Annotated in this window: 48 protein-coding genes (1 of these 48 running past the window's edge); 28 read left to right on the top strand and 20 right to left on the bottom strand. The window is 53.4% G+C overall.

Translation table 11 applies throughout. The features are described 5' to 3' along the window. From nifL to G462_RS21915, 8 genes are all read left to right on the top strand, one after another. On the top strand, nucleotides 1-1,255 hold the 3' portion of the coding sequence (gene nifL, locus G462_RS21925; protein ID WP_051326580.1) for a nitrogen fixation negative regulator NifL. It extends 296 nt beyond the left edge of the window; only the last 1,255 of its 1,551 coding nucleotides appear in the window; its start codon lies off the left edge, out of view; its stop codon occupies nucleotides 1,253-1,255. Further along, nucleotides 1,255-2,799 (top strand): nif-specific transcriptional activator NifA, encoded by a 1,545-nt coding sequence (nifA, locus tag G462_RS0106575; RefSeq protein ID WP_035476997.1) that lies wholly within the window; start codon nucleotides 1,255-1,257, stop codon nucleotides 2,797-2,799. The genes nifL and nifA overlap by 1 nt, the downstream gene beginning before the upstream one ends. A gap of 139 nt (nucleotides 2,800-2,938) precedes the next feature. Further along, nucleotides 2,939-4,261, top strand: coding sequence for a nitrogenase cofactor biosynthesis protein NifB (gene nifB, locus G462_RS0106570; RefSeq protein WP_084404961.1), 1,323 nt, complete (start codon nucleotides 2,939-2,941; stop codon nucleotides 4,259-4,261). Then, the gene (locus G462_RS0106565) at nucleotides 4,261-4,545 is read left to right on the top strand and encodes a 4Fe-4S binding protein (protein ID WP_026958291.1); all 285 of its coding nucleotides are present in this window, start codon (nucleotides 4,261-4,263) and stop codon (nucleotides 4,543-4,545) included. Before nifB ends, G462_RS0106565 begins: the two co-directional genes overlap by 1 nt. Beyond that, nucleotides 4,538-5,194, top strand: a complete 657-nt coding sequence (locus tag G462_RS21920; protein ID WP_051326578.1) for a nitrogen fixation protein NifQ — start codon at nucleotides 4,538-4,540, stop codon at nucleotides 5,192-5,194. The genes G462_RS0106565 and G462_RS21920 overlap by 8 nt, the downstream gene beginning before the upstream one ends. A 228-nt stretch (nucleotides 5,195-5,422) precedes the next feature. Next, nucleotides 5,423-7,495, top strand: coding sequence for a metallophosphoesterase family protein (locus G462_RS0106555; protein ID WP_026958290.1), 2,073 nt, complete (start codon nucleotides 5,423-5,425; stop codon nucleotides 7,493-7,495). 310 nt (nucleotides 7,496-7,805) lie between these two features. Further along, entirely contained in the window at nucleotides 7,806-8,738 is a 933-nt protein-coding gene (locus G462_RS0106550; protein WP_026958289.1) for a phosphate/phosphite/phosphonate ABC transporter substrate-binding protein, read from the top strand. Nucleotides 8,739-9,002: 264 nt separating this feature from the next. Then, nucleotides 9,003-10,931 (top strand): putative bifunctional diguanylate cyclase/phosphodiesterase, encoded by a 1,929-nt coding sequence (locus tag G462_RS21915; RefSeq protein ID WP_169720145.1) that lies wholly within the window; start codon nucleotides 9,003-9,005, stop codon nucleotides 10,929-10,931. A 3-nt stretch (nucleotides 10,932-10,934) separates the two neighbouring features. Here G462_RS21915 and G462_RS0106540 read toward each other — a convergent pair whose 3' ends face one another. The 6 genes from G462_RS0106540 to G462_RS0106505 form a co-directional block, all read right to left on the bottom strand. Next, nucleotides 10,935-11,843 carry an MBL fold metallo-hydrolase gene (locus tag G462_RS0106540; RefSeq protein ID WP_051326576.1) on the bottom strand — a complete coding sequence of 303 codons (909 nt, stop codon included), beginning with the start codon at nucleotides 11,841-11,843 and terminating at the stop codon, nucleotides 10,935-10,937. 295 nt (nucleotides 11,844-12,138) lie between these two features. Continuing rightward, the gene (locus G462_RS0106530) at nucleotides 12,139-15,591 is read right to left on the bottom strand and encodes a hypothetical protein (RefSeq protein WP_026958287.1); all 3,453 of its coding nucleotides are present in this window, start codon (nucleotides 15,589-15,591) and stop codon (nucleotides 12,139-12,141) included. A 380-nt stretch (nucleotides 15,592-15,971) separates the two neighbouring features. Further along, on the bottom strand, nucleotides 15,972-16,970 hold the full coding sequence (locus G462_RS0106520; RefSeq protein ID WP_026958286.1) for a LacI family DNA-binding transcriptional regulator: 999 nt from the start codon (nucleotides 16,968-16,970) through the stop codon (nucleotides 15,972-15,974). Between the two features lie 118 nt (nucleotides 16,971-17,088). After that, nucleotides 17,089-19,431 (bottom strand): helicase-related protein, encoded by a 2,343-nt coding sequence (locus tag G462_RS0106515; RefSeq protein ID WP_026958285.1) that lies wholly within the window; start codon nucleotides 19,429-19,431, stop codon nucleotides 17,089-17,091. 156 nt (nucleotides 19,432-19,587) lie between these two features. Then, the gene (locus tag G462_RS0106510) at nucleotides 19,588-19,968 is read right to left on the bottom strand and encodes a DUF4345 family protein (protein WP_026958284.1); all 381 of its coding nucleotides are present in this window, start codon (nucleotides 19,966-19,968) and stop codon (nucleotides 19,588-19,590) included. Nucleotides 19,969-19,983: 15 nt separating this feature from the next. Further along, nucleotides 19,984-20,919: an SDR family NAD(P)-dependent oxidoreductase gene (locus G462_RS0106505; protein ID WP_026958283.1), complete on the bottom strand. Its 936-nt coding sequence runs from the start codon at nucleotides 20,917-20,919 to the stop codon at nucleotides 19,984-19,986. Nucleotides 20,920-21,033: 114 nt separating this feature from the next. On the opposite strand from G462_RS0106505, the gene G462_RS0106500 reads away from it, so the two are divergent. From G462_RS0106500 to G462_RS21905, 8 genes are all read left to right on the top strand, one after another. Further along, a complete protein-coding gene (locus tag G462_RS0106500) occupies nucleotides 21,034-21,963 on the top strand; it encodes a LysR family transcriptional regulator (RefSeq protein WP_026958282.1) in 930 nt (309 codons plus the stop codon). A 90-nt stretch (nucleotides 21,964-22,053) separates the two neighbouring features. Continuing rightward, on the top strand, nucleotides 22,054-22,509 hold the full coding sequence (locus G462_RS0106495; RefSeq protein ID WP_035476993.1) for a GNAT family N-acetyltransferase: 456 nt from the start codon (nucleotides 22,054-22,056) through the stop codon (nucleotides 22,507-22,509). A 104-nt stretch (nucleotides 22,510-22,613) separates the two neighbouring features. Continuing rightward, nucleotides 22,614-24,092, top strand: a complete 1,479-nt coding sequence (locus G462_RS0106490; RefSeq protein ID WP_051326575.1) for an AGE family epimerase/isomerase — start codon at nucleotides 22,614-22,616, stop codon at nucleotides 24,090-24,092. A gap of 126 nt (nucleotides 24,093-24,218) precedes the next feature. Further along, nucleotides 24,219-25,235 (top strand): hypothetical protein, encoded by a 1,017-nt coding sequence (locus G462_RS0106485; RefSeq protein WP_026958279.1) that lies wholly within the window; start codon nucleotides 24,219-24,221, stop codon nucleotides 25,233-25,235. Between the two features lie 73 nt (nucleotides 25,236-25,308). Continuing rightward, nucleotides 25,309-25,845 carry a hypothetical protein gene (locus G462_RS0106480; RefSeq protein ID WP_026958278.1) on the top strand — a complete coding sequence of 179 codons (537 nt, stop codon included), beginning with the start codon at nucleotides 25,309-25,311 and terminating at the stop codon, nucleotides 25,843-25,845. A gap of 94 nt (nucleotides 25,846-25,939) precedes the next feature. Further along, on the top strand, nucleotides 25,940-26,671 hold the full coding sequence (locus G462_RS0106475; RefSeq protein WP_026958277.1) for a glucose 1-dehydrogenase: 732 nt from the start codon (nucleotides 25,940-25,942) through the stop codon (nucleotides 26,669-26,671). A gap of 119 nt (nucleotides 26,672-26,790) precedes the next feature. Then, nucleotides 26,791-27,771, top strand: coding sequence for a tRNA dihydrouridine(20/20a) synthase DusA (dusA, locus tag G462_RS21910; protein ID WP_026971462.1), 981 nt, complete (start codon nucleotides 26,791-26,793; stop codon nucleotides 27,769-27,771). Nucleotides 27,772-28,188: 417 nt separating this feature from the next. Further along, nucleotides 28,189-28,851: a super-infection exclusion protein B gene (locus tag G462_RS21905; RefSeq protein WP_051326574.1), complete on the top strand. Its 663-nt coding sequence runs from the start codon at nucleotides 28,189-28,191 to the stop codon at nucleotides 28,849-28,851. Nucleotides 28,852-28,869: 18 nt separating this feature from the next. Here G462_RS21905 and G462_RS0106460 read toward each other — a convergent pair whose 3' ends face one another. Further along, nucleotides 28,870-29,325 (bottom strand): methylglyoxal synthase, encoded by a 456-nt coding sequence (locus G462_RS0106460; RefSeq protein ID WP_026958276.1) that lies wholly within the window; start codon nucleotides 29,323-29,325, stop codon nucleotides 28,870-28,872. Nucleotides 29,326-29,527: 202 nt separating this feature from the next. Here G462_RS0106460 and G462_RS0106455 point away from each other — a divergent pair, with 202 nt between their 5' ends. After that, on the top strand, nucleotides 29,528-30,121 hold the full coding sequence (locus tag G462_RS0106455) for a gamma-glutamylcyclotransferase family protein (RefSeq protein ID WP_026958275.1): 594 nt from the start codon (nucleotides 29,528-29,530) through the stop codon (nucleotides 30,119-30,121). 82 nt (nucleotides 30,122-30,203) lie between these two features. Here the strand turns inward: G462_RS0106455 and pykF are convergent, their stop codons facing one another. Both pykF and arcA read right to left on the bottom strand, forming a co-directional pair. Continuing rightward, nucleotides 30,204-31,616, bottom strand: a complete 1,413-nt coding sequence (gene pykF / locus G462_RS0106450) for a pyruvate kinase PykF (RefSeq protein ID WP_026958274.1) — start codon at nucleotides 31,614-31,616, stop codon at nucleotides 30,204-30,206. 330 nt (nucleotides 31,617-31,946) lie between these two features. Further along, on the bottom strand, nucleotides 31,947-32,657 hold the full coding sequence (gene arcA, locus G462_RS0106445; RefSeq protein WP_026958273.1) for a two-component system response regulator ArcA: 711 nt from the start codon (nucleotides 32,655-32,657) through the stop codon (nucleotides 31,947-31,949). A 605-nt stretch (nucleotides 32,658-33,262) separates the two neighbouring features. Between arcA and G462_RS0106435 the strand changes: the two genes are divergently transcribed. Then, the gene (locus tag G462_RS0106435) at nucleotides 33,263-33,742 is read left to right on the top strand and encodes a putative 4-hydroxy-4-methyl-2-oxoglutarate aldolase (RefSeq protein ID WP_026958271.1); all 480 of its coding nucleotides are present in this window, start codon (nucleotides 33,263-33,265) and stop codon (nucleotides 33,740-33,742) included. Between the two features lie 7 nt (nucleotides 33,743-33,749). Here G462_RS0106435 and G462_RS0106430 read toward each other — a convergent pair whose 3' ends face one another. After that, a complete protein-coding gene (locus G462_RS0106430) occupies nucleotides 33,750-34,316 on the bottom strand; it encodes a DUF481 domain-containing protein (protein ID WP_026958270.1) in 567 nt (188 codons plus the stop codon). Between the two features lie 143 nt (nucleotides 34,317-34,459). Beyond that, the gene (aceK, locus tag G462_RS0106425; RefSeq protein ID WP_035476988.1) at nucleotides 34,460-36,166 is read right to left on the bottom strand and encodes a bifunctional isocitrate dehydrogenase kinase/phosphatase; all 1,707 of its coding nucleotides are present in this window, start codon (nucleotides 36,164-36,166) and stop codon (nucleotides 34,460-34,462) included. A gap of 395 nt (nucleotides 36,167-36,561) precedes the next feature. Between aceK and thrA the strand changes: the two genes are divergently transcribed. The 4 genes from thrA to tesB all read left to right on the top strand — a co-directional run bounded on the left by thrA (nucleotide 36,562) and on the right by tesB (nucleotide 42,323). After that, nucleotides 36,562-39,033: a bifunctional aspartate kinase/homoserine dehydrogenase I gene (gene thrA / locus G462_RS0106420; protein WP_026958268.1), complete on the top strand. Its 2,472-nt coding sequence runs from the start codon at nucleotides 36,562-36,564 to the stop codon at nucleotides 39,031-39,033. Next, nucleotides 39,034-39,996, top strand: a complete 963-nt coding sequence (gene thrB, locus G462_RS24650; protein WP_026958267.1) for a homoserine kinase — start codon at nucleotides 39,034-39,036, stop codon at nucleotides 39,994-39,996. Then, entirely contained in the window at nucleotides 39,993-41,270 is a 1,278-nt protein-coding gene (gene thrC, locus G462_RS0106410) for a threonine synthase (RefSeq protein ID WP_026958266.1), read from the top strand. Before thrB ends, thrC begins: the two co-directional genes overlap by 4 nt. Nucleotides 41,271-41,444: 174 nt before the next feature. Continuing rightward, nucleotides 41,445-42,323, top strand: a complete 879-nt coding sequence (tesB, locus tag G462_RS0106405) for an acyl-CoA thioesterase II (RefSeq protein ID WP_026958265.1) — start codon at nucleotides 41,445-41,447, stop codon at nucleotides 42,321-42,323. A 94-nt stretch (nucleotides 42,324-42,417) separates the two neighbouring features. Here the strand turns inward: tesB and grcA are convergent, their stop codons facing one another. Continuing rightward, the gene (gene grcA / locus G462_RS0106400; RefSeq protein WP_026958264.1) at nucleotides 42,418-42,798 is read right to left on the bottom strand and encodes an autonomous glycyl radical cofactor GrcA; all 381 of its coding nucleotides are present in this window, start codon (nucleotides 42,796-42,798) and stop codon (nucleotides 42,418-42,420) included. Between the two features lie 393 nt (nucleotides 42,799-43,191). Here grcA and G462_RS0106395 point away from each other — a divergent pair, with 393 nt between their 5' ends. Next, nucleotides 43,192-43,749, top strand: coding sequence for a hemerythrin domain-containing protein (locus tag G462_RS0106395; RefSeq protein WP_026958263.1), 558 nt, complete (start codon nucleotides 43,192-43,194; stop codon nucleotides 43,747-43,749). Between the two features lie 46 nt (nucleotides 43,750-43,795). On the opposite strand, the gene G462_RS24180 is transcribed toward G462_RS0106395, so the two are convergent. The 8 genes from G462_RS24180 to G462_RS0106355 all read right to left on the bottom strand — a co-directional run bounded on the left by G462_RS24180 (nucleotide 43,796) and on the right by G462_RS0106355 (nucleotide 50,374). Then, the gene (locus tag G462_RS24180) at nucleotides 43,796-43,963 is read right to left on the bottom strand and encodes a DUF3545 family protein (protein ID WP_084404959.1); all 168 of its coding nucleotides are present in this window, start codon (nucleotides 43,961-43,963) and stop codon (nucleotides 43,796-43,798) included. 339 nt (nucleotides 43,964-44,302) lie between these two features. Beyond that, on the bottom strand, nucleotides 44,303-44,734 hold the full coding sequence (ruvX, locus tag G462_RS0106385) for a Holliday junction resolvase RuvX (protein ID WP_026958262.1): 432 nt from the start codon (nucleotides 44,732-44,734) through the stop codon (nucleotides 44,303-44,305). Beyond that, entirely contained in the window at nucleotides 44,734-45,306 is a 573-nt protein-coding gene (locus G462_RS0106380; protein ID WP_026958261.1) for a YqgE/AlgH family protein, read from the bottom strand. The genes ruvX and G462_RS0106380 overlap by 1 nt, the downstream gene beginning before the upstream one ends. Before the next feature lie 26 nt (nucleotides 45,307-45,332). Next, on the bottom strand, nucleotides 45,333-46,289 hold the full coding sequence (gene gshB / locus G462_RS0106375) for a glutathione synthase (protein WP_026958260.1): 957 nt from the start codon (nucleotides 46,287-46,289) through the stop codon (nucleotides 45,333-45,335). Then, the gene (gene rsmE / locus G462_RS0106370; RefSeq protein WP_026958259.1) at nucleotides 46,289-47,020 is read right to left on the bottom strand and encodes a 16S rRNA (uracil(1498)-N(3))-methyltransferase; all 732 of its coding nucleotides are present in this window, start codon (nucleotides 47,018-47,020) and stop codon (nucleotides 46,289-46,291) included. The genes gshB and rsmE overlap by 1 nt, the downstream gene beginning before the upstream one ends. 91 nt (nucleotides 47,021-47,111) lie before the next feature. Next, nucleotides 47,112-47,618, bottom strand: a complete 507-nt coding sequence (locus tag G462_RS0106365; RefSeq protein ID WP_026958258.1) for a SprT family zinc-dependent metalloprotease — start codon at nucleotides 47,616-47,618, stop codon at nucleotides 47,112-47,114. Nucleotides 47,619-47,711: 93 nt separating this feature from the next. Next, nucleotides 47,712-48,863 (bottom strand): methionine adenosyltransferase, encoded by a 1,152-nt coding sequence (gene metK / locus G462_RS0106360; RefSeq protein WP_026958257.1) that lies wholly within the window; start codon nucleotides 48,861-48,863, stop codon nucleotides 47,712-47,714. A 215-nt stretch (nucleotides 48,864-49,078) separates the two neighbouring features. Next, nucleotides 49,079-50,374 (bottom strand): chloride channel protein, encoded by a 1,296-nt coding sequence (locus G462_RS0106355; protein WP_026958256.1) that lies wholly within the window; start codon nucleotides 50,372-50,374, stop codon nucleotides 49,079-49,081. Nucleotides 50,375-50,546: 172 nt separating this feature from the next. Between G462_RS0106355 and tkt the strand changes: the two genes are divergently transcribed. The 5 genes from tkt to G462_RS0106330 form a co-directional block, all read left to right on the top strand. Beyond that, nucleotides 50,547-52,541: a transketolase gene (gene tkt, locus G462_RS0106350; RefSeq protein ID WP_026958255.1), complete on the top strand. Its 1,995-nt coding sequence runs from the start codon at nucleotides 50,547-50,549 to the stop codon at nucleotides 52,539-52,541. A gap of 93 nt (nucleotides 52,542-52,634) precedes the next feature. After that, entirely contained in the window at nucleotides 52,635-53,648 is a 1,014-nt protein-coding gene (gene epd / locus G462_RS0106345; RefSeq protein ID WP_026958254.1) for an erythrose-4-phosphate dehydrogenase, read from the top strand. A 58-nt stretch (nucleotides 53,649-53,706) separates the two neighbouring features. Further along, the gene (locus G462_RS0106340; protein WP_026958253.1) at nucleotides 53,707-54,870 is read left to right on the top strand and encodes a phosphoglycerate kinase; all 1,164 of its coding nucleotides are present in this window, start codon (nucleotides 53,707-53,709) and stop codon (nucleotides 54,868-54,870) included. Nucleotides 54,871-54,999: 129 nt separating this feature from the next. Continuing rightward, on the top strand, nucleotides 55,000-56,076 hold the full coding sequence (gene fbaA, locus G462_RS0106335; RefSeq protein ID WP_026958252.1) for a class II fructose-bisphosphate aldolase: 1,077 nt from the start codon (nucleotides 55,000-55,002) through the stop codon (nucleotides 56,074-56,076). Nucleotides 56,077-56,547: 471 nt separating this feature from the next. Further along, a partial coding sequence (locus tag G462_RS0106330) for a retention module-containing protein (RefSeq protein WP_026958251.1) occupies nucleotides 56,548-57,671 on the top strand: 1,124 nt, incomplete at its 3' end.

Below are 57,671 nucleotides of genomic sequence, written 5' to 3'. Positions count from 1 at the left end.
CTGTTTGATCAACCGCCGTAAAAACGGTGAGCGCTATCTGGCGGATGTCACCATCGCGGGCCTGTTCGATGAGGGCGGCAAGCTTACCCACTATATGGGGATCCACCAGGACGTCACCGAAAGCCACGACCTGCAAACCCGCCTAAACAACCAAAAGAGCCTGCTGGAAGGGATCCTCAACGCTGCACCGGTGGCGGTGGCAATGCTCGATGAAGAAGGCCGGGTGGTGCTGGATAACCTTAGCTACAAAACCTTGGTGAGCGATTTTGAGCAAGAGCCCGCCGACCTAGTGCTGGAGCAATACAAGCAGCGGACTCAAGGCTGTTTTGCCTTGAGTAACTGCAATCAGGAAGGCTGGAGTCTGAGCGTTAAGACCCCAGCGATGGCGCGGGAACGCTGGTTTAGCTGCCAGGTATCGCGGCTACCGTTTCAGCGCTTCGATGTTGATAAGTTTTTCGCTAACACGCCATCGGATTACTACATCCTGACCATGACCGAAACCACCAAGGAGCAGCGGCGTCGCGAACATCAACGGATCCAAGAGTTGGCGCGAATGACTGCCGAGTCCGAGGCTCTGCACACCATGCAGGAGGCACTGCAGGCGGCGATTCATCAGATCCAAGGGCCGATCAACATGATTGATGCGGCGGTGAATTTCTTCTGTAGTAGTGGCCGCGCCTGTCCGCGGGTTGAGGCGATGAAGATCGGCGTTGAGGCGGGCAGCCAGGCCATCGAACAGTTGCAGCAGGCTCTGCCGGAGCGTCCGCAGGAAGCCCGTCAGCCGGTCAACCTCAATCAACTGGTACACGACGTCACCGCGATTAGTAATCAGCGACTGCTGCAAGGCTCGGTCAGCGTGCAGCTCAAGCTAACCGGGGTGCTACCGTCGGTGACCGGGCAGGCCAACCGCTTGCGGGTGGCACTCAAGCAACTGCTCGACAACGCCATTGAAGCGATTGAGTTCAACAAGTGCGCCCAGCGGGAGATCGTGATCAGCACCATGGAGCGCGATGGCGACCTGCAGTTTGTATTGGAAGATAGCGGGCCGGGCATCGATGAGAGCCTCAAGCTTAAGATCTTTCAGCCTTTTTATAGTACCAAGCCAATGACCAGTAGCGGCTGTCGCGGGGTGGGCCTGAGCATTGTGCAACAGGTGATCAGCGAGCATCGTGGCTTGGTGCAGTTTCATCGTTCCTCCTTGGGAGGAAGCAAGGTAGTGATCTCACTGCCATCGGATCGTCAGGGAGGTGAGTGATGGTAACCACAGCAAATGCCTGCCCCAAGTTGGCCCAGCGCCATTTGGCGGCGCTTTATGAAGTGTGTAGTGTGCTGACCAGCAGCCTGGACTACCAATTGAGTATCGCCAAGGTGTTGGAGGTGATGCACGACAAGGCGATGTTGCAGCATGCGATATTGGCGCTGGTGGACGAGCAGGGCAAGCTGCTGGAGGTGGAAAAGGTGCATGCACCGGGCCGCGAAGCGCAGTTTAAATCGACCCGCTACCGCAGCGAAGAAGGGATTATCGGTACCGTGTTCAGCCGCAAACAGCCGATCGTGTTAAGCCGAGTCGAGAATGATATGCGCTTTAGCGACAAGCTGGACCTTTACTCGCTGGACCTGCCGTTTATAGCGGTGCCGCTGAGTAAAGACCAGCAGGTGATCGGGGTACTGGCCGCCCAGCCAGAGGTGGCTGACCCAGAGCTACTGGCCAACTTCACCCAGTTTATGGATATGACCGCCAGCCTGGTAACCCGCAGCGTGCTGCTGGCCAAGGATGTGGCGGTGCAAACCGATAACCTGCAGCAGGAGCGAGACCGCCTGCGCCGTAAGGTGCGCAGCAACTATGGGCTGGACAGCATTGTTGGTCACAGCAAGGCGATGCGCCGGGTGTTTGAGCAGATCCGCTTGGTATCGAAATGGGACAGCACCGTGCTGGTACGTGGTGAGTCGGGGACCGGTAAAGAGCTGATCGCCAATGCCATCCATTACAACTCGCCGCGCGCCGCTGGGCCCTTTGTAAAGCTCAACTGTGCGGCGCTGCCAGATAACCTGCTTGAGTCGGAGCTGTTCGGCCACGAGAAGGGCGCCTTTACCGGCGCAGTGAAACAGCGCAAGGGCCGCTTTGAGCTGGCCGATGGCGGCACCCTGTTCCTCGATGAGATCGGCGAGATCTCGGCGGCCTTCCAGGCCAAGCTGTTGCGGGTGCTACAGGAAGGCGAGTTCGAACGGGTCGGCAGTGCGCAGACCCAAGTGGTGGACGTGCGCATCATCGCTGCGACCAACGTCAACCTGGAAGAGTCGGTGACCGAAGGTGATTTCCGCGAGGATCTCTACTATCGCTTAAACGTGATGCCGGTTTATCCGCCAGCATTGCGCGACCGCATCGAAGACCTACCCGAGCTGGCCCAGTTTCTGTTGGAGAAGATCGCCAAGCAGCAAAAGCGTGAGTTAACCCTAAGCGATAGCGCGCTGCGGCTGATGATGAGCTACCACTGGCCGGGCAACGTGCGCCAGCTCGAGAACCTGTTGGAGCGGGCCTCGGTGATGAGTGAAAGTGGCCGCATCGACCAAGACCTGATCATGCTCGACCATATGGAGCCGATTACCATCAGCCGGCCAAGTGCCAAAGTGGCCAAGGCTAATCTGGAGGATCCTGAGCTGGACGAACGGGAGCGGGTGATTGCCGCGCTGGAGCAAGCCGGCTGGGTGCAAGCCAAGGCGGCACGGCTGCTGAACATGACCCCGCGCCAGATTGCTTATCGCATTCAGGTGATGAACATCCAGATGCGCCAGCTGTAGCAAAGGTGACAATTGTCGATCGTGGGGTCGACAATTGTCTTTTCTAATCTGTTTAAGTTCATGAAAAATAAGGAAATAGATTGAGGGTATGTGAATTGCAACACAGCTATTAACCGTAATAGATGTTTGGAATTCGATTATGTCTCGATCCGCCTCACAATCCGCCTCACAGTCAGCTTGCTCCGCATCTTCGCCGCCACCGAACATGAGTGCCGAACAGGCCGCATTGGTAGAAAAGCATCCCTGCTTCTCCAAGGGCGCCCACCAGTTTGCGCGTATGCATTTAGCGGTCGCGCCAGCGTGTAACATTCAGTGCAATTACTGTAATCGCAAGTTTGACTGTAGCAATGAGACACGCCCGGGTGTCTCCTCCAGCCTGTTATCGCCCGCCGCAGCGGTGCAGCGCTTTGCCAAGGTCAAGCAGCGCATCCCAGAGACCCAAGTGGTGGGGATTGCCGGGCCAGGCGACCCGCTGGCCAACCCCAATGCCACGCTGGCAACTCTGAAAGCGGTCGGGCAGCACGACGATGAGGTGCACCTTTGTGTCTCCACCAACGGCTTGGAGCTGGAAGATCAGTTACCCAAGCTTCTAGAGATAGGTGTTAAGCACCTCACCATTACCATCAACTGTATCGATGCCGCCATTGGCGAGCAGATCTATGCCTGGGTCTACTTCAATGGTCGTCGTTTGCGCGGCAAGCACGCGGCGCAAACCTTGATTGATCGTCAATTGAAGGGGCTAAAACTGGCCATCGAGGCGGGCATGTTGGTCAAGGTCAATACAGTGCTGATCCCCGGAATCAACGATTGGCATATTGCAGAGCTGGCCGAGGAGTTGCAGCGCTATGGCGCCTTTGTTCATAACGTTATGCCGCTGATTTCCGACCCGGCCCACGGGACTTACTTTGGTTTGATGGGCCAACGCGGACCGACTGACGAGGAGTTGGCTCAGGCTCGCAGTGATGCCGGGGTGAGCATGGCGCAGATGACCCACTGCCAGCAGTGTCGCGCTGATGCGGTCGGCAAGTTGGGCGAGCAGGTTAATGTTGATGAGATACCAGAGGTGGTACCTGCCGAGCTGACGGTAGCTGTGGCCAGTCGCAGCGGCGAGTACATCGACCAACACTTTGGCTATGCCAAATCCTTTGACCTTTTCCGTGTCGGTAAGGCCGGCGTCGAAGCGCTGGCCGCACGGGATATCGAGGCCTATTGCCGCGGCCAAAACGAGTGTGATGAGGACGAAGCCCAGCTGCGGATGAGTCGGGCACTGCATACCCTGGAAGGGGTCGATGTGTTGCTGTGTAGCCGGATCGGTCTGCCGCCGCGCCAAGCCTTGCAAGAGGCAGGGATCTCGGTCAACACCGAGCTGGCGCTCAAGACAACACCGGAGGCCCTAGAGCAGATCCGCCAGCAATTGCTTGAGAAGAGCGCGCAAGGTTCCTGCGCTAAGGAGTGTGGCTAATGGCACTACGGATAACCCGCAGCTGTATTGGCTGTAACGCATGTAAATTGGTGTGCCCGCAAAAAGCGGTGGTGCGCGATGCCCACGGCTATGCCATCAATGCCCATCGCTGCGATGAGTGTGTCAGCCAACCCAATCCGCCCCAGTGCGGTGAGATCTGCCCCATTGAATGTGCCATCGTCGACAACGAAGGGCGTGCCCTCAACCCACTCGGTAGCCTGACTGGCATTCCTTGTGAGCAAGAACAGGTGATTCAACTAACGGAACTGGCAGGCCATGTTTAACTCACTTAACGATCAAGCGGATCCGCGCGCCAGCGGCGAGGTGATTCCGCTTCACACCGCTCAGTCTGCTAGCTCTCCGGCTAATAGTGCTCAGACTGAAAGCGCGCCAGAGCCACAGCAGTGGTTTCGCCAGATTGTAGCTGCCCAGCTACAAGGGCTGGCGGCACTGCCCTATGGTGTCGGGCTCAATGATGGCGACTATCAACAACTACTCGATTGGCTCGCCGTGCCCGAGCTCAGCGAGCTCAACCTGCAGTGGCAAGCTAGCTCACCGACCGGCCAGCGCGCCGAGCTGTATCAGCAGATGTGCCAATTAAAAGCCGACGAGCTACAGAGCTTGCGCGCCTTGCTGCTTGAGCATTGTCGCGACCATCAGGACCCGGCCAACCACTGGATGCTGGAGATCATCGTGCACGCCTGCATGGCGCCCTCGCACCTTTGGAGTAGCTTGGGCTTGAGCACGCGAGCGGAGCTAGGGGTGTTATTGCACTTTTACTTTCCGGCGCTTGCTGCGGCCAATACCCAGCGTATGCGCTGGAAGCGTTTTTTCTATCGGCAGCTTTGCCAAAACGGGGGCGATTATGTCTGCCGGGCACCAAGCTGTGGCGAATGCAGCTCTTTTAGCGAGTGTTTTGCGCCGGAAGATTGAGTAATAAATGTTGTGTAGAAGTGCTTTACCAATAAGTAAATTAATACACTAGGGCAACAAACGGCTGCGTGTGTTTATCACTAATGTAACGCTATGGGTGGTATAAATGCCGTTTAGATCAATTTATGGCGGGATAAAATGTCGCTAAATATATCTGTAGTAAATCATTAATCTAACTGTCATTTTTCGTTCCTAGATTGCACCTCGCTTAATTTTCGAGGAGTAATCATGCATTTTAAAATCAGCGCCCTTGCGCTTGCCAGCGCAGCTTTACTAAGTGGTTGTGGCAGTTCTTCTTCCAGCGATGACGGTGATCGTGGTGGACTAAAAGACCCAGTTAGCATCGCATTTATGTCGGATATTCACTTCCATGATGTGTATGCTGATTTTTCTACCGAGGGCGGAAACCAAGCCTTTGAAGGATTGGTGAGCTACGAAGGCAACCCCAATGCGACCATTCGTACCATGGGCGCTCAGCTCGGCTCAACCCGATTATTCAACGAAAACTACTTCGCCCTGCGCGCTGCGCTGGATGATCTGGCTGAACGCGGCGTGAAGCTGGTAGCGATGCCGGGGGATTTCAGTGATGACGGCCAGCCGGTGCACTTGCGCGGTATGGATAAGATGCTGCAAGAATACACCGACAAGTACGGAATGGAGTTCTTCGCCGCGCCGGGTAACCATGACCCGGTTCGTCCTTTCGATCACGAAGCCGGTAAAAGCGACTACCTTGGCGTGGACTATCAGAATCAAAATATCCGCAGTTTGGGTCACGGTGACTGCCTGAGTGGAGATGAGAACACTATCTGTACTCATGAGATTATCCACCAAGGGATGGGCAATGTGATGACTGACATGGGCGCCCATGGTTTCTTCCCGAAACAAGAGTATGCCTACTTCGAGACGCCATTTACCAGCGAGGCGCTACGCGACGACTATAGCTTTGATTTGGCGAAAGAAGAGGCTGCGCTGGCTAACCGTCAGCATGAAATCTGCGCAGACGGTACCGGTGGTGATTACAATACCGCTAACGATCGCGGCGTGTGCTCTATGCAGTTTGACGCCAGTTACTTAGTTGAGCCAATCGAAGGCCTTTGGGTGTTAAGTCTCGACTCGACCGTATTCTTACCGAACGACTCTGCGGCGATAAACCCAGAAGATTCGGGGTCTTACAGCGGTGCTCAAAACAAAGGTTGGGACCACGTATTCAGCCACAAAGAGTACCTGGTTGACTGGATGCAAGATGTGGTTACTCGCGCTGAGGAGCAAGGCAAGAAACTCGTGACCTTTAGCCACTACCCAATGGATGATTTCTACGGCGGCGCGTATGAGGTGGCAGAAGACTACTTTGAAAGCGTTGAAACCAACTTCCTGCAACATCACCGCCTACCTAGCAATAGCATCAGCGAGCAGCTTGCGGCTATGGGCATCAAGCTGCACGTGGGTGGACACATGCACTACAACACCACCTCCACGGTAAGCAGCGAAGGCAACACCTTGGTGAACATCCAGGCGCCATCGCTAGCGGCTTATGTGCCAGCTTACAAGCTGGTGACGCTGGATAACAGCGACATTATCGAGGTGGAGACCGTGGTAATGGATGATGTGCGCGACTTTGATCAACTGTTTGAGCACTACCGCTTGGAGAAGGCCGCTGGTGCGACTTGGAACGAGCGTGTACTAAGTTCTCGCTCTTACGTTGAGATGAATGATTACCACATCATGGGGCTGGCTGAGGGCTGGGCCAGTCGCTGGCCGGGTGAGACTAAGCACATGATCGAGCATATCAACGGTCGTCAGATGATGATCTTGTCGCAACTGGAGACGGATATCACCACCTGTGAGCTGGCTTCAGTTATTGATCTGCCAAACACTGACGCTTGTGCCTTTAACAGCAACATCGGTGATACCTTCCGCCAAGATTGGGCGAATGCCACCTTGAAAGCCGAAGCTCTCGCGCTTGAGAATGGCATGCACTTGCGTGACTTTGTATGGAGCGGCATGGATTTGCTGACCGACTTCTATCGCTTGCGTAACGCCGACGAGCTGGCCATCAAGGTTGGGCAGCTCACCGAAGAGAGTGTAGCGCAATACGCGCTGGTATCGGGCGCGCTGCGCGATATGGATGTCAGCGTACTGGAAGATAACCACAACCACCCAGTGGGCGAGGTGTTCAAGGAGCAGTTCGGTGTGATCTTCACCATCTTGGAAATGCTCTACAACCGTGCACCATCGGATAACTTCCTGATCGACACGCGCAGCGGCGATGTGATGGATATGAGCGGTAACGTGTATCGTTAGATAGATGCTAAACAGAGTTCTTCTTATTAGTAGAATCTAATGTTCGTGAAATCTAAGCCCTCGCGACCCTGTGAGGGCTTTTTCGTTACAGCTCTTTTAGCCTATTAATTAATAAAAAAGTAGTTATGTCAGGCTAACGAACTGATTAAAAAAGGTTCTCTTTAATGTCTTTACACTCACTAATGAGCTTGGCGAAGCATGGCTTCATTTAACTCGCTGAAAACGCAGGTTTGCAGCGCCACGACGGTTAAGACTTGAGCCGAATGGACTATATCTTTAGTAGAGTGAAATTTAGTCAAAGGCAGGTGGCATGAGTAAGCAGTATCAAGTATTGGCCGTAGTCATCAGTTTGTTTTTGTTGTTTCCCCCATCCGCGTACTCTGCCAAGTCCGATGATGCAACGCTAGTTTTGGGAGTCATTAGCACTAACCCAAAGAAAGCGGTAAAACGCACAACCCCTTTCGCAAAATATCTGGTATCGCAGCTACAAGACCATGGCGTTACTCAGTCCAAAGTGATGGTAGCGACTAACCTGGAGCAAATGGTTCGCTGGATGAAGGCGGGCAAAGTCGACATGGTGTCCGATACAGTGTTCTCTGCGGTGACTCTGGTCAACGAAGCTGGCGCTGAGCTGCTGGCGCGTCGCTGGAAAAGTGGGGTGGCGGAATACAGCAGTGTGTTCTTCTCCCGGCAAGACAGCGAGATTCAGTCGTTCGATCAACTACTTGGCAAGACGGTGGTATTTGAAGACCGTTATTCAACCAGTGCCTATTTTGTCCCCGTTATCATGTTACTAGAACAAGGCTTCACCTTGTATGAGCAAGCCTCATTGCGTGATATGCCACCTGCTGATTCGATTGGCTATGTGTTTGTTGACGAAATTTCCTCGTCCAGCGGTGAAGTGAACATGTCGGCATGGGTGTTTAATGGGCAAGCTGCTGCTGCAGCATTTAGTAACCTGGACTGGGAAAAAGAGATCCCACCGGCAATGCGCCAAGAGCTTGAAATCTTCGCTTCCTCTATAGCTATTCCCCGCGCACTGCAGGTGGCTCGCCCGGGTTTGCCGATCGAGCTTAAACAAGCATTAACCGAGGTGATGCTCTCAGCACACTTGGATGAACAAGGGCAAGATGCGTTGAGTCAATACAAGAAAACCGCCCAGTTTGATGAGCTTGACCAAGCCGTTCAAAACAGTATCGATTGGGTCGAGAAAGCGGCGCCGTTGTTAGAGCAGCTTTACTAGTCTCATGTGTAGGGCTCGGTAGAAGAGTATCAACTTATGAAGTTAAAAGGGCGGCTAACGGTATACAGCATACTTTCGTCCTTGGCTGCCTTGATTCTGTTACTGATAGTTCAGTTATATATTTTCAAACACCATGCACAGCATTTACTTAGTCACTCGAGTAAAGATGTCAGCAGTAGCCTGATATCTCAGTTGGAGCAACGGGCACATTACACCTTAGGTTACCTTTCAGAAGCTCTGATTAATCCTATTTATCTGTTTGATATGGAGGGTATCTTTGACCTTCTTGAGCCAGCGCTGAACTCTGAGGAAGTCATTGAGGTGGTTGTGTTCTCAGCTGAGGGTACCATTATTCACAATGGGCAAGAGGTCATGCAGGCCTACGGTAGTCCATTTGAGCAGCCAGAGATACTGAACACTGTATTGCAGGAACAGCAGCACTACCACCGCCTCGCTGAGAATACCCTTACGGTTGCTGAGCCGCTGTTCATTGGTGACGAGTTGTTGGGTGGCCTGAGCCTAAGCTATTCGCTAAAAACCATTAATCAAGATATCGCCGACACCGCCAATATTATCGCCCGGATTAACGAAGGCAGTATTCGCGATGCTCTGTTAGGGTCTTTGCTGGCGGTAGTGGTGGTAATGGCGGTCACTGTTGTATTGTCGGCGTGGCTAGCGAGTGCCTGGAGCCGCCCGATCCTCGCCTTGGTCAAACAAGCCAAATACATAGGGCGAGGTGATTACTCAAGACCCAACTGCGTTAAGCGCAGTGATGAAGTGGGAGAACTGGCGGCTGAGATTAATGCAATGAGCACGAACCTGAAGGAGCGCACCGAGCAAGTCGAGTTCTTGGCCTATCACGATGCGCTCACCGAGCTACCCAACCGTTTGCGTTTTATTGAGTTTGTTTCTGGGGTGATTGAGCAAACACAGCACAATATTGCGGTCATCTTCGTCGATCTTGACGAGTTTAAAGCGGTCAATGATAACTATGGCCACCGAGCGGGGGACCATTTGCTTTGTGAAGTGGCTAAGCGGATTGAACACAACTTACGGGCCAGCGATATGGTCGCATCGGCGCTCGATATGCGGGATGAAAGCTGCGTGTTGGCGCGAGTGGGAGGCGACGAGTTTCTCTTGTGCATTCCCGACGTGGAAGATGTGCTGCAACTCGATGTTATCGCTGGACGCATTGTGGATGTACTCACCAAAGGCTTCATCTTGGAAGATAGCAGCGATGAGGTGTTCATCGGCTGTAGTATTGGTATCGCGTTATCGCCAAATGCTGGCACAAGCGCCGTTGAGCTGATAAAGAATGCCGACATTGCCATGTATGCAGCCAAGAGCGCGGGTAAAGGCACCTATCGCCACTTCAATCAGCAAATGGGCGATGCGGTTGCCCGCAAAGGGCTGTTGGAGCGAGAGCTTCACAAAGCGCTATGTGATTGCCAGCAGTTTTCCCTGTTCTATCAGCCCTTGCTCAGTTTTGAGAGCCAGCAAGTGATTGGCGCTGAAGCCTTACTGCGTTGGCGGCACCCGAGTTTAGGCATGGTGCCGACTGATGAGCTAATAGGGATTGCCGAGGCCACAGGTTTGATCATCCCACTGGGTGAGTGGGTGATTGAGCAGGCGTGCCAGCAGCGGCAGCACTGGGCTAGTCAGGTTGATGATGATTTTTATATTGCAATCAACCTATCGGCTAAGCAGCTGAGTCGCGAGCATGCTGCGACAAGCTTTGCTGAAAACTTGGAGCGCTTCGGCCTACAACGTCATTGGTTGCATGTTGAAGTTACCGAAAACTCCCTGCTAACCGACGAGCAGCGGGTAATGGACAACTTGGTGGAGCTTCGCCATCTGGGGATACCGGTTTGGTTGGATGACTTTGGTACCGGATACTCTTCGCTGAGCTATTTGCGCAAGTTTAAGGTCGATGGCTTGAAGATCGATCGTAGCTTTGTCGCCGACCTATGTGAGGACGAGGTTGATCGCGCCCTGTGTATTGCCTTGATCCGCTTGGCTGAAAGCCTACAAATAAGCGTGGTGGCAGAGGGGGTTGAGAATATTCAGCAGAGCAACATTATGTCTCAAGCGGGCTGTGATATTGCACAAGGCTACTTCTTTTCTCGACCCATTCCGGCTGAACAGTTTTTGGCGTACTACCGTCAGCCGGGGGTGGAGAACGTGCGAGGCTAGCGATTAATGCCCCATGGCATTTAGCAGCTGCATGGTCATCTTCTCGGTGGTGATAAAGCCCCAGCTCCAGTCGCCTTCGTAGCCCTCAAGTGGATTGAGTTCCAAGATCTGCTGTGGTTTTTTTCCTTCGTCCAGATGCTTTTGCACGATCTCGCTAGTCTCAACCAACATAGTGTTGGCGCGCTGCAGGTCGTCACGTTTGGCCACCGGGCCGTGGCCGGGAACTAAGATGGTGTTGTCATCAGACAGGGCAATAATGGTCTGCTGGGCGGCGATATAGCCTTGCAGGGTGCCACCGCCATCTAAGTCGATAAACGGAAACAACCCGTTAAAGAACACGTCGCCGAGGTGGATGATATTGGCGTCTTTAAACACTACTGCGGAGTCGCCACTGGTGTGGGCGGCGGGCAGGTGGATCATCTCGATATTGTGGCCATTAAGGTGCAGGCCCAAGGACTCTGAGTAGGTGATCATCGGCTGACCGGCTTGCTCAACCGGGATATTGCCACTGAGCGAGCGGATGCCGTGCTCGGCCAGATAGGCGCCCAGGTTTTCGTGGGAGACGATCTGTGCCCCTGCCTTGCCGAAGGCTTCGTTGTTACCAATATGGTCGGCGTGGAAGTGGGTGTTAAGCAAAAAGCGCATTGGCGCGATCTTCATCGATTCCAGGGTTGAGACCAACAGGGCGAGGTGATCGGGCAGGGCATCGTCGATCATCACGCTGCCTTGCTGGCCGTCTAGCACCACGATATTACCGCCGGTGAAGCCGCCCTTACCGGAGAGCATGTACAGCTCAGGGGCGAGCTCTTGAACCTCGAAGCTGACCTCGTTGGCTTTCAAAGGTTGGCTTAGCACTAGCCACAGGCAGCTAATCAATAGGGCAGCGATCGGTAGTCGTCTGATTCCTTCCATGTGTTATTCCTTTTTTGTCGGTGGATGGCTGAGACTGCGCCATGGGTGTTTAGCAAGACTACAGTTAACGCGGCTATGGCGATCACTCGCTTAGAACCGAACAAGTATCTTGAGGTTGCTCGGGTATAACCATCAAGTGTAGGCGATGTGGCTGCGCTTATATCAGAGCGAGCCGAGGCAGCGGTATCGTGGCTGTGACGTTAGGAGGAGTCGCTATGGGGGAGCTGCGTTTGCTGGAACGGGAAGACGTTGCGCCCGGGCTTGCTGCCACAGGCGCAACGGAGTGCAAGAGGGCTTAAGCGCTACGCAAGCTTATGCTGCTTAGGGTTACGCTTAGCTTGGCTATCTCGCCGCTGCGTTGGAACAGTTGCGCGGTGAACGATGCGGGAAGCGTCAGGCCGCTGATCTGCTCTGTTTGACCGTTGCTTAACTCACAGCGGATCCCCGGTGCTTGGCTGTCATCAAGCTGATAGATGAACGGCACTTGGCAGTAGGTAAAGGCGAGTTGGGCTTGGTCGAGCCCTACGCTATGGCTTTCGCCTTGCAGGTCTTGGTAGCGGAACGGAGCCGGCGCTTGTAAGAACTCATCACGCTTGAGCAGGCTTGGCTTGATGCTTAGGCAGCCATCGATAATCTCCAGGCCTAGCTCACCGAAACGGGTTAGCACTTCTTCTTTCACCTGCCCGGTCATCCCCGGCTGCTGAGCGCCGGCTTGCTTGGGCGTGTGCGAGTAGGGATCGGTGGGGAAGGCGCCGTAGTTATCCGGCGTCTTGTTAAAGCCGATGCCTTGGCGCACCCGATAGTAGTAGTCCGCTAATTGCTGGGTGGCGGCGCCTTGAGGGTCGGCCTCGCGGGCTGCCAGGTAGTTCTCCTGCACTGCAAGTAACAGCTTGGAGACCATATGCCAGTAGATACAGCCCAAGCCTTCGTAGCCGAACATGGTGCCGGAGCGACCGGTGAAGGCCTTGTGATTAAAGGTTTCTTCATAGGCGGCTTCCAGATTCTGCCAATGCTCGTCGTTAAAGCTGGCATAGTCCGGTTTGACCTGAGCAATCGTCGCGCGCAACTGGCCGATGTTCTCGCAGCTGGCATGGAAGCGATAGTTGCCTTGCTCATCACGCTGGATAATCCGCGTATCATTGGCCTCCAGCATGCTGCTTAGTAAGGTGCTGCAGCCAACGCTGGCGGCGCTGAGGCAGTTCTTATCCATAAAGCCGTTTAGCGCGCGGTCGGGGTACAACATAAAGCTCTGCTGGTCGGGTCGATACATCTCGCTGGCAAACAGCTTATCGAGCAGTGCCACCGCTTGCTCTGGCGAGAGTACGCCGGCGCTGAGGATCGCTACTTGGCCTTCAAGCATCGGGTAGAGCTGCTCAATGCTTAGCTGCTCGGCGCTGTAGGTCATGATGTTGTAGGCGTTATACAGGCCATCGCTGCGCAGGTTACTGCGAATGCTGGCATCGAGAACCGCGAGGGCCACGTCGGCAAACTGCTTGAGGGTGGCGATTTCCACCGCTTGCTTACCGGAGAAGCCGTTTTGCTGATACACCTTGTTGCGATAGCGCTCGGCGGCCAGCTCAAGTTCAGTGAGCAGCGACTTGCGCAGTTGTGGGGTGACATGGGCTTGGCTAATTGCCTGTTGGGCCTGCTCAAGGGTGTGGCTAATCGAGAGCATCCACTCCACCACCTCGCTCGATAAGCGGGTGCTTTCAGGCAAGCGCTGCAATAAGGTTTGCATAAAGGCCACATAGCGACGCATATAGTACAGCGTGACCATCGACAGACCGTTGCCGACAATGGCGTTGTTGGCATCGTTCCATTCCGGGCGTTGGGTGTTGAGCCAGATCCCGCCATCGAGCACCAGGTTGCTGAGCTTGGCCAACAGCGGCACCAGCACCTTCTCCATCAGGTTGACCATGTACACTTGCTGCTCGCCATCGAGCACCATGCGCCCGTCAAAGCCCAACGCGTCGACGCGCTGTTCGATGCTTTGCTGTAACGCATCATCAAACTCCACGGTGTCTTTAGGATTGGCAAACAGCTTGTCCACATCGCCCAAGCGGTAGGGTACGTTGGCGTAGCTAAAGATATCGCTGCTCAGCATCTCGCTGAGCTCGCCGCTGTTGTAGTTACTCAGCTGCTCCAGGAACTTAAGCAGATAGATAATCTGGTGATCGCCCCAGTAGCCGATGTTGCTCCACGGGTCGTTCTCGTCCAGTAGCTCCCAGTCGATGCCCTGTTTGGTGATGCGATAGGGGTTGTAGCCATCCATGGTGGAGGCATTAACAAACTTGGCCAGGAACGAGCCAACAAAGCCCGGATAGCTGGCCGCCATGGCTTCCCAGTTCTGGAAGATATCTCGCCAGTTGCCTTGGTAGGAGAGTAAGCGCTCACCTTGCTCGTCTTTGAGTTTGATCTCGAAGTGGTTCCAGGGGCGGCTCGGGTCGCCGTGGCGGCGGCCGAAGGTGAGCGGCAGGTACTCGTAGCAGATCCGGATTAGCTGGGCGTCGCCGCTTTGCTTGGCCGCAGTCAGCAGTTCGCTATGCAGTAGCTTCTCAGGCAGCTTCGCTAACAGGTGCTGCTGGCGTGTTGCCACCTCGGCGTTGGTGTTAGTGATGGCGCTCAGTACGTCTTGCTTGTCGAGCAGGTAGCCGTTGTCGAACACCCCGCCGCGCATGCTGTTAAACAACACGTTGGCATAGTGGTGAACGCTGGTGGCCTCGTCGTTGGTCAGCTGCCAGGCATCGCCGCCCGACATCAAGTTAATCAGCTCCTGCTGGTTAGCCGCGATACTGGCACTAACCTGCGCTTGCAGTGCGGCGGGATCGCTCAGTAGCTGCTGCAGCTGGGTAATCGCCTGATGATTGTGGTCGATATCCGCCACGATGCGCCAGTCGGCGCTTTGTTGGGCCGCCAGGTTCAGGGTCTTGGCTAGCAGGTAGGCGCCGCGCTCGCCTCGCACCAAGGTGTCTTGTTCAAGCGCCAGGCCGCGACGGAAGGCTTGCAGCTGCTTGCTGCTGAGCAGCAGCTGGTTGTCGCCGCTATCGAGGCTGAACACGCTGGTGGCCAACAGCGACTCGGCGGGCTCTGCGCGGTCGGTCAGTTTGGCGTACATGGTGTAGAGCACCAGCGGGCTGTCGGCGAGTCGCTCGTTCCACTTATAGGCATCGACCAACGCGCTGGCCTTTTGCATTGAGCCCAGCGGCGCGCCGGAGGGTTGCAGGTTCTGCAGACCATCGATGAGCTCGATGCTTTGGCTATTCTCGCTGAGGTTGCGGATCTCGGCATGGCGGACAAAGCCGAAGCGCTCGCTGGTGTTCCAGCTGTATTGGAAGCTCAGCTGCAGGCTATGGTTGATCTCTTCGAACACCAGCTTGTCGCCAATGGTGTTCTTATAAATGTTGCGCTCCACCTGATAGAGCCCATCGTGGTGGCGGTTAAACGGTTCCCATAACGCGCTGCCAGTGGCGGTTGTCACTCTGACTAAGGTCTTGGAACCGGTGTTCTCGGCGCTCTCATGGATATAGTCCACCGACTTATAGGGAAACAGCGCATTCTCGGGGCGGATCCGTCCGGCGGTAAGGCTGCCTGTGGAAGAGATAAACAGCCAATGGTCACTGGCCGAGACCACGCTGATAAAGAAGGGGGCCATATGATCGACATTGGCAATCTTGTAGTAACGCTCGCCATCTAGGTCGACAAACTGACCGCTGACGGGTGGTTGGCTCGAAGGGTGTGCAAGACTCATACGCAATTTACTCCATAAAGAAAGCGCTTTCTTTTGGGTTAATGTACGGCGGTCCATCGCTGGTGTTCAATAAGTGATCGTTAAAAGCATTTTAAGGATCACAGATTTTTCCTTGCTGGATTCATGGTAATTTCACAAATGAGTAGCCGCATCAATATTAAATACATATAAAACATAAGGATAGGGATTAATGTTTGTGTTTATTGCGTTTTTCTTTGGTTGCCTGATAAAAGTGAAGTTGGTCGTTTTTGCGATTGCTTGTGTTACTTACAGCTGCAGCCATCATGAGGATTTTTAGCCAGCAAAAAAAGCAAGCGCTTTCTTTTGTTGTTTAATTGACCAAGAACAGCCAGTACTGGCTCTGTATCTAGCGAACTATCCTAGGATGTGCTGGATGCTCGCACGATCAATTCGGGGGTGAGTTGCAGTGCGGGTAGCTGGTCCACCTTTTGCCCATCGATCAGCGCCATCACGCGCTCGGCAGCGATGCGGCCCATCTCGCTAATGGGAAAGTTGACCGAGCTAAGCTGGGGGCGCAGGTGCTCGCTCAGGCTGTCGTTGTCGAAGCCGACCACCGCAATATCGTGGCCGATGCGCAGGCTGCGCTCCATTGCCACATCGTATAGCGCGAGGGCGATAGCATCGTTTTGGCAGAACACGGCTTTGATCTTAGGATCGCGGTCGAGCAGCCGCCGGGCGGCTTGATGGTTGCCCTGATCGTCGAAGCGGCCTTCCACCACCAGGTTGGCGTCGTAGTCGATGGCGGCGTCGCTCAGGGCATTGCGATAACCCTGCAGGCGCTCGCGGCTGTCGCACTTACTTAGCTGCCCGGTAATGCAGGCAATATGGCGATGGCCGCTTTCAATCAGGTGTTGGGTGGCCAGGTAGCCGCCGAGTTCATTGTCGAGGTAGGCGCAGTGCTCGGCGATCTCAGGGATATAGCGATTTAGGATGACGGTAGCAGGCTGCTGCTGTACCAAGCTGATCAGCTCGCTGTCGCTCAGGGTATCGGCATGGATGATTAAGCCATCGACCTTTTTGGCGCGCAGAAAACGGATCGACTCCAGCTCTTCGCTATGCTGCTCTTGCCCGCTGGTGATGATCAGGTGATTGTTGCGCGCCCGTACCACCTTTTCCGCATGGTGCATCAAGGGACCATAAAACGGCCCTGACAGGGTACCAACCAACATGCCGATACTGTTGGAGCGGTTAGAGGCCAGCGCCTGAGCGAAGGCATTAGGCTGATAGCCCAGCTGCTCAATCGCATCGAACACCTTCTTACGATTCTTCTCTTTTACTGTAGGGTGGCCGTTTAGCGCACGGGACACCGTGGACTGCGACACCTTCGCCAGCTCAGACACTTCCTTAATCGTAATCAAGCCCTAACCACCTCTTGTTATGGGAAAACCCGCCTATGGTAGTTGCGCTTGTGCGTTCAGCCAATAGCTGTGCTTGCAAATCGTTCTCAGAGATAGGGGTTTTGTGAAGCTATCAAGGCTAATTCAGCGTCACTCGCTTGCTGGCCTTTTGATAGATGATCTTCCAGCCGTTCCAGCGCGGCAACTCCCAACGCTTGGGGCCGTCTTTGCGTAAACCGCTGCGATAATGCACCACCACCTGACGGCGTAGCGGCAAATACTCCACATCCAGTTTTAGCTCCGCCAACACTAAACTGCGCGGGTAGGCCTCATCGAAGCCCTCGCGCTGCCAGTCGGGAATGCCGGCAAAGGCAAAGTCATCGGCATCCAGCAGCTCTACATCCGCATGGCTTTCACAGCCCAAGGCGCTTAGCTGCTGATAAAGCCACTGCTCGGCATCGACCGGCTCACCCTCACCGCCACCATGCTTCTCGCCTAGCTGCACCCAGAGGTTCCAGGCGCCGATATCGTCGCGCAGACTTGCACCGAGGCCTTTGAACAGTCGGTTGGCCAAGATCTCGCGGCTTAGCTGTTGGCATAGTGCGTCGGGGCTGAGGGCTTGCTGCTCGTGACCGATTTCTCGACCGGCATAGCGGCGGATCACTTGTGCGCCACCCTCGCTTAGGCTGCCATCGATGGCCTCGGTTTCTCCGAGCTGATGGCGCATCAGATCGTCCAAACGTAGCGGCATCATACACAGGCCAAGAGTATTGAGTTGCTTGCTGCCTTTGCCGGGTAGCGAGAAGTAATCGAGCACGATGGCCGCCTCGCAGAGCTCAGGAATAATGCTGTCACGGGCGATCTGGATCTCCAGTTGGCCGTTGCCCATGGCATTGCGGCGACGTTCACGCCGGACAAAGGCCAGCTCGGGGGCATGAGTCAAAAGGGCGCTGATCAACGCATTTCTTTGGTAAGTACTGGCCTTGTTAAGCTTGGCAAGCCCAAGGCTTTGCCGTAGCTGCGCGGCCAACTCACGCGCTTGGCGCAAGGCATCACGGTTGACCTCAAGTTCTTGCGGCCAATGCTCTTCAGCGGTGCGCATCAGCTGGATAATCGCGGTAGCCTCGCAATAGCTGGGTAACCATTGATTAAACACCTTCTCCCAATCGAGCTCCGACGGCGGGCTATAGAGCCGCTGCGGCGTGCTCAGGGCAGCGCCAATATCCACCATCGCCTCGCGGGTATGCGTGTCGGGCATCAGGCTGATAAGGTGGGAGAAGAAGCTATCTATACCCACTTTGAGTAAGCGGCTGCCATGGGCGCTGAGTTTACCATTTTCGTCGGTCGCGCCCATTTGTAGCGCTCGCTCACCGGCGATGCCGAGGGCTTTACTCGGTAGCGCTTCGATAAAGTCTAACTCGGATAGCTGCTTGCCTACGGCAGCGGCGTGTAGCAGCGGCTCTAACAGTTCTTCGCGCTGTAGCTGCGGCGGTGTTTGCGCCTCTAACGGTGCGAACTCGCCCCACAAACGGATGCAATGCCCGGGCGCGGTTCGACCGGCACGGCCCCGCCGTTGTTGGGCACTGGCCTGAGAGATACGCTTCAAGCTGAGCACGGTGCGGCCATTGCGCTGTTCGGTGCGCCGCTCTAATCCGGAGTCGATCACCAGCGTAACCCCGGGAATGGTCAAGCTGGTTTCGGCTACGTTGGTCGCCAGAATCACTCGCTGCTGCGGGCTGGGCTTGAGAATACGCTGCCGCTCGCTGTCACTAATGGTTGAGTGCAGCGGCAGCACCGGGCAATCAAGTTGGCTAAGCTGCTGGGCACAGCTGTTGATCTCGCCGCGCCCGGGCAAGAACACCAGCACATCGCCGGCGGTAGCTTCAAGGTTGGCGCGTACTTGCTCCGCACAGCGCTCGGCGAGGTTCCGCCCATCCGGTAAGTGATGAGATTCTCTTGCCGCGTAGTGCAGGCTAACCTCAAACTGCCGCCCTTCGGCGCATAGCTGCTCGGCGCTTAGGTAGTGCTGCAAAGCCTGTGCATTCAAGGTTGCCGAGGTTACCAGTAAACGCAGATGGCTATCGCGGCACAGCGCCAGCAGCAAGTCAGTATCCCAGCGCCGCTCGTGGAACTCATCGAGGATCAGCGTATCGAAATCGCGTAGCTGGTTTTCACTTAGCCAACGCAGCGCAATCCCCGGTGTGACAAAGGCGATATCGGTGCGCTCATCCACATCCGAGAAAAAGCGGATTGCGTGGCCCACCTTTTTGTCGGTCAGTGTCGCCACATATCCCGCCAAAGCCTCACAAGCAATCCGCCGCGGCTGTACTACCAACACTCGCCCAGTTTCCGCTGCCCAAAGTGGCAAGGTGGTCGACTTACCCGAGCCGGTTGCCGCCTCAACCACTAAGTGTTGCTTGGGGAGGCGGGCTTTGATTTGCTGTTCTAGGGCGAAGATGGGGAGGTTGGGTTGTTGGCGCATGTTGTTGTTATAGGTCCTTCACAGAGGGGAGCGGATAACTATTTTGGGGGCCCAGTATAGCGTTGCTGGGCGAGGGATTGAATGCGGCAGCGCTTATCAGCCTGAGCTGATACCAATGGGGCTGCCGTGTTTGGTACACCCTCAAAAGGCCGAGCGCTAGACAGCGCTCGTTGCCGACAGATACCCAAAACCTAGTACAGCGATGATCGCCAGCTCCAATATCAGTGGTGGAAGCACCGCTTTTTCAAAGCCGTCGATGGCCAATCCTAGGACCCGGCCAAAGGCGACAGCCGCCATCACTAGGGCAACCAACAAGTAGCCCGCAACTAGTCCTTGGGTGAGACCTAAGATCAGCGCGCTGGCGCAGGCGATGAACAGCCCGCCAATCACCGAACGAATGGTGTTTAAACCGGCGTTACCTGACGGTTGCAGGGCAAAGTTGCTGAGCATCTTGTGTGGGGCAAGCATCGACATTACACCCAGGCCACTTAGCATTATGGTTGCCAGAATGACCAGTATTTGCAGCATTGTATCCATGGGTTTCTCCTTGTATTAAAGACGGTCGTGCGAGAACTGCTCAATGGCGTAGCGGGCGTTGTCTTGAGCGCTAACATCACCAAGCGATGACTCTAAGCTGAGTTGATTTACCACTGGTCCGGTTGGGGAACCCGCTTGACTGGCATAGAACTGGCCGGTTTCAAAGCGAGGGTCGAACAGCCCATCTAAATAGCGCTTGGCGGCTTTATCGACACTGTGCATCATGCCGAGCATTGGCATTATCAGCTCGCCGATGTATTTGAAAAACAGCTTCTTCATAAATGGCAGGTCGTCCATGCCATTAGTGCCAGTGGTACCGCCGGGGCTCATGGTGATAAAACGCAGGTGTGGGTGTTGCCGGGCCATCGAGCTCATCCAAAGGGTGCCTGTGAGCTTAATGGTGCCGTAGATATCTAGTGGATCAGCCTTTGCGCCAAACTTGCGGCCATTGGCAATGGCAGTAAACTCTTCTACCGAGGCATCTTTCAACTGGGCCTTGGCCACGCCCATCTTAGGAACGCCGCGGGCAGTTTCTGAGCCGGCATACAGAATGGTGGAGGTGACCAATTGGCGTTTGATTAGCTCATCCACTAACACTGAGTGGCCCAGCACATTGGCTGCAAATATGGTGGTAACGCCGTCGGCGGTCAGTTGGTTAGGGGTTTGTCCACCGGTTCCGCCTGCATTTAGCACCACCGCGTCGATGGGGGTGCTGAGCCGCTGGACTGCTTCGCGCACCGATTGGGCATCGGCCACATCGATGATCAGTACCTCGAAGATGTCTTTGCCAGTGGCCTCGACTAACTGTTGCTTGGCGAGCTGGGCTTTATGCTGGCTGCGGCAACCTAGATAGATTTTGCTGATGCCTTCTTCGAACGCGAGTTGCCGCGCTGATTCAAAGCCAATCCCTGCATTTGCGCCAGTGATTAGCACGGTCTTGATGGTTTTCATGCTGTCTCCTTTAGCTGTTTCTGTAGCGACGTGGTTAACGTTATCACCGTTGAAAAATGCGCTGTAGATAGGTAAAAGTGGACATGGTGTTTCAAAAATGAACCAAGGATTGGCATGCTCAACAAGGACAGCTACGCGTTTAACTGGGACGATCTCAAGTTCTTTCTGGCAGTGGCTCGGGCCGGCACCCTACGCGGTGGGGCACAAGCCATTGCGGTAAATCACACCACGATGACGCGGCGCCTCTCGGTGATGGAGCAGCGCATTGGCAGCCGCTTGTTCGACCGCTCCAAGCAAGGCCTGGTATTGACCCAGATTGGCGAGGAGTTATTGCCCTATGCCCAGCGGATGGAGGAGGAGATGACCGCCGCATCGCGCTTTATCGTGGGCAAAGATGCCGACCCCGTTGGTACAGTATGTGTGTCGCTGCCCCATGGGATGGCCCTGACCTCACTGATGGATGACTTCGCGCTATTCTCAACACGTTATCCCGATATCACTCTCAACCTGCAGTTTGGCAATGACATTGCCAACTTGAGCCGGCGTGAGGCCGATGTGTCGGTGCGAGTCGCCAATGAGGTGTTCGACGATGCGGTGGGTCGCCGCCTGGTGCAGATGTCTCAGGCGGCCTACTGCTCCAGAGAGTATGCTGAGCGGGTTAAGGATAATCAGGGAGAAGGGCTGCACTTTATCGGCTGGCACGAACCGGAAGGAGATGTCACCGCCCAATGGCTCAAGGAGAGCTTCTACCCCAAGGCCACCTTAAAGCACCGGGTATCCGAGCTGGTGCCGTTGGTGTCTCTGGCTGCCGCTGGGCTGGGGATGGCGTATCTGTCTTGCAACTTGGGCGATCGTCATCCCGGGCTGGTGCGCGCACCATTTCAAAAGCCTTTACCCTATCGCAGTATCTGGCTACTACTGCACCGTGACTTACGTCGTACAGCCCGCATTCGCTGCTTTGTCGACTTTCTGGCTGAGCAAGTGCAGGCGCGGGAAAATGAGTTTTGGGTAGCAGGGACAGTGACTAGTCCTGTGGCTAAATAGGGACTGAAAAGCGGGCTTGGTTTGTTGGAGCGAATCATCGAAAATGTGACCTACAGTTTTATCGTTCCCCTCGTACTATGGGAGTACCCAATGATCCTCCATTCTTCCACTGTCACCGTCCGAACTGGAACCATTGAAGAGATTATTGAGCTCGACCAAGCGATACCAGAGTTTGAACGGAAAACCTCCAAAGAAAAGCTCCTATCACGATTGCAAGGCGTTACAAGCCTTATCTTAGTTTCCTGCTGTGACGGCAAGCCGGTGGCCTACAAAGCGGGCTATCACATCGATGACCGTGAGTTCTACAGTTGGCTAGGCGGTGTTGTACCGGCTTTTCGTAAACGCGGTATCGCAACCATACTGCGAGAGCGGCAAGAGGCGTGGGCGCTGGAGCAGGGCTATCAGTGGGTCAGCGTGAAATCGATGAACAAGTATCCGCCGATGCTGCAGCTGTTACTTGCCAGTGGCTATCAGATCTGTGGCTACGAGGATAACGGCAGCACTGATAACAGTAAGATCCGATTTATCAAACAGCTACGCCGCTAGTCCCTGCGAGTTGTTCATTTTTGATACATCGCATAATCGGCCCTCTATGGTGATGATAATCTGACCTGATAAAACGATAAACAGCGTTGTAAAGGGAAATGATGATGCGAAAACTAGCCTCGATACTCGCGGGCCTGTGGCTGTGCTGCTCCAGCAGTATGGCTGCGCCAGTAACCCCTCTTGTTGACCCCGTCCTTCCAAGTGCGCAGCAGTGGCTGCAGCATATCGAACAGGACATTGCGCGCTTTTATCTGCAGCCCGGTCCTTTGGGCGATCCTGTAGGTAGCTTTCCCACCTACCTGTGTAACGATAGTCAAACGGCCGACCTCTCCGACCTTTGTCCGGAGCTGCAAGCGAGCTGGTTGCAGGACAGTTTGGGGCGTCAGTACACCAGAATGTTGTCGCGGCAGATCTATACCTATGGCGTAATCTTTCATATGACTGGTAACCCAAAGGCCTTGGCTGCCGCCAAAGCAGGCGTCGATTACCTGCGGGACAATATGTTGAGCGAAGAGGGCGGAGCCTACAGCTATTTAGATAGCGATGGTCAGCCGGGTTTGAGTCTGGCACAAGGCACTACCCAAGACTTGTCCTATGCCCAACTCGGGTTGGCCTTTTACTACTACCTGACGCGTGATGACGCGGTGTTGGCCGATATCCTTAAGCTTAAGGACTATATCTTTAGCCACTATCGCAGTGAGCAACATAATCAGTTGCTATGGGTGTTGGAGGATAGCGCCGATAACACTACCGGTCAGCTAGAGCTGGTGGCGCAACTCGATCAAATCAACGCCTACATGCTGCTGATGTTGCCGCTGCTGCCTGAGCCTTATGCGGCGCAGTGGCGCGAGGATTTAGCCTGGCTCAGCGAGGTGTTACTTAGCCAGTATCACAACGAGCAAGAGCTGCGTTTCTATGGTTATCTGCATCACCCCAGCGGCAAAACGACCACCGGGCGCCATGGCGATTGGGGGCACACCATCAAGGCGTATTGGATGCTGTATCTGGCGGCGGCAGAGCTGGGGCTTGACGACCAGCGCGATATCGCCGAGCAGGGTATGTATGCGGTGTTAGAGCGCGCCTACGCGCAGTTTAAGTTGATGGATATCTTGCCGGACGACCATGGTATGGACCCCAACACCGAGGTGGGTTTTTGGAACGCCACCGAGCACAGCGAGGGCGCATCGTGGTGGCAGTATGCCGAGCTCGACCAAGCCGCGCAAACTCTGGCGTTTAGCGACCCCAGCATGAATGATTACCTGCGCTACACCTATGGCACCTGGCTAAGCGCGATGGTCGACCACGAACATGGCGGCATCCTGCCCTATCCCTACGGGACACAGGCAGCCAAGTTGCACCACTGGAAGAACGGCTATCACGGGGCCGAGCATGCCTTGATCGCCTACCTTGGTGCGAGCCAGCACCAGCAACAGCCAGCAACCCTCTACTTTGCGATTCAGCCGCAAGCGTTAAGCGATGAACTTACCAAGCTGCTGCGACCTTATTACTTTAAGGCTGAGCGTGTCGAACTCGACAAACAGCAAGGTAGGCAGCGGGTCCGCTTTAGCGGTATATCTGGCTAGAGCGCTCGGCTCAACGCAAGCTTTTATTGCGTTTTATCAATGGCTTGAAGTGAGCAGCCGATAGTATTGGGGTAACTGGAGTTTGCTTGGTGGCAGCGCTGCCAAGCATGGTTACTGGATGACCCTATGCTGATTGTTTTTGCTCTGTGTTCTATCGCGCTTTATCTATGGCTGCTCGATGCCAGCATGCAGCTGTTTTTTGGCCTCGATACCTGGCCGACGCTGCTGCAGTGGTTTGGCGCATTTGGTCAGGTAGAAACGCCCATGTACATCATCATCAACCTGCTATTTGTACTATCCAGCCTGTTTTTTTGCAGCGGTGTGCTTAACCTCCTTGAGCGGATCTATTTAAGCCTATTTGGCCGGGCGGTGTGCGTGATGTACCTCGGTAATCGCTATACGCGAGAAGGCACCTATGTCGACTATAAAACGCCCAGGGCACTGTTTACTGGCCGCTCCGATGCCTACTTGAATTACTCGTTTGAGGCACTTGGCGTTACCAGCGATCGAATCAAAGGCTTATGGAAGGGGCGGGTAGTCAATCGCAGAGCGCTATCGCTGCCAGGCATACTGCTCTATGCGCTGCTGTGTTGCTACATGGCGGCGCTAGTGGTGACCGGGCTGATTTGCGCGGTGAGCTGTGTCATCAGTGTCTACCTGCCGGAGCTCCCGGTTGCCGGAATGAACCCAGAAGAGATATTGAACTATTTACTGCGGCCCCTTGGCATTCATCCGGTTGTGGCAGTGATGGGCTTGATGGTTTATCTGATTGTTCACCTGCTGATTGAAGTGGGATTTCACGCGCTGTGGGCGAAGTTTCATGGCGCTCCTCGCACACTAATGAAGATAGCGCCTCGTAGCGAGCGGGTGACCGGGCAAGTGGTGAGTTTCGATAAGATCTATCGCAAAAAAGACTCCTCCTCGAAGAACCAAACCGACACCGGCTACCGCGACATTACCTTCCAGTTCGAACAGCTCTACACCCATCCGGTATACGTGTCATTGCGCTACCATATTGATGAGCTATCAGCGGCATACAACGCGCAGGTAGAGCAGCAAGCTCGCGAGAAAAGCCCGATGGAGCTGGTGGTGAAGGATGATGGCTCGCTGCAGTTACCCCAAGGATATAGTCAGTCGTTTTAGCTATCCGTCACTCTTCTGGCTTCTGGCGATTGAAGCAATAGCTTACTGGTATTAACTAGATATTGATGAGCCAATGATAGATAAGCTTTCGCAAGACCTTAAATATGTTATTGAGCAACCCAAGATAGGGGTGTTCAGTGATCTTTGGGCGCATACCATATACCTGTTGTGGGATGAAGCAGCCCCCCCGACTTGGCTAACAGAGCTGGATGAAGAGGAGATTCCCGGGGAAGTGTTTGATTGCTGGGATGAGCCAGATTCAGCGGTGCGCCAAGGTAATTGGTTGCTGCTGCATTGGGTTGATATAAACGACTACCCCTTAGCAACGGTCGCCCCGCTGCGCCTTGATGAGCTCACTAAGCGTGGCTTTGCCAGCAGTGTGAATCAGGGGGAGTGGGATGATCCAACGTGTATATACCACTACTTGTTTGCTGAGAAACACAGCCAAGAGTTACTGCTAAGCAGTGCACTCTATTTGGTGACCCTTAAGGGTGAAAGGCCAAGCTGTAGTCAGGATATTGCTGATAGCGATAGCTTTCGAACGGTATCGGTTCCGCGGTATGCGTTTACCAAAGAGTATCAGCGAGTGGTGATATCAGGCGGAAGATAGCAGCTGTTAGCTATTCATCATGCTTCGCTAGACTGAATAAAACGCACAGTGTAAACCTGACTGCGCGTGCTGATAGTCAGCCTAAGGAGAGTGTATGAACAAGGTCGTTATCATTACCGGCGCTAGCCGAGGCATAGGCGCTGCGACTGCGTTGCTGTTGGCTCAGCAAGGGTATCGCGTGTGCGTTAACTACCTTAGCCACTGCGAGCGGGCCGAGGCAGTGGTGCAGCAGATCTTGGCGGCAGGTGGCGAAGGCTTTTGCGTGCAAGCGGATGTGTCACAAGAGGCCGAGGTAGAGCGCTTGTTCGAGACGGTGACTCAGCGCTACGGCCAAGTGACTCACCTGGTAAATAATGTCGGTGTGCTGTTTACTCAGGCGGCTACCTCTGAGATTGACTATCAGCGCTTTGAGCGAGTGATGGCGGTGAATGTGGGCAGCTATTTTCTGTGCGCCAAGGCCTTCGTTCAGAGAGCTAGTGACTATGGGGCAATCGTCAATGTATCTTCAACCGCCGCGAAAACTGGTTCTCCCTTTGAATACATCGACTACGCCGCATCTAAAGGCGCGGTGGACAGCTTAACCAAAGGGCTGGCCATGGAACTGGCGGCGCGAGGGATACGGGTGAACGGCGTCAGACCAGGTTTTATCTATACCGAGATGCATGCCGACGGCGGTGAGCCAGACAGGGTCAAGCGCTTGGCCCCGCAGATCCCCATGCAGCGCGGCGGCGCACCAGAGGAGGTCGCTCAATCTATCGCATGGTTGCTCTCTGATGAGGCCTCCTATGTGACGGGCTCGGTGATTGATGTGGCCGGTGGCCGATAATTGGGAGTTGCCAGGCGCTTGGTCTCTCCAGTTTCTGGTTGTATAATCGCTGCCCTTTTAGCCAGTTTGAGTGATCCGCAGTGCTCGAACTGGCCTGTTTGTACCCAGATGAGAAAGCCATGAATTACCCCGCGTCCCGTTTTTCTGTTGCCCCAATGCTTGATTGGACTGATCGCCATTGTCGCTACTTTCATCGCTTGATGAGCCGCAACACTTTGCTGTACACCGAGATGGTGACCACTGGCGCGATTATCCATGGCAAGGGCGATTATCTGGGCTATAACGATGCGGAGCATCCGGTTGCGCTGCAGCTGGGGGGCTCGAATCCCGCTGAGCTGGTGGAATGTGCCAAGCGCGCCGAAGCGCTGGGGTATGACGAGGTGAACCTGAATGTAGGCTGCCCTTCTGATCGGGTACAGAACGGCCGTTTTGGTGCTTGCCTGATGGGCGAGCCGGACTTGGTGGCTGAATGTATGGCGGCGATGGGCGATGCGGTTAGCATTCCGGTTACCGTGAAAACCCGTATTGGCATCGACGAGCAAGACTCTTACGAGTTTTTGACCACCTTCATCGATAAAGTGGCTGCTGCAGGCGTGAAAGACTTTACCATTCATGCTCGCAAGGCGTGGCTTTCTGGTTTGAGCCCGAAAGAGAACCGCGATATTCCGCCGCTGGATTATCCGCGCGCTTACCAGATCAAACGTGACTACCCACAGCTGAATATCTCGGTCAACGGCGGAATTACCAGCCTGGAGCGGGCGGAAGCGCACCTACAACATCTTGACGGTGCGATGCTTGGCCGCGAGGTGTATCAGAATCCCTACCTGCTGGCCGAGGTCGACAGTCGGATTTTTGGCGAGCAGGACCCAGGACTCTCCCGCCATCAGGTGGTTGACGCCATGATCCCCTATATCGAAAAGCACTTAGTCAGTGGCGGCCGCCTGCAGCATGTGACTCGCCATATGCTGGGGTTGTTTCAGGGCTGCCCAGGCGCCCGCGCGTGGCGTCGTCACTTAAGTGAGAATGCCCATAAAGCGGGGGCCGATATCGACGTGCTAAAGACCGCTGCCAGCCTGGTTCGTGCGCCTGAACAAGAGTGACCGCTGTCACAAAAAGCTTACACGCAGATTTTGCCAATGAGCTGAGTCTTAGACTTTAGTTGTATATACTTTAGTCTGATATTGATGCTTTTTTGTTTGGTGAGTTATGCGTGCGTTATCTTTGCTTCGCCGACTGAATGGCTGTTGGACTCAGCGTTTTCTGGTTCGATTTGCTGTTGGCAGTTTGGCAATTTTGGGCTTTAAAATCAGTGCTTTGTACTTCTTTCCTGCGGTACTACTGATTGGAACCCATAATCAGGAATTCTTCGGTTGGTAGTCACCAATTGAGCCATTTCGGCTGGTAATCTGCCTCCTTTACCAGCCGGGCAGGGACGCTGCCCACCCCTCTTTATTGCCTTTGGCACACCCTTTGCTAACTCTGTACAAGAATTGTCACCGTTTTGACGGAGTTTGCCTATGGAAACGATCAATCGTTTTGTCCTACGCTGGGGAGCGTTAGATGTAGTCGTGGCGTGGCTGAGTATCGCCAGTGCCATGCTGCTGTTTATCCCCCAAAATGTGCTGCATATCCAAAAGCTTGAAGGGCAGGGTTACACCTTGGCTGTGATTGGGCTAATCGTGGGTATCGCGTTCTTTGTGAGTCGTGGCTTGATGCTGGCGGCCTCGTTTGCCAAGCGCAGCTGGTTTAGCCGCAAGCAGATGCAACAGCTTAGCTCGATGATTGCCTGTCTCGATCATACTGAGCGAGCGGTACTGCGTGAGTTTGTGATTGCCCGCAAGAGCGTACTTAACCTACCGGTGCTTGAGCCATCGGTGGTAAACCTGATTGATAACGGGGTGCTAACGCCAGTTAAGCCTCGGCAGATGATTGAAGGTCGCACGCGGGTTGATTTGATGATCAGTTTGGAAGCGCGCCCGCTTCTGAGCTATCGCGCACTGGGACTCCCAGTGGGTAAGCTGAGTGAGGAGCACGTGGAGCAGCTAAAAGCTAAACGTCCACCGTTTCTGCGAGCTGACTACCAAGCCAGTCGCACCCATAATGGCCGTTTGTTTAGGATCCGTGCCGAGCAAACGTCGGCGAATGGGGAAGAACAGGCCGATGGTGAACATGCGGCTTAGCCGCATGCTCCAAGCAAACTACTGGGTGCGCTTTTTCAGGTAGCCTGCGTAGTCGGGTACTTCCACTTCAAACTCTTGGTCAAAATAACGGCTGGCAAGCAGAATGTCGGCCGTTGCTTTGTTGGTTGCCACGGGAATGTTCCATACTGCAGCCAAACGCAATAAGGCCTTCACATCGGGGTCGTGCGGCACCGCATCGAGTGGGTCCCAGAAGAAGATCATCACATCGATCTTGCCTTCGGCAATCATGGCGCCAAGCTGCTGGTCGCCACCCATTGGGCCGCTAAGCAGGGGCTCAACCGCAAAGCCATGTTGGCTCAGTAGGGTGCCGGTGGTGCCGGTGCCAAAAAGTTGGTGCTTGTCGAGCTCTGCCTTGTGCAGTTTAGACCATTCAATTAGCGCGGATTTCTTATGATCATGCGCGACCAACGCAATGCGTTTGGACGCAGCCATTTTGCGGGTTGTCGTTTCCATGTCTTTACTTATTTTATTGAGATGCCTCATGTTACTGAGTTGGGTGAACAGTGGCTAGTTGTCTGGCGGGATTTTCGTTAGATTGTATGAAAACGTATTCCTGTTTTGATTGAGAGGGGGTTTTTAAGGGCGGTTATACGCTGTTTTACCTCATAATGAAGCAGGATAATGAAGTAGATAAAAACATCACCAAGGAAATAGGATGGTTTATATTTTTGGCTACGGCAGCTTAATCGATGCCGATTGTCGCCAGCGTACCTTTCCCGGAGAGCATGCGTATCCGGCGCGATTAAAAGGATTTCAGCGTTACTGGTCAGGGCTGAAGAGTGTCGGGGACCGCTCTGCGGTGGTGATCTGCCCGAGTGAAGATAGCAGTGTGAACGGGGTGCTGATCCCCTTTGATGAACGCTTTATTGACGATTTGGACCAACGCGAGTGCGACTATAACCGTGTGCTGTTATCGCAAGACCAGCTGGAGCTGTTAGACCCGCTGCCGCACTCTGCAACCAAGATCTACACCTATGTTGCTAAAGAGCTGTGGCGACCAGCCGATGAGACGCCGATCCTGCAAAGCTATCTGGATGTGTGTCTGCGCGGCTGCCTGGAGGTGAGTGAGCACTATGCCCGAGAGTTTTTGCATTCGACCGAGTTCTGGGTAAGCCATTGGGAGGATGATCGCAATGCGCCGCGTTATCCGCGTGCTGAGAATCTTGATGCCCTATGTCTGGAGAAGATCGACTCGATCCTCAACGACATGGCGCACCTGCAAGCCCACTCACCATTGCCTCAAAGGTAATTGTCTCAAAGGTAATTGGGGCTAGGTTGAAGGCAATAAAAAAGGCCGCTGATGCGGCCTTTTTGCTGTTCGGTAACTGAGATTACAGTACGTGAACAGAAGAGGTGTTGGTGGTACCTGAAGGAACCAGGGCACCAGAAACCATCACTACGATGTCACCTTTGTTAGCCAGACCAGACTCTAGAGCCAGCTCTTTACCCAGTGCGTAGAACGCATCGGTGCTTTCGATATCGGTAACTACGTGAGGTACTACACCTTTAGTTAGGCACAGTTGACGAGCAGTCTTGTCGTTGGTGGTGATAGCCAGGATGTTCGCCTGTGGGAAGTACTTACGTACAGACTTAGCAGACTTACCACCTTGGGTAGCAACAACAATCAGAGGTGCGCTCAGCTTCTCTGAAGTTTCTACAGCACCTTTACATACCGCTTCGGTGATGCGCAGCTTGCCGCTGTCGCGTGCTGGATCCAGGTTAGAAGGCATTACAGCGTCGGTACGGTCACAGATGGTGGCCATGATGCTTACTGCTTCTACTGGGTATTTACCCTTCGCAGACTCACCAGATAGCATTACTGCATCGGTGCCGTCCAGGATTGCGTTGGCAACGTCACCAGCTTCTGCGCGGGTAGGACGTGGGTTCTTGATCATTGAGTCCAGCATCTGGGTTGCGGTGATAACCAGCTTGCGAGCACGGTTACATTTCTCAATCATCATTTTCTGCGCGAAGATTACTTCTTCAACTGGGATTTCTACACCCAGGTCACCACGAGCTACCATGATGCCGTCAGAGGCTTCTAGGATCTCGTCGAAGTTATCAACACCTTCTTGGTTCTCAATCTTAGAGATGATTTGGATGTTCTCACCGCCGTTCGCTTTTAGCAGCTCGCGGATTTCCAGAACGTCTTCTTTCTTACGGATGAAAGAAGCAGCGATGAAGTCAACGCCTTGCTCACAACCGAATACAAGGTCGCCCTTATCTTTTTCTGACAATGCTGGCAGTTGAACTTTAACGCCTGGCAGGTTAACACCTTTGTTTTCACCTAGGTCGCCGTTGTTCAGTACTTTACACTTCACTTCGCTATCAGAAATGGCGATAACTTCCATTTCGATCAGGCCGTCGTCAACCAAGATCATGTTACCAACGCTCAGGTCGGTAGCAAAACCAGGGTAGGTTACAGCAACACGGTCTTTGTCGCCGATAACGGTTTGGTCAGTAGTGAAAGTGAACTCTTGACCAGCAACCAGAGCAACGTCTTCCCCACCTTCCAACTTGATGGTACGGATTGCTGGACCTTTGGTGTCTAGTAGAACAGCAGCGCTCTTACCAGTGTTCTTAACCACTTCACGCAGGTTGTTAATGCGCTGACCATGCTCATCGTAGTCGCCGTGTGAGAAGTTAAGGCGCATTACGTTCATGCCAGACTCAACCAGCTTAGTCAGCATCTCTACTGACTCGGTTTTTGGACCAATGGTACAAACAATCTTAGTTTTCTTCATTGAAGTAAATCTCCGCTCAGGATGCGTTTCAAAAACCCGCGCATTATACAGGAATGAAACTTTAGATTTGTAAAAAATTAACGACATTAGACGTCGCGAAATCAAGTTTTCTGCGATTAGTTACACATCGTTACATTGAAAAGCTTGCCAAATTACATTTTCGCGTTGTCTTAACACATATACCGAAGTTACCTCGCGTATTGATTTCGCTAGGTTTTTGCAAGGTAGCTTGGGTATACAACCAAGGAGCATAGCGTGTTGTGGTGTCATTTGCGTGTCACAGGACAAAAAAAACCTCGCTAGCTAGCGAGGTTTTTTTGACAGCCTGAATTACTCTAGTTCACCACAAAAACGGTAACCTTCACCGTGAATGGTGGCGATGATTTCCGGGGTTTCCGGTAGCGACTCGAAGTGCTTACGGATGCGACGAATGGTCACATCAACGGTGCGGTCGTGTGGCTTAAGCTCGCGGCCAGTCATCTTCTTCAGAAGCTCGGCACGGCTTTGGATTTGGCCTGGGTTCTCCACAAAGTGCAGCATCGCGCGGAATTCGCTGCGAGGCAGTTTGTACACTTCTTTATTTGGGCTAATCAGCGAGCGGCTGTTGATATCCAGCACCCAACCGTTGAAGCGGTATTGCTCAACCACAACCTTATCTTCAGCAGCGCCTTGGCTGTTGATGGTACGGTTTAGCAGGTTACGCGCACGGATGGTCAGCTCACGTGGGTTGAATGGCTTGGTGATGTAGTCATCGGCACCGATTTCCAGGCCAAGGATCTTATCGACTTCGTTGTCTCGTCCGGTCAGGAACATTAATGCAATCTGCTCGCGGTCACGAAGCTCGCGGGCTAGCAACAGTCCGTTTTTGCCCGGAAGGTTGATGTCCATAATGATCAAGTGAATGGTGTTCCCTTCCAGAGCCGCATTCATTTCGTTACCGTCTGAGGCCTCGAATACGTTGTAACCTTCGGCTTCAAAGGTACTCTTCAGGGTATTTCGAGTGACCAGTTCGTCCTCGACGATAAGAATATTAGGTGTCATGGCCTTCCCCAATGCTATTTCTAAAATCTGCGATAGTTAATATATTACGGATGGATGGGCAGGTGGTGGCGTTTGTTACAGAAATGTAAAGTCCATCAAGGCCGCATCAAAAACATCCTCTCGCCGTATCTTGGTTATCCCCACTTACTCAAGGGATTGTCGATATGCACGGCTTCCAACAATGGCATCCATTCTATGAACTTAACAGTGACATAACAACTTTCTGCGACAACATATTCGTCGCTATTTGAGTTGCTTTTGATGTAAATCAATCGGAAAAACTGGCTTATTGCGAAATTTATTTGTTTCTGATGAATAAAAACAACAAATGGCCAAATCATCAAATATTCCGAAGTGAAACGCGCTCGCCAAGTCTTGAAGGCTGTCACATAAGCATATGATATCTATTGAATAGTTTCTTGAGATAGGTTTTCGCCCTCCATTTCTTCACAACACTTTCTTATTGAGCATCGATACTCGATTAGTGCAGAAAATGCCCTAGAACTAGAGTGTGAAGCGCCGCAAGGCAAGGATAGGTCGGTTTATATTGGCTAAACTAGAAATGCCTTATTAACCTTCCATTTGTACTAAATAGGATTGAGCTCATGGACGATATTCTTCCCGATTTGTTTGATGAATACCCTGACACGCTGCAATTGATTGCTGGTGCTTTTGCTGTGTTCGGCGGACTCGATAACTTTCAGGGCCAAGTGGTAACAGTGCGTTGCTATGAAGATAACAGCCGGGTTAAGGAACTGTTAGCCCAAGAAGGCGCGGGCAAGGTGCTGGTGGTTGATGGTGGCGCAAGCCTTCGCCGCGCGCTGATGGGCGATCTGATTGCCGCCAGTGCTGTGGAGAATAACTGGGCGGGGGTGGTGATTAACGGCGCGATCCGTGATGTTGCAGCTATCTCGACGATGCCATTGGGGGTGCGAGCTCTCGGTGCTTGTCCGATCAAGACTGAGCGCAAAGGGCTTGGCGAGGTCAATGTAACGTTGGCGATAAATGGCGTAATAATTGAGCCTGGAACGTACTTATATGCCGACCTAAATGGCATAGCAATAAGTGAGGAAAAGCTGATTTAAGAGGGGCTTAGAAGCGGTAGCCTAGTCCGACTCGAAGTTGCTGCTGGAGCTGATGCTCGTCGGTATCTCTGATAGTCTCAATCTGATAGCTGGCTTCTAAATTGAAGCGGTTGCGCAGTTGGTAAGAGCCGCTTAGTTCAAGGCTGTGCTCGAGGCCTGCCTGATTATCTTTGTGTACTGAGGTCAGCTTAGAGGCGACGCTTAGATTATCACTGGCTTGAAACTTGACTCCGGTAGCAACGTTAAACCCTCGCTGAGTGGCTAGGTCTTGGTATTCAGAGTTAACGCCAGCCTCTACGAATAGGTCCAGTTCTTGGTAGATGGGGCGTTGATAACCACCGTTAAAGTACCAAGTCTGGTCGCTGCCTTCTAACTGATGAAGAGAAGCGCTAGGCTCGTTGCTTAGTCGGTTGTAGCCAGACACGTACCAATTGTCGATTTGGGTGCGGCTGTGAAGCTGCAACTGATCGGTCATGGTAACTTCAAACTGATTTACCACTTCTGCTTGTGCAGATAATGCCATGCACGCTAACAAGGCAGTCGGACATAACTGGGCAAAACGGCGCTTGTTCATCCTTCCTCCTTAGTTGGTAGCTTTTGTTGATAGATTAAACAGAGCGGTACCAATCATTATGGGCGATCCATGACAAAAGATCATAGGGGAAGTTCAAATTATTTGTACGTTAGCGCTCGCTATATTGTGTTGGTAAGTGTTTGCTATCTCGCTTGGAAGCGCTGCGTCCTGCGATAAGGGAACACATCTTCAAACTTACCCTTCTCAATATTTTTTTGCCGGTCGCGCCAGTAACCCGCCTTGAACAGATCGCTATGAACCTCGCTAAACACTTTTCTTACCAGCGGCCGCCCCATTAAGAAGGTGGCGAACTCTTCGGGGAACACATCGTTTGGGCCCACTGAATACCAAGGCTCTGCGGCCCACTCGTCCTCTGGGTAACGCGGAGGTGGGATATCGCGGAAATTGCATTCGGTCATATAGCAGATTTCGTCATAGTCATAAAAGATGACCCGGCCGTGGCGGGTGACACCGAAGTTCTTAAACAGCATATCGCCGGGAAAGATGTTGGCAGCAGCGAGCTGCTTGATGGCATTGCCGTACTCTTCAATGGCGGCTTTTGCTTGCGGTTCGTCGGCATCATCAAGGTACATGTTGAGCGGTATCATCTTGCGCTCAGTATAAAGGTGCTTAATGGTGATGGTGTCGCCGTCGATTTGCAGGGCAGAAGGTGCCACTTTTTGTAGCTCTTCTATTAGTTCGGTGCTGAAGCGCTCCAGTGGAAAGTCAAAGTTGGAGAACTCTTGGGTATCGGCCATCCGTCCAACCCGGTCATGTTGCTTGACTATGCGGTACTTCTCTTTGACCACGGCGTGGCTGACTTCCTTGGGCGGGGTGAATTTATCCTTGATGATTTTAAATACCACATCGTAGGAGGGCAGGGTGAACACGCTCATCACCATACCTTTAATCCCCGGCGCTAACTCGAATTGGTCAGTGGAGTTATTCAGATGAGAAAGATAGTGGCGATAGAATTCCGTTTTTCCGTGCTTTTGGCAGCCGATGGCGGTAAACAGCTCGTAGTCGGTTTTGTTGGGCATTAATAGTTTTAGGAAGTTCACGATCCGCCGCGGGGCTGGTGCATCCACCATAAAATAGGAGCGGGCAAAGCCAAACAAGATACTGACATCGTCACTGGAAGAGAGCACGGTGTCGATATATAAGCTATTTCCGCCGTGCAGGATCGGCAGTGCAATTGGCACCGATTCTCCGCCACAGTCGATCCGGCCAATCAGGTAGGCACCTTTATTACGAAAGAATACCGCCTTGACGAAATCCAGCTTCAGCCATTTAGCCTGTTCAATGCTGGGGTGCTTCTCCAGCTTGGCGACCACCCAAGCAATATCACGCTGTAGGTCTTCAAAGAGAAGCTCAAACTGATAGCTGGTGATGAGTGCATGTAGTAGCTCCTGCAGCTGGCTACCTTCAAAGTGGTGCAGGATAACCTGATAGTCCACCAAGTGACTGGTGCGGTGGGCGCGGATAAACAGTTGATCCTCACGAATATAGCGATGATGGAACAAGCGCTGATAAACCGAGTTAAAAAACGACTCCGCTACTTCAAAGTTATCGTGCTGCTTGAGCAGCTCTGAGTAGGCAGTTTTCACTTGGGCAGAGAAGGCGTCGCTACGCTGTAGGTGGCCGGTTAGAGCCTTTATCTCGGCACGTGCTTCAGTGGCGTGGTGATCGTACAAGCGGATCCGTTCGCGCGATGCCAGTTGTACCCCAAGCCAGTTAGCCTCTTCGAAGCGCTCTTGGGCGCCGCGGGTAACATCGAGAAAGCACTGATAAAAGCGATTGAAGCGCTGCAGCATAACGTGGGCTGCTTGATCGGCCATTGAGTCTGTCATTGGTTATCCCTTTCCAAGTCGGCAAATTGACTATGGCAGATTTTAAACAAGCGTTCCAATTCGCATCTGCAGCATAGCCTGCGTTATTGAAATATTCGTTTAGCAGCAAAGGTGCAAAAGCAGTGGATGCAGGATAACCCGCTATAAGGTGTGGTAAAAGTGAACACGAAAGGCCAGTGCTAGCTAGGAAAAAGCTTGACAGAATCGCCCGTCTGTTTAAAGGTAGTGCTCAGAATATAGGATGTTTTCAATTATGTTTATGCTTTCTTCCATGCACACCACCATGATGACCATTACCACAACAGTGGCAGTGGCGGGCTGGTTGTAAACGAGAAAAAGCATCAACCAAAAAGGCCCGTATCAATCGATACGGGTTTTTTTTTGCAGGAGGATCAATGCGAGTACTCAAATTTGGCGGTTCCTCGTTAGCCAACGCTGAACGTTTCAAGCGGGCTGCCGAGATCATTGTGGGGAATCGACAACAAGGACAATTGGCGGTGGTGCTGTCGGCGCCGGCAGGGATTACCAATGAGTTGGAAGCGGTCATTGCTGCAACCAGTCAAGGCGAAGATGGACAGCAGCAGCTCACTCGTATCACCCAGATCTTCCAGAGCCTGTTGGACGAACTAAGCGCTGAGTTCAGCGACTTTGATGCTGCGCCGCTGCAAGCCATGCTCAAGCAAGAGCTAGATGGTCTTGGCGATGTGCTGCAAGGTGTGCGTTTATTGCGCCAGTGCCCAGACAATATCGCCGCGAGCGTATTGGCCACCGGAGAGCGCTTAAGCGTCAATTGGATGAAGGTCTTGCTGCAAGTTAAACAGCAGCAGGTGGATATCCTGGTGCCTCAGCAACTCCTGCTTAGCAACAACGATAGCTATATAGAAGCGCAAGTGGATATCGAAGCCAGCAAGGCGCGCTTTGCTGCCGCTGACTACCAAGGGCTGGACGTACTGCTAATGCCCGGTTTTACCGCTGCCAATGAGCAGGGTGAAACCGTAGTGTTAGGGCGTAACGGTAGCGACTACAGCGCAGCGGTATTGGCCGCATGCCTAGATGCTGATTGCTGCGAGATCTGGACCGATGTAGACGGTGTGTACAACTGCGATCCTCGTGTTGTAGATGATGCCCGCTTGCTGCGCAGCCTGTCTTACGCCGAAGCCATGGAGCTCAGCTACTTTGGTGCCAAGGTGCTACATCCGAAGACCATTGCGCCGATTGCTCAATACCATATCCCTTGCCTGATTAAGAGCACCTTTAACCCGCAGGGTGAAGGAACCTTAATCGGCGCTAAAGACCTGCAAGAAAACAACCTGCCGGTTAAGGCGATCTCTAGCCTTGAAAACCTGACCATGCTGACTGTATCCGGTCCGGGCATGAAGGGCATGGTAGGTATGGCTAGCCGCATCTTCGGCGCGATGGCCCAAGCCAAGGTGTCGATTGCACTGATTACCCAATCATCCAGCGAGTACAGCATCAGTTTTTGCATCCACAGCGCCGATGCTGAAACCGCCAAACGAGCCCTGCAAAGCGAATTTGAACTGGAGCTGGCGAACCAACTGCTGGAGTCCATTGAGTCCATCGACCAGCTGGCGATTATCTCCTTGGTGGGTGATAGCATGCGCAAGAGTAAAGGCGTGGCTGCACGCTTCTTTACCTCGCTGGCGGAAGTCTCGATTAACATCGTGGCAATCGCCCAAGGCTCCTCTGAGCGCTCTATTTCTGCTGTGGTTACCCAAGATAAAGTGGAAGAAGCAGTGGGCGCGTGTCATCAAAACTTCTTCGATAGCATGCACTACATCGATCTATTCCTGATTGGCTGTGGCGGTGTGGGCGGCGCGTTGATTGATCAAATCAACGAGCAGCAGAGTCACCTGAAAGAGCAGCATATCGCCATCCGCGTATGTGGTATCGCCAATAGCCGTCAGCTACTGACTAACCCGAAAGGCTTGGAGCTCAGCGATTGGCGTGCCCAGCTAGAAGCCACAGAGCAAAATGGCGGCTTTGATCTGCCAACCGTACAAGGCCTGCTCGATAGCCACCACTTTATTAACCCGGTGATTGTTGACTGTACCAGCAACGACCAGGTTGCCGCCGATTACGTGAACTACCTGGCCGCGGGCTTCCATGTGGTAACCGCCAATAAGAAGGCCAATACCGCCAGCATCGAATACTACAACCAGCTGCGCCTAACCGCCCTCAAGACCCGCCGCAAGTTTATGTACGACACCAACGTGGGCGCAGGCCTACCGGTGATTGAGAACCTGCAAAACCTGCTGCGTGCCGGTGACCAACTGGTACGCTTCAACGGTATCTTGTCTGGCTCGCTGTCATTTATCTTCGGTAAGTTGGACGAAGGTATGAGCTTCTCTGAAGCAACCGGTATTGCCCGGGATAACGGCTTTACCGAGCCCGATCCGCGTGAAGATCTCAATGGTATGGATGTTGCGCGTAAACTGCTGATTCTGGCCCGGGAAGCGGGTTTAGAGCTGAGCCTCGATGATATTGAGGTGGAAATGGCGCTACCGCCGGGCTTTGATTGCGAAGGAAGCAACGAAGAGTTTATGCAGCGCCTACCAGAGGCCGATGCCTATTTTGCCAAACTGCAAAGCGATGCCGACGAGCAAGGCCAAGTGCTGCGCTATATTGGAAGCATCGAAGATGGCAAATGCAAGGTTTCTATCCAAGCTGTGGCTGCCGCCGACCCACTACATCGCGTCAAGGACGGTGAAAACGCGCTGGCCTTCTACAGCCGCTACTATCAGCCAATTCCGTTGGTGTTGCGTGGCTACGGCGCCGGTACTGCGGTAACCGCTGCCGGTGTGTTTGCCGATGTGTTGCGTACCTTGAACTGGAACCAGGAGGTATAAATGGGCTTGGTGGTATATGCCCCGGCTTCAACGGCAAATGTTAGCGTTGGCTTTGACTCGCTCGGTGCTGCATTAGCGCCGATTGACGGCTCGCTACTGGGCGACAGGATCTTTGTGGAAGTGATGAGCAGCGGCGACGTGCTTATTGAAAATACAGGCCCGTTCGCCGATAAATTGCCTGCTGACCCGAAGAAGAACATTCTTTACGATTGCTACTTTGCGTTTCGCGATTTGCTGGACAAGGTTCACCAACGAGAGTTATCGCCATGTCGCATGGTGCTGGAGAAGAACCTACCCGTGGGCACAGGCCTAGGCTCCAGTGCCTGCTCAGTGGTTGCCGCACTAGAAGCGCTCAATGCACTGTGTGACTACCCCTTCGATAAAGATCAAATGCTGACCCTGATGGGCGAGCTGGAAGGGCAGATCAGCGGCAGCGTGCACTACGATAACGTCGCGCCCTGCTACCTCGGCGGTATGCAGCTGATGGTGCAAGATGGCGGCGTGATCAGCCAGGCCATTCCGCACTTTGAAGATTGGTACTGGGTACTGGCTTACCCGGGAACCGCTATCTCTACCTCTGCTGCCCGCTCGATATTGCCCGCGCAGTATCGTCGCCAAGACACCTTAGCCTTTGGCCGTAATTTGGCCAGCTTTGTTCATGCCAGTTACAGTAAGCAGCCCGAGTTGGCAGCTGCGGTGCTCAAAGATGTGATTGCCGAGCCTTATCGCTCCCAGCTGATCCCACGCTTTGATGAGGTGAAAGACTACGTATCACGTTCCGGCGCATTAGGCTGTGGCATCTCGGGCTCTGGCCCGACCGTGTTTATCGTGACCCCGGTGCTGGAGCAGGCGCAGCGGATCAGCCGCTGGATGGAAGAGAACTTCCTGCAAAATGACCAAGGCTTTTGCCATATTTGTAAGATTGACCCAGAAGGAACCCGGGTGACCGGAAACAGTTTATGAAGCTATACAACATCAAACACAACCAAGAGCAGGTAGATTTCGCCCAAGCCGTTAAGCAGGGCCTCGGGCAACAGCAAGGCCTGTTTTTTCCGGCCGAACTTCCTACGCTTGAAAACATCGATGAGCTGCTGGAATTGGATCTGGTTAGCCGCAGCGCGAAGCTACTTAGCGCATTGCTCGATAACGAGCTAAGCGAGCAGCAGCTACAGGAGATGCTGGGCAAGGCCTTTAACTTCCCGGCTCCTGTTGAAAAGGTGGCGGATAACATCAGTGCGCTGGAGCTGTTCCACGGCCCAACCCTGGCATTTAAAGACTTTGGCGGCCGCTTTATGGCCCAGTGCCTCGGCGTATTCTCCGATGGCGAGCAGGTGACTATCCTTACCGCGACCTCGGGTGATACCGGCGCCGCGGTGGCTCATGCCTTCTACGGCATGGAGAACATCCGTGTGGTGGTGCTCTATCCGAAGGGCAAGATCAGCCCGCTGCAAGAAAAGCTGTTCTGTACTTTGGGCGGTAACATCACCACCATCGCTATTGAGAGCGACTTCGATGCCTGTCAGGCGCTGGTGAAGCAAGCGTTTGATGATGAAGAGCTAAAGCAAGCGATCGGCCTCAACTCCGCCAACTCAATCAATATCAGCCGTTTGTTGGCACAAGTGTGTTACTACTTTGAAGCGGCCGCTCAGCTAAGTGCCGAGCAGCGCAAAGAGCTGGTTGTGGCGGTGCCATCGGGTAACTTCGGTAACCTGACTGCTGGCCTGATCGCTAAAGCGCTGGGGCTGCCAATCAAACGCTTCATTGCTGCTACCAATGTTAACGACACGGTGCCGCGTTATCTGCAAAGCGGCGAGTGGGCACCAAAGCCGACCCAAGCGACCTTGTCCAATGCGATGGATGTGAGCCAGCCAAACAACTGGCCGCGTGTTGAAGAACTGTTCAAGGTGAAGGGCTGGCCGCTTAGCGACCTGGGCAAGGGCGCGATGGACGATCAGCAAACTGCGGCTTCAGTGAAAGCGCTGGACGAAGCGGGCTACCTGTGTGAGCCTCACGGTGCGATTGCCTATCAGCAACTCTCACAGCAGCTTAGCGCTGGTGAGCATGGCTTGTTCCTGTGTACCGCACATCCGGCCAAGTTCAAAGAGAGTGTAGAAGAGATCTTATCGCGTGAGATTGACCTGCCGAAAGCCTTGGCCGATCGCGCGGATTTGCCGCTGCTGTCGCATGAGATGGGCGCCGATTTCGCCAAGCTAAGAGAATTTTTGCTGGCCCTGTAGTGGCTATATAGCAGGAACAATGCTCGTATCTAAACAGCGCCGCCAGGCGCTGTTTTGCTATCTGTATAAGCTTGAAATACCAAGTTGTTGTCAGTGGGCAATCACTTAGCCACTTGAAATTTCGCCGATGCTGGCGCATATTTCGGCCTTATCGTTTAAGAACTAGTAATAACTATGAGTAAAGTACTTACTGATTTGCTTGAGCTTTTAAGCTTGGAGCAGATAGAACAAGGACTGTATCGCGGTCAAACTCAAGACTTAGGCTTTGGTGCGGTGTTTGGTGGTCAGGTGATGGGGCAGGCGCTATCTGCGGCTAAGCAAACCGTCGATGAAGGCCGCCAAGTGCATTCGTTGCACTCTTACTTTCTGCGTCCCGGGGATGTTGCTCACCCCATCGTTTACGACGTTGAGAAGATCCGTGATGGCCAGAGCGTGTCAACGCGTCGTATCAAGGCGATTCAGCATGGCAAGCCCATCTTCTATATGACCGCCTCGTTCCAGGAAGTTCATCAAGGTCTGGAACATCAGATGGAGATGCCTGAGGTTGCCGGCCCCGATGAGCTACAGTCTGAGCAAGAGTACGCCTTCCAATTGCGCGAGTTTATTCCCGAATCAGTGCGCGATAAGTTCATCTGCGATAAGCCGCTGGAGATGCGTCCGGTGGAGTTTATCAACCCGATTAAACCGGAAGTGACCGAAGCTAAGCGCTGCGTGTGGTTTAAAGCCAATGGCCAGATGCCGGACGATCCGCGGATCCACCGCTACCTGCTGGCCTATGCGTCTGACTTTAACTTCCTGCCAACTGCACTGCAGCCCCATGGTCGCTCGTTTATCGAGCCGAATATGCAGGTGGCGACCATCGACCACAGCATGTGGTTCCACCATCCCTTCCGCCTCGATGAGTGGCTGCTATACGTGGTAGATAGCCCGGTGGCCTCGCAAGGGCGTGGCTTGGTGCGCGGTCAGTTCTTCACCCAAGACGGGAAGCTGGTGGCATCTACTGCTCAAGAGGGTTTGGTGCGAGAGCGTCAGCCTAAAAAAGCGGATAAGTGATAAAAGGACTTGGGGCTGCGCAACGCGCCCCAAACTAAAAAAGGCAAGCCATCGGCTTGCCTTTTTGACTTCTAGCGCCAGCTAAAAGTAGATATTACAGAGACTCGGTAAAGGTACGAGCGATAACGTCGCGTTGCTGCTCTGGAGTCAGAGAGTTAAAGCGCACTGCGTAGCCAGATACACGAATGGTCAGCTGTGGGTACATTTCTGGGTGCTTAACTGCATCTTCCAGAGTCTCACGCTGTAGCACGTTTACGTTCAGGTGTTGACCACCTTCTTGCAGTGGTTGAGCTGAAACTGGCACTTCACGGTACTCGATAGCACCCAGTTCGTTCAGGGCTACAACCTGATCTTCAGCGTAAGCTTCATCCTTCACACACAGGCAGCGAGCCTGTTCGTTTTGTTCGTCCAGCAGCCAGAATGAACCCAGCAGCGCATTGTTGTCAGCTTTAGTGATTTGAATACCAGTAGTCATAACGCACCTCTATGTGTGTAATTAAATTACAGAACGACCGTAACAAGTCAGTAATATTTCCGTAGGCTTCGCCTTTAGTGAAACTATACTACAATTGACCTTAATCAAAAAAGGGTTTTCTTTAAGTTTTTTTCGAAAGCTAAATTGATATGCGTCAACCCCGCTATAGCAACCGATACTTCTTTTGTTGCTGTCTGTTACGGGATCGGGGAAGATAAGTGATTGTGATGTTAATTTATGGTTGCCGGTGGCCAAGTGGGTGTTCTCATTAGGAAAACCGAGTTTTGCAAGGTGCATCATAGACCGATGCCAGCCGTGGCGCGTAGACTAAGTGGCCAAGTATCTTGAGAGCGCTTGGGCAAAGTCGTCTCGGGTTACATATAGGGAGAGCCAATGATTAAGAGTCTTCAACAGGATCACCAGAATATCGCGAAGCTGCTTAAGGTACTCGAGCATAAGCTAGAGCTGATCCGCTCAGAGAAAGCCGTTAAGTACAAGCTGCTGGATGATATCGTGACCTACCTGCACGATTACGCCGACAAATTCCACCACCCCAAAGAGGATATGATCTACGACTACTACGTGAAGTATCGTGTGGTCGAGGATGACCTGTCAGGCAAGCTAAAGGTTCAACATGAGGAGCTCAAAGAGTTAACCGAAGAGCTGCAAGGTGCACTTGAGCTTATTTTACTCGATGCGGTGGTGCCACTGGATCAGTTCAGCGACCGTCTGGAAGCCTATATTCAGGCGCAGTGGGAACACCTTAACTACGAAGAGGAAGTGGTCTTTCCTGCGTTACTACGTCATCTGACAGCCGATGACTGGCGGGCGATTGAACAAGGCTGGGAGCATGGCCGTGGCGGCGATGAGGATCCGCTGTTCGGGCATCAGGTTAAGGAGCAGTACCACGCACTGGCCGAGCGTATTCGTTTATCGGAAAGTGCCAGCTAAGCGATTGAAGAATAATAAAAAAGCCGGCTTGCGCCGGCTTTTTTATTTAGTATTCGTACTCGTCACTGAGGACAAAGCTACTGTCAATGGATTCCAATTCGCGTTTCAGTTTGATTTTGTCTTTAATGGCCTCAATTTCGCGCCATTTGCGCTTTTTGTTTGAACGAGTGGTCTTCTGGTTGCTTTCAACATTATCCAAGTCTAGCCTGTCCATGGTTCTCTCCTTGCACGTTGTTGCAGTTAGATAATTACCATATGCCTACGAAAAATAAAACAGCTTTGTTGCATTCACGTTACCAAAACCGCGCGAATTCTATTTTTTGTGAGTGATTTCTAGAATCAGAACTTTACTTGGGATCTGCTTGCTTGAGTGGGATTAACTATTGCTAATCTGCGGTTTTGCCAATAATTTGATTGAAATTTCAGTAGCTATTGCGCCGGCTAAAGTGCTTTGTTTGGCAGGCTGCCGCTGAAGGCGGCGAGACGCTCGCAACACTGCACAGTGAAAAGGGCTAAGCAGACGAGAAAAGAAAAGTGCCAACAAGCGCCGGCGTTAATGATACTGAGCGTTAAACCAGCTCTCGACTATCAACACGGCGGATACGCTGTCGACCGCACCTTTGTCCAAGGCGCGATAGCCGCCTAGCTCGAACAGGCGTTCTTTGGCATCGACGGTGGTCAGGCGCTCATCTTGTAGCTCAATGGGGTAGCCGAAACGGCCATGTAGGCGATTGGCGAAGCGCTTAGCGCGTTGGGTGACCTCTTGCTCGGTGCCATCCATATTCAGCGGCAGGCCGATCACCAGCAGGTCGGGTTGCCATTTATCCAGTAGTTGTTCGACCAACTGCCAAGAAGGTGCGCCATCTTGTGCCTTAAGCGCCGCCAATGGCTGCGCAGTGCCGCTGACTTCATTCCCCACGGCCACACCGATACTGGTGGTGCCAAAATCAAAGCCGATGACTTGGCGGTGTCCTTGCTGCGCCACTACGCGTGCCCCGCGTCACTAGATAGCTGCCAGATATCGATACCCAGATGCTTGGCGGCCGCCTCCCAGCGCTGGTGGCTAGGAACATCGAAGATGATGTCGGTGGTGGCTGGCAAGGTGAGCCATGAGTTATCGGCAATCTCTTGCTCCAGCTGGCCGGCGCCCCAACCGGCATAGCCGAGGGTGACCAGATAGTCATTGGGCTCAGAGCCAGTGCCAAGGGTCTCCAGCACATCTTTTGAGGTGGTGATCATCAGCTCAGAGCTCAGCTGCATGCTGGAGTTAAAGCCGGGCTTGGGGGAGTGCAATACAAAGCCGCGCTCACGTGCCATTGGACCACCTTGGTAGACCGGCTTGTCGAGTGAGTCGCGTTCGTCTTCTTCAGCCTCTTGGTGTTCGGGCAGCTCGATTTGCTCAAGCAGCCCTTCCACAGAAAGGTCGACCGGAATATTGATCACCAGCCCCATGGCGCCTTCATCGTTGTGCTCACAGACGTAGACAACCGAGCGCTTGAAGTAAGGGTCACTGAGACCCGGCATCGCTAGTAAGAACTGGTTTTGCAATGATTCCATAGTCGACTCGCTCTCAAGAAAAGGTGTTAGCGAACTGCTGCCAAACGGGTCTCGATGGCATCCATCAGCTTATCGGTAATCGAGATATCGAAGGCGGCTTCAATCTCACGAATACAGGTTGGGCTGGTTACATTGATCTCTGTAACCTTATCACCGATTACGTCGAGCCCCACGAATACCAAGCCTTTTTCCTTCAGTTTAGGGCCAATTGCGCGAGCAATCTCCCAGTCTGAATCAGAAAGCGGTTGGGCAACGCCTCGGCCACCGGCGGCCAGATTGCCACGGGTTTCACCTTGGGCCGGAATGCGAGCCAGGCAGTAGGGCATTGGTTCGCCGTCGACGATCAGGATGCGCTTATCGCCCGCTTTAATCTCCGGCATAAACTCCTGCGCCATACAGTAGCGTTGGCCGTGATCGGTCAGGGTTTCCATCACCACGCCGACGTTCGGATCATCAGCTTTCAGGCGGAAGATCGACGCGCCGCCCATGCCATCTAGCGGCTTCATGATCACATCACCCTGCTGCTTGTGGAATGCGCGCAGGCGGGTTTGGTCACGGGATACCAGCGTCTTAGGCGTGAACTCAGCAAACCACGCGGTAAACAGCTTTTCGTTGGCATCGCGCAGACTTTGCGGCTTGTTGATAATCAGTGAGCCTTCGCTTTCGGCGCGCTCAAGCATGTAGGTGGCGTAGATGTATTCGGTGTCGAATGGGGGATCTTTACGCATCAGGATCACATCCAGATCCGCCAATGGGCGGTCTTCCACCTCTTCAAGGGTGTACCAGTTGTCGGCATCTTGCTGCACGCTAAGACGGCGCATGTTGGCCGCTGCAGTGCCTTGGTCCAAGTACAGGTCCTGCATTTCCATATAGAACAGCTCGTAGCCGCGCTCCTGAGCTTTAAGTAGCATCGCAAAGCTGGAATCTTTTTTAATGTTGATCTGGCTGATGGGGTCCATCACGATGCCGAGTTTGATGCTCATTATGCTAAATCTCCAAATTGGCACTGCAGTGCGGTAATAGCGGTTAGCGCCGCTGTCTCTGTTCTTAGTACCCGGGGCCCGAGCTGGGTTTCAATAAAGCCTTGTTCGGTGCATTTGGCGATCTCTTGCTCAGACAATCCGCCTTCTGGACCAATCAATAGCCGTACCCCTTGCTCCGGCTTGGGTAGGGTATGGATCTTATATTGGGCCCTTGGGTGCAAATTCAACTTCATCAGGCCATCTTGCTGCGAACTCCACTGTTCCAGCGATTGCAGCGGCATCACTTTGGGCACCACACTGCGGCCACATTGCTCGCAGGCGGAGATAGCGATCTTCTGCCATTGCTGCAGTTTTTTCTCGAAGCGTTCTTGATTGAGCTTTACCCCACAGCGCTCACTCGTCAGCGGCGTAATGGTTGTTACTCCCAGCTCGACCGACTTTTGGATGGTGAACTCCATCTTCTCGCCGCGTGAGATAACCTGACCGAGGTGGATGTTGAGCGGCGATTCACTGTCATTGGCCAACTTATCCAGTGTTTTCGCAACGACCCGTTTTTTCTCTACGGCGACTAGCTCCGCGGGATAGTTACAACCATCACCGTTGAATAGCTCAATCTGCTGCCCGGCACTCATTCGTAGCACTCGACCTACGTGGTTGGCGGCATCGGCGTCGAGCTCGATCTCAACGGCGGCATCGAGGGGAAGAGAATGGTAAATCCGTGGAACTCGCATGAAAGGGCGTCACTCTGCTGGCTGGGAGGGGCTGGATCATAGCTTACTCTACATCGAGTAAACAGCCCAGTTGTGCGCATTTGGCCAGCGTTTAGCCATGCGGCTTGAGTAGCTCGCCGCAGCGCCGACACGCATATTGAGCACCACGTAACACCTTGTTATGGCGACGGATCGACAGCTTATGCTGCTGGCAGCCGCAGCGGTAATCAAACTGCTGACCGCTCACCGCAGTAGTATCAAAACTGTGAGTGCGCTGCGGCGGGCAGTTAAACACCGTTTGCATCACCGCCTGCCACTGTTTGCCGTGGGGGGCGACCCGGCCGAACTCGGCATGGCAGATCAGATGGGCGACTTCGTGGGGCACGGTTTGCGCTAAAAACTGTTCGGGTTGCTGTTGGTAGAAGTGCTGATTGAAACGCAGCCGCCAATGGCTGCAGTTGGCACTGCCCGCGACCTTGCTGCGCCGAGCAGACAGGACCACCTCGGGACGCGGGTAGTTGCGTTTAAAGAAGGCTTCCGCCAACTGAAAGTAGTGCTCTACTTTTTGGTTAAGTTGGTCGTAAAGTTGAGCGTTGAGCTGCTGGCTTGATGGGGTCATGAGTGCTTATCGTAAAACGAAAAAAGAGAAGGCGAACCTTCTCTTCTTAACCGGCTCTTTGAAACTAGAGCTGCACTGTTGCGCAAAGGCGGATTACAGACCCGCAGCGTCGCGCAGGGCGTCGGCCTTGTCGGTCTTCTCCCAAGGGAACTCTTCGCGGCCGAAGTGACCGTAGGCTGCGGTAGGCTGGTAGATTGGGCGCTCCAGATCCAGCATTTGGATCAGGCCGTAAGGGCGCAGGTCGAAGAACTGACGTACCAATTCAATCAGCTTGCTCTCTTCCAGTTTACCGGTACCGAAGGTCTCGATGCTGATAGAGGTAGGCTCGGCAACACCGATGGCGTAAGACACCTGAATCTCACAGCGATCGGCCAGGCCTGCTGCCACGATGTTCTTGGCAACGTAACGACCCGCGTAAGCCGCACTGCGGTCTACTTTCGATGGATCTTTACCTGAGAATGCACCGCCACCGTGACGAGCCATGCCGCCGTAGGTATCTACGATGATCTTACGACCAGTCAGACCACAGTCACCCATTGGGCCACCGATAACGAAACGGCCAGTTGGGTTGATGAAGAAGTTAGTGTCTTTGTTTAGCCACTCAGTTGGTAGAACCGGCTTGATGATGGTTTCCATCACCGCTTCTTCCAGATCTTTTTGACCAATCGACTCATCGTGCTGGGTAGACAGTACCACTGCATCTACGCCGGTGATGATGCCGTTTTCGTAGGCAAAGGTGACCTGACTTTTCGCATCTGGGCGCAACCAGTCCAGCTCGCCGCTCTTGCGTACTTCCGCTTGGCGCTGAACCAGGCGATGGGCGTAGGTGATTGGTGCAGGCATCAGCACGTCGGTTTCGTTGCTGGCGTAGCCAAACATCAGGCCTTGGTCACCGGCGCCTTGTGCGGCTGGGTCGGCACGGTCAACACCTTGGTTGATGTCTGGGCTTTGCTTGCCCACAACGTTGAGTACGGCGCACGAGTCGGCATCGAAGCCCATATCTGAGTGGGTGTAGCCGATTTCGCGAACAGTGTTGCGGGCCAACTCTTCAATATCAACCCAGGCTGAGGTGGTAATCTCACCGCCAACCATCACCATGCCGGTCTTTACGTAAGTCTCACAAGCTACGCGAGCCTTAGAATCTTGCTCCAAGATTGCATCAAGTACCGCATCAGAGATCTGATCAGCGATTTTATCCGGATGTCCCTCTGATACAGATTCAGAGGTGAATAAATGAGTTGCCATGTTTTGGTCTCGCAAGTTGAAGTCTATACATATGGATGTCAATCCATCTGGACGGCTATTCTAAAGAAGCACGTCGATGAAAGCTAGTGCTTAATTTAGTTTATTGCAGAGTTTTTCGCCGATTCTTGAGCTGCATTTTATATCGCAGCGACACAAGAAAACCCTCGAGTTATAAGGGTCTTATCGAGCTTGATGAGTCTTGAGAAAAGTTTGGCTTAGCTGGCCGGCGGTGGCGGCAGGTTGGGCTTAGCGCGCAGCAGGTTCTTCCAATGTGGCACTTGATAGCCGGCACGCTCCAGTTGCACATCGATAAGGCTGGGCGAGCGGAACAGATGCTGGGCCACCAAACTGGCGCTTAGGCAGGCCAGTAGCATGGGTGCGACCATGCTCAGCTGCATGGTTTGCTCGGTGAGCAGCATAAAGGCGGCCCACGGGCAGCGGAACACCGCCCCAAACATCGCCGCCATACCTGCCACAATTAGCACATCGTGGGCGGGGCTTAAGTTAAGCTGGCCAAGGATGGCGCCGGCGATGCCACCGATGACCAGCATCGGCCCAAGGCTGCCGCCGGGCAGTAGCATCGACAGGGCGGTGGCGGTTAACACCAAGCGGGCTAGCAGCCAGATCCACATCTGATCAACGCCCACCTCCCAGGTCAGCATTTCGTTGGGCGTCATGGCATCGAGACCCAACCAGCTCGGCTCATACAGGCAGGCCAAACTGGTGATCGCAGCGGCCACGATTAGGCTATAGCGCCGCTGAAACTTGGGCGCCCAGCGCACCGCAGCTACCATGGTGACCGCCAGCATGCCGCAAAACGCGCCAAGGAGCAGAAATTGGCTTAGCTGAGGCCAGTTGTAGTCTTGCGGGCCGAGCGTCACCTTGAGCATGCTGCCCCCAAACAGCTCGGAGAGGATACTAGCGGAATAGGCGCTCAGCCCCACATAGACCATGGCGCGCCAGTTAAAGTGGCGCATTACCAGCTCATAAGCCAGCACGGTGGCAGCGAGTGGGGCATTGAATAAGGCCGCCACGGCAGCGGCGGTGCCACAGGCGACACTCAGACGTTGGTGCTTTTCGCCGAGAAAACCAAAGCGACTGAGGTGGCCGGCCAGGGCTGCCGCGATAAAACAGCTGGGGCCGACAATGCCTACGGCAAACCCTCCCCATACCAGCAATAGCCCAACCACGAACTGATAGGGCAAACCACCGAGTGGCAGCTTGCCACTGTGGTAGTGATAGGCGGCGATGGCGGGGGCAAATCCCACTTGGCGATGACGGGCAAACAGACGCTCGCAGAGGCTAACAAGCGCGATAGCCAGCCACGGCAAGATGACCGCCAGCCACGGGCTTTGCCAGTAACTATCGATATCCAAATGGGCAAGATAAGAGAACAGCAGGCACAAGCTGCCTGAGAACACACCAATAAACAGACTCACTGCAAACCGGCGACGACGCAGTGCAAAGCCCTGCCACCAGGTTTGGGGTTTAATTGGTGGAAAAATGCTCATATCGCTTTATTTTTACGAAAATTTAAACGCTTATCATGAATTTAGGTATATTCTGCGCACAATTTAGCGCGGCTCTGGCAAGAATAACTGTTCAAAGTCATTGAGTCGAATAGATGTCTTTGTGACAATACGCCGCGAAATCGCAAACTACTCACACAAGCAGGAGTGCATAATGACCTCTCGTCGACATCTCGCTAACGCGGTACGCGCTTTAAGTATGGATGCTGTTCAGCAAGCCAATTCCGGTCACCCAGGAGCACCTATGGGCATGGCCGATATCGCGGAAGTACTGTGGCGTGACTTTCTAAAGCATAACCCGACTGACCCTAACTGGGCCGATCGCGACCGTTTCATTCTGTCTAACGGCCACGGTTCTATGTTGCTTTACTCTCTTCTTCACCTAAGTGGCTACGCGCTGCCGATTGAAGAGCTGAAAAACTTCCGTCAATTGCACTCCAAAACTCCTGGCCACCCTGAGTATGGTTACGCGCCAGGCGTTGAAACCACTACCGGCCCACTCGGTCAGGGCATCACCAACGCCGTAGGTATGGCTATCGCTGAGAAAACCTTGGCAGCACAGTTCAACCGCGACGGCTTCCCGGTTGTTGATCACTTCACCTACGCCTTTATGGGCGATGGCTGTTTGATGGAAGGTATCTCTCACGAAGCGTGTTCACTGGCCGGCACTCTGGGCCTGGGCAAGCTGATTGCGTTCTGGGATGACAACGGTATCTCTATCGATGGTGAAGTAGAAGGATGGTTCACCGACGATACGCCAAAACGCTTCGAGTCTTACGGCTGGCACGTTATTGCTGACGTAGATGGCCACGACGCTGACGCCATCCGCGCAGCTATCGAAGCGGCGCAAGCTGAATCTGGCAAGCCTACCCTGATCTGCTGTAAAACCATCATCGGTTTCGGTTCGCCAAACAAATCTGGCAGCCACGACTGTCACGGTGCCCCACTGGGTCATGACGAAATTACTGCGGCACGTGAATTCCTGGGTTGGGAACACGGTCCGTTTGAAGTACCTGCTGATGTGTACGATGCGTGGAACGCAGCCGACGCGGGTAGCGCTGCGCAATCTAGCTGGAACCAACTATTCGCCGGCTACGAAGCTGCATACCCTGAGCTGGCGAGCGAGTTCAAACGTCGCGTAAACGGTGAAATGCCAAGCGACTGGACTGAGTTTGCTGACAACTACATCGCTGAGCTACAAGAGTCACAACAGAAGATTGCTACCCGTCAATCTTCTCAAAAGACCTTGGAAGCTTTCGGCCCTAAACTGCCTGAGCTATTGGGCGGTTCTGCTGACTTGGCGCCTTCTAACCTAACCATGTGGTCTGGCTCTAAAGCGGTTGAAGCCAATGACGCCAGCGGTAACTACCTGCACTACGGTGTACGTGAGTTTGGTATGTCGGCCATCATGAACGGTATTACCCTGCACGGTGGCTTCAAGGCTTACGGTGCGACCTTCCTGATGTTTATGGAATACGCGCGTAACGCACTGCGTATGGCCGCGCTGATGAAGCAGCCTGCGATTTTCGTTTACACCCACGACTCAATCGGTCTGGGCGAAGATGGCCCAACTCACCAAGCGGTAGAGCAGACTGCCAGCTTGCGCCTGACTCCGAACATGAGCACCTGGCGCCCATGTGACTCGGTGGAGTCGGCGATTGCGTGGCGTCATGCTGTAGAGCGCACCGATGGCCCAACCTCGCTGATCTTCTCTCGCCAAGGCCTGGCGCCTCAGCCGCGTGACGCTGAGCAGCTAGCCAACGCAGCCAAAGGTGGTTATGTACTGAAAGACTGTGCAGGTACCCCTGAGCTTATCCTGATTGCTACCGGCTCTGAGGTTGAGCTGGCCGTGGCTGCTGCCGACGAGCTGACCGCACAAGGTAAAGCGGTACGCGTAGTCTCTATGCCTGCCACCGACGTATTCGATGCGCAAAGCGACGAGTACAAAGAGTCAGTATTACCAAATGCGGTACGCAAGCGTATTGCTGTAGAAGCGGGTATTGCTGATTTCTGGTACAAGTACGTGGGCTTTGACGGCAAGGTACTGGGTATGACCACCTTCGGTGAGTCTGCGCCTGCTGGCGAGCTGTTCAAACTGTTTGGCTTCACCACCGAAAACCTGGTGAACATGGCCAACGAACTGCTGTAAGCTAGCGCTCAGCAAACAGAAGTAGTAATACGAACCCTCTTGTGCCACTTGGTTTGACCAAACCGGCATAAGGGGGTTTTTACAAGGAACAAGATGACTAAGCGCATCGCGATCAATGGTTTTGGCCGAATTGGCCGAAGCGTCCTGCGGGCCATCTATGAATCGGGCCGCGACCAAGAGCTGCAAGTGGTTGCCATCAACGAATTGGCTGACCCCAAAGCCATGGCTCACCTGCTCAAATACGACTCCACCCACGGCACCTTTGCCGAACATGTGCTGCTTGGCCCGCAAGGCCTAACGGTGGCTAGTCATGCCATCAAGCTGTTCCATGAAGCGGACCCAAGCAAACTGCCTTGGCAGGAGCTCGGCGTTGATTTGGTGTTGGAATGTACCGGCAAGTTCAGTAGCCGAGATGATGCCCAGCTGCATCTTGATGCTGGAGCTGGCAAGGTACTGTTCTCTCACCCCGCCGATCCCTGTGTGGATCGCACCGTGGTGTACGGAGTAAACCATCAGGCTTTGCTGGATGGCGATAAGATTGTCTCCAACGGCTCGTGTACCACCAACTGTATCGTGCCGGTGATTCAAGTCTTGGATGAAGCCTTTGGGGTGGAATGTGGTACTATTACTACAATTCATTCATCGATGAACGATCAACAAGTGATCGACGCCTATCACTCCGACCTACGCCGAACCCGCGCTGCAGGACAATCGATTATCCCGGTTGACACCAAGCTGGCTAAGGGCGTACAACGGATCCTGCCAAAGTTTGCAGGCAAGTTTGAAGCAATTGCTGTACGGGTACCGACGCAAAACGTCACTGCGATGGATTTGAGTGTAACTCTGTGTAAAGAAGTTACAGTTTCTGATATAAATCAAGCCATCCAGAAGGCGGTTTGCGGTAAATTGAGCGGAATTTTGAGCTATACCGAAGAGCCGCTGGTCTCCATTGACTTCAACCACGATAGCCATTCGAGCATTGTTGATGGCTCGCAAACTCGGGTGAGTGGTGCGCATCTGGTAAAAATTCTTGCCTGGTGTGATAACGAATGGGGCTTTGCCAACCGAATGTTGGATACGGCCCAGCTAATGCTGAAACGGAATTAATGGTCGGTCACGGAGTGACTGGCTATAAAAGTGAACCTAAATCTATAGAGGACTGATAATGTCTATCATCAAAATGACTGACCTGGATCTGGCGGGCAAACGCGTTCTGATCCGTGCTGACCTGAACGTACCTGTTAAAGAAGGTAAAGTGACCTCTGATGCACGTATCCTTGCATCGCTACCTACCATCAAGCACTGTCTGGCTGCTGGCGCCAAGGTAATGGTAACTTCTCACCTGGGTCGTCCAACCGAAGGTGAGTACGATGAGCAGTTCTCTCTGGCTCCTGTTGTAAACTACCTGGCCGACGCTCTTGAAGGCGCAGTACGTCTGGAAAAAGACTACCTGGAAGGTTGTGAAATCGCTGCTGGTGAGCTGGTTGTTCTGGAAAACGTTCGCTTCAACAAAGGCGAGAAGAAGAACGACGAAGCGCTGTCTAAGAAATACGCTGCCCTGTGTGACGTATTCGTAATGGACGCATTCGGTACTGCTCACCGCGCTCAAGCCTCTACCCACGGCGTTGGCATGAACGCACCTGTTGCGTGTGCTGGCCCTCTGCTAGCTGGCGAGCTGGATGCACTGGCTAAAGCTATGGACAAGCCTGCTCGTCCAATGGTTGCCATCGTTGGTGGTTCTAAAGTATCTACCAAGCTGACTGTACTTGAGTCACTGTCTAAAGTTGCTGACCAACTGGTTGTAGGTGGTGGTATCGCTAACACTTTCATCGCTGCTGCTGGCCACAACGTAGGTAAGTCTCTGTACGAAGCTGACCTGGTTGACACTGCTAAGAAGCTGATGGAAGAGTGTGCGATTCCTGTTGCTACCGACGTTGCATGTGCCAAAGCATTCGACGAGAACGCTGAAGCTGAAATCAAGAACGTTGCTGACGTTCAAGATGACGACATGATCTTCGACCTGGGCCCAGATTCAACTGCTGAGCTGGCTGAGATCCTGAAAAACGCTAAGACCATCCTGTGGAATGGCCCAGTAGGCGTATTCGAATTCAAGAACTTTGAAGCGGGTACTAAAGGTATCTCTGAAGCAATCGCTGCTTCTGAAGGCTTCTCTGTTGCTGGCGGTGGTGACACCCTGGCTGCAATCGACCAGTTCGGTATCAAAGCAGACGTTTCTTACATCTCAACCGGTGGCGGTGCCTTCCTTGAGTTTGTAGAAGGTAAAGTACTACCTGCTGTAGAGATGCTGGAACAGCGCGCTAAAGCATAATTACGGTAAAAGGCAGGAAAGTTCCTGCCTTTCATTTGTGCGCTCGGGCAAGATTTTATAGAATGCGCCCCAGCGCAAACCGAGTAAGTTTCGCTCAATTTAAGACAACTAAGTAATAGGACAATTGTCATGTCTAAGATCTTTGATTTCGTTAAGCCAGGTGTTATCTCTGGTGATGACGTACAGAAAGTATTTGAAGTAGCTAAAGAAAACAAATTCGCTCTTCCAGCAGTTAACGTTGTTAACACTGATTCTATCAACTCTGTACTGGAAGCTGCTGCTAAAGTTAAAGCGCCAGTTGTAGTTCAGTTCTCTAACGGCGGTGCTGCTTTCTTCGCTGGTAAAGGTCTTAAACTAGAAGGCCAGGAAGCACAAATTAAAGGTGCTGTTGCTGGTGCTAAGTACGTTCACGCTATCGCTGAGTCTTACGGTGTTCCAGTAATCCTGCACACTGACCACGCTGCTAAGAAACTGCTGCCTTGGATCGACGGCCTGCTGTCTGCTGGTGAAGAGTTCTTCGCGCAAACTGGTAAGCCTCTGTTCTCTTCTCACATGATCGACCTGTCTGAAGAGTCTCTGGAAGAAAACATCGAAATCTGCGGCCAGTACCTGGAGCGCATGGCTAAGATGAACATGACTCTGGAAATCGAACTGGGTTGTACCGGTGGTGAAGAAGACGGCGTAGACAACACCGATATGGATCAGTCTGAGCTGTACACCTCTCCAGAAGACGTAGCTTACGCTTACGAGAAACTGAACGCTATCAGCCCACGTTTCACCATCGCTGCTTCTTTCGGTAACGTACACGGTGTATACAAGCCAGGTAACGTTGTTCTGACTCCAACCATCCTGCGTGACTCTCAAGCACACTGTGCAGAGAAATTCGGCATCGCTGCTAACGCTCTGAACTTCGTATTCCACGGTGGTTCTGGTTCTACTCAAGAAGAGATCCAAGAGTCAATCGGCTACGGTGTTATCAAAATGAACATCGACACCGACACTCAGTGGGCTAACTGGGACGGTGTTCGTCGCTACGAAGCTGAAAACCGTGACTTCCTGCAAGGCCAAATCGGTAACCCAACTGGTGACGACGCGCCTAACAAGAAGTACTACGACCCACGCGTATGGCTGCGTGCTGGTCAAGCTTCTATGGTTGCTCGCCTGGAGCAAGCCTTCGCTGACCTGAATGCAGTAGACGTACTGTAATTTACAGGATTCAGTAAACAGAGCCCGCCGAGTGCGGGCTTTTTTGTGCCTGCCACTTTTCTCATACCTGCTACTAGCTTGCCTTCGTACCCACGAGTAAAGGTGGGCGACTGCAGCGCACTGCGAAGAACTTTTCTTTACTCCCATTAGCCTGCTAGCCATCGTTTTGGCGGCACACCTTATCTTTGCTTATTTCTCACCGTCCTGTGCGCTTTTTCCCTTTTTGCTACCGGAATATGCTGGCGGCCTTATTGCCGTTAGTCCCACAAAACTTTTATTTGTTGTTGATATGTTATTGAATGTTGTTAGGATTTGATTTGTTATCGGATATCTGTACTTAACGACTTTGGGGCCGATAAACGGTCAGTTACAGAGTTGTTAAGTGATACAAGGACGTTTTTTGGTGCTGAGCTAAAATTTAAGCAATAACTAGCCGTATGTGCCGAATGCAGCAGGACAAAGGAAAGTGTTATGGAACAGTCCATCGTCAGTAATAATGCCATCATTGTTTCTATTGAAGGAACCGCGTTTGCGGTTGCTCCAGATGGCTCACTCAGAGAGCTACAACCCGGCGATCAACTGCTCGCAGGGGAGATGCTGATCACAGGTGAGGGCACCCAGATAGGTTTTTATTACTCAGACGACCAATACGAGCTTGGTGAGCTGAGTGTCACCCAGCTACCGGGAGACGGAGTGGCTGAGCCAGGGCAAACCCTTACCGCACAGAACGAAGTGGATGTGGAAGCCTTACAAGCTGCGATTTTGCAAGGTGTCGACCCGACGGAGCTGTTTGAAGCGACCGCTGCCGGTGGAGCGCCAGCCGCTGGAGGCGGTGGCCCGGGTGCGGGCAATGGTGGCTTTATCTCCATCTCACGTTCCGGTGCTGAAACCATCGCTGAGGCCGGGTTTGATACCAGCCCGGTGGCCAGCGACGAGCAGCAACAGCAGGATAACGTAGCCGTCCTAGCTGACGATACCCCCAGTCAAAGTGCGACGCTGACATTAACCACCAGTGACGTCACCGAAGACGATGGCTCTATTATCTTCACCGCAACCTTAAGCAACCCGGGGCAAACTGCGGTCACCGTTGTCACTGATCTAGGCTCCATCGAGATTGCCGCAGGAGAGACCAGTGGTTCGCTCACCGTCGATAATCCGAACACTGATGATGTCTACCTGGATAGCAGCTCCCTGACCGCAACCGTAAGCGATGTACAGGGTGGTAACTTCGAGAATGTCGACTTCAGCGCTGCCAGCGCGACCGCTCAGATTGGCGATACGATTGATACTACCACCGTCAGCTTATCCACCAGTGATGTTACTGAAGCTGATGGCACGATTACCTTCACTGCCACGCTGAGCAATCCCGGACAGAGCGCCGTTACCGTGGTGACAGACCTTGGCAATATTGAGATTGCTGCGGGCGAAACCGAAGGAACCTTGGTTGTAGAAAACCCCAATGGTGAAGATGTCTACCTCGATGCCAGCTCCCTGACCGCTACGGTAACTGATGTACAAGGCGGGAACTTCGAGAGCGTCGATTTCGATGGTGTAAGCGCAACCGCGCAGATAGACGATACCGTCGATACCACCAC

It is taken from the genome of Aliagarivorans taiwanensis DSM 22990 (assembly GCF_000429505.1).
In the GTDB taxonomy this organism is placed as follows: Bacteria; Pseudomonadota; Gammaproteobacteria; order Enterobacterales; family Celerinatantimonadaceae; genus Aliagarivorans; species Aliagarivorans taiwanensis.
The sequence above is the reverse complement of the archived record's forward strand: the minus strand, read 5'-3'. Positions and strand labels throughout refer to the sequence as shown.

Coding starts and splice junctions, on each gene's coding strand:
- nifA (WP_035476997.1), top strand. CDS start 1,255: ATGGTAACCACAGCAAATGCCTGCCCCAAGTTGGCCCAGCGCCATTTG.
- nifB (WP_084404961.1), top strand. CDS start 2,939: ATGTCTCGATCCGCCTCACAATCCGCCTCACAGTCAGCTTGCTCCGCA.
- G462_RS0106565 (WP_026958291.1), top strand. CDS start 4,261: ATGGCACTACGGATAACCCGCAGCTGTATTGGCTGTAACGCATGTAAA.
- G462_RS21920 (WP_051326578.1), top strand. CDS start 4,538: ATGTTTAACTCACTTAACGATCAAGCGGATCCGCGCGCCAGCGGCGAG.
- G462_RS0106555 (WP_026958290.1), top strand. CDS start 5,423: ATGCATTTTAAAATCAGCGCCCTTGCGCTTGCCAGCGCAGCTTTACTA.
- G462_RS0106550 (WP_026958289.1), top strand. CDS start 7,806: ATGAGTAAGCAGTATCAAGTATTGGCCGTAGTCATCAGTTTGTTTTTG.
- G462_RS21915 (WP_169720145.1), top strand. CDS start 9,003: ATGGAGGGTATCTTTGACCTTCTTGAGCCAGCGCTGAACTCTGAGGAA.
- G462_RS0106540 (WP_051326576.1), bottom strand. CDS start 11,843: ATGGAAGGAATCAGACGACTACCGATCGCTGCCCTATTGATTAGCTGC.
- G462_RS0106530 (WP_026958287.1), bottom strand. CDS start 15,591: ATGAGTCTTGCACACCCTTCGAGCCAACCACCCGTCAGCGGTCAGTTT.
- G462_RS0106515 (WP_026958285.1), bottom strand. CDS start 19,431: ATGCGCCAACAACCCAACCTCCCCATCTTCGCCCTAGAACAGCAAATC.
- G462_RS0106510 (WP_026958284.1), bottom strand. CDS start 19,968: ATGGATACAATGCTGCAAATACTGGTCATTCTGGCAACCATAATGCTA.
- G462_RS0106505 (WP_026958283.1), bottom strand. CDS start 20,919: ATGAAAACCATCAAGACCGTGCTAATCACTGGCGCAAATGCAGGGATT.
- G462_RS0106500 (WP_026958282.1), top strand. CDS start 21,034: ATGCTCAACAAGGACAGCTACGCGTTTAACTGGGACGATCTCAAGTTC.
- G462_RS0106495 (WP_035476993.1), top strand. CDS start 22,054: ATGATCCTCCATTCTTCCACTGTCACCGTCCGAACTGGAACCATTGAA.
- G462_RS0106490 (WP_051326575.1), top strand. CDS start 22,614: ATGCGAAAACTAGCCTCGATACTCGCGGGCCTGTGGCTGTGCTGCTCC.
- G462_RS0106485 (WP_026958279.1), top strand. CDS start 24,219: ATGCTGATTGTTTTTGCTCTGTGTTCTATCGCGCTTTATCTATGGCTG.
- G462_RS0106480 (WP_026958278.1), top strand. CDS start 25,309: ATGATAGATAAGCTTTCGCAAGACCTTAAATATGTTATTGAGCAACCC.
- G462_RS0106475 (WP_026958277.1), top strand. CDS start 25,940: ATGAACAAGGTCGTTATCATTACCGGCGCTAGCCGAGGCATAGGCGCT.
- dusA (WP_026971462.1), top strand. CDS start 26,791: ATGAATTACCCCGCGTCCCGTTTTTCTGTTGCCCCAATGCTTGATTGG.
- G462_RS21905 (WP_051326574.1), top strand. CDS start 28,189: ATGGAAACGATCAATCGTTTTGTCCTACGCTGGGGAGCGTTAGATGTA.
- G462_RS0106460 (WP_026958276.1), bottom strand. CDS start 29,325: ATGGAAACGACAACCCGCAAAATGGCTGCGTCCAAACGCATTGCGTTG.
- G462_RS0106455 (WP_026958275.1), top strand. CDS start 29,528: ATGGTTTATATTTTTGGCTACGGCAGCTTAATCGATGCCGATTGTCGC.
- pykF (WP_026958274.1), bottom strand. CDS start 31,616: ATGAAGAAAACTAAGATTGTTTGTACCATTGGTCCAAAAACCGAGTCA.
- arcA (WP_026958273.1), bottom strand. CDS start 32,657: ATGACACCTAATATTCTTATCGTCGAGGACGAACTGGTCACTCGAAAT.
- G462_RS0106435 (WP_026958271.1), top strand. CDS start 33,263: ATGGACGATATTCTTCCCGATTTGTTTGATGAATACCCTGACACGCTG.
- G462_RS0106430 (WP_026958270.1), bottom strand. CDS start 34,316: ATGAACAAGCGCCGTTTTGCCCAGTTATGTCCGACTGCCTTGTTAGCG.
- aceK (WP_035476988.1), bottom strand. CDS start 36,166: ATGACAGACTCAATGGCCGATCAAGCAGCCCACGTTATGCTGCAGCGC.
- thrA (WP_026958268.1), top strand. CDS start 36,562: ATGCGAGTACTCAAATTTGGCGGTTCCTCGTTAGCCAACGCTGAACGT.
- thrB (WP_026958267.1), top strand. CDS start 39,034: ATGGGCTTGGTGGTATATGCCCCGGCTTCAACGGCAAATGTTAGCGTT.
- thrC (WP_026958266.1), top strand. CDS start 39,993: ATGAAGCTATACAACATCAAACACAACCAAGAGCAGGTAGATTTCGCC.
- tesB (WP_026958265.1), top strand. CDS start 41,445: ATGAGTAAAGTACTTACTGATTTGCTTGAGCTTTTAAGCTTGGAGCAG.
- grcA (WP_026958264.1), bottom strand. CDS start 42,798: ATGACTACTGGTATTCAAATCACTAAAGCTGACAACAATGCGCTGCTG.
- G462_RS0106395 (WP_026958263.1), top strand. CDS start 43,192: ATGATTAAGAGTCTTCAACAGGATCACCAGAATATCGCGAAGCTGCTT.
- G462_RS24180 (WP_084404959.1), bottom strand. CDS start 43,963: ATGGACAGGCTAGACTTGGATAATGTTGAAAGCAACCAGAAGACCACT.
- G462_RS0106380 (WP_026958261.1), bottom strand. CDS start 45,306: ATGGAATCATTGCAAAACCAGTTCTTACTAGCGATGCCGGGTCTCAGT.
- gshB (WP_026958260.1), bottom strand. CDS start 46,289: ATGAGCATCAAACTCGGCATCGTGATGGACCCCATCAGCCAGATCAAC.
- rsmE (WP_026958259.1), bottom strand. CDS start 47,020: ATGCGAGTTCCACGGATTTACCATTCTCTTCCCCTCGATGCCGCCGTT.
- G462_RS0106365 (WP_026958258.1), bottom strand. CDS start 47,618: ATGACCCCATCAAGCCAGCAGCTCAACGCTCAACTTTACGACCAACTT.
- metK (WP_026958257.1), bottom strand. CDS start 48,863: ATGGCAACTCATTTATTCACCTCTGAATCTGTATCAGAGGGACATCCG.
- G462_RS0106355 (WP_026958256.1), bottom strand. CDS start 50,374: ATGAGCATTTTTCCACCAATTAAACCCCAAACCTGGTGGCAGGGCTTT.
- tkt (WP_026958255.1), top strand. CDS start 50,547: ATGACCTCTCGTCGACATCTCGCTAACGCGGTACGCGCTTTAAGTATG.
- epd (WP_026958254.1), top strand. CDS start 52,635: ATGACTAAGCGCATCGCGATCAATGGTTTTGGCCGAATTGGCCGAAGC.
- G462_RS0106340 (WP_026958253.1), top strand. CDS start 53,707: ATGTCTATCATCAAAATGACTGACCTGGATCTGGCGGGCAAACGCGTT.
- fbaA (WP_026958252.1), top strand. CDS start 55,000: ATGTCTAAGATCTTTGATTTCGTTAAGCCAGGTGTTATCTCTGGTGAT.